The sequence below is a fragment of the Burkholderia gladioli genome (genome assembly GCF_000959725.1).
Taxonomy (GTDB): domain Bacteria; phylum Pseudomonadota; class Gammaproteobacteria; order Burkholderiales; family Burkholderiaceae; genus Burkholderia; species Burkholderia gladioli.
The window spans coordinates 171,033-226,010 of the sequence record NZ_CP009323.1 but is presented as its reverse complement, the minus strand read 5'-3'; the positions used below and the strand labels follow the sequence as shown (position 1 = coordinate 226,010).

Below are 54,978 nucleotides of genomic sequence, written 5' to 3'. Positions count from 1 at the left end.
TTGCGTCGCGGCGCATCGCAGTACAGCCGCTCGCCGAGTGGACGGCAGTGCTATGCCGCCGGCCGGGCAGCGTGGCGCAGCTTCTCTCACAAGGTCGCACGCGACCGTCGCCTCGACGAGCTCGATGCGGCCCGACGCGCGGGCTAACGGGGCATTGCTCAACGAATTGTGATCTGGCCGCGACATGCGGCCAAAGTAACTTTGAACGAGGGAATTATCGTATGGCGACACTGGACCAGATTATTCAGCAATTGCGTGCGGCGGGTCATCCCGACCTGCCTGCCGGCCATCCCGTCGCGGACGGTAAGCATCACCGGTATGGGCCGCGCAAGAAATACTGGTATCAGCTTCGAGAGATCATCAGCAAGGGGGCGGTAATCGGCTACGGCGGTACGTTCGGTCATTTCTCGGGCGACGATCCGGGCACCGAGCGATTCGAGTGGAGCGGTGCGCCGATGAGTGAGGACGTGCTCGCTGAGACCCGACGCCGGCAGGAAGCCGCCGACCGTGAGCAGGCAGAGCGTGATGCGCGTCAGGCGAAGCTCGCCGCGAACCGCGCGCATGATCAGTGGAACCGTGCGGCAGAGGATGGCAAGTCCGCCTATCTTGACCGCAAACGCATCACGGCCGAAGGCGTGCGTTTCGACGCGGACGGCACGATGTTCGTGCCGATGTATCAGTACGGCAACGATGCTCGGCTCGTCGGCCTGCAGAAGATCACCCCGGACGGCGCGAAACGCTTCAACAAAGGCATGGAAAAGAAGGGCGCGTCGTATCTGCTCGGCGAGGTCGGCGCAGACGACCAGATCATGCTGGTCGCCGAAGGCTACGCGACCGCGCGCTCGATCCGCATGGCGATCGGCGAGGCGTTCGCGGTCAATGTCTGCTTCGACGCAGGCGGCATTCTCCCGGCTGTGCGTTACCTGCGTGCGACGTATCCGGACGTGCATGTGCTGGTCTGCGCCGACGACGACTGGAAGATCGAGCAGCGCATGCGCGACTGGCTCGCCGACGAGTTTGCTTTCCGGGGTGAACTGGTGTTCGGTGCCGATCCCGTGCGGATCGAGGCGAAGAGCACGTGGTACATGGTCGCCGTGTCGCGCCGTCGTGACGACAATGGCGTGCCGTATGTCGAGGCGAGCTACGGGAACGACGTGATGCCGTTGCGCCGCAAGCGCTTCGAGAACACGGGCCTGAAGCGTGCGTACGAGGCGGCAGCGACGGTCGCCGACGTCAGCGTCGTGTATCCGGTATTCGCCAATCGCGGCGAGCGCAAGCTGACCGACTTCAATGACCTGCACGTCGAAGAGGGTATCAACCCTGTCCAGGCGCAGGTGCAGTCGGCAATCTTGCGCGTCATCGCGCCAGCGAACGAAGAGATCCGGCCGGCGATGGCTGCAGTGTCGACCGCGGACGCCACACGGGCGAAACTCGCCGCGACGTCCGCTGCCGCGAAACAGCCGAAATGGGATGGCCGCGAGGCAGAGAACGGCGCACACACGTGGGAGCAGGATCTGACGCGATCGGACAAGGGCCGGCTGCTGCCGACGCTCGGGAACGTCCATTTGATCCTGTCGAACCACAAGGCGTGGCAGGGCGTGATCGAGCAGGACGACTTCGGTGGTCGCGTGATGAAGCGCAAAGCGCCCCCGTTTCCGCAAGGCGTCACGGGCGAGTGGACCGACATGGACGACCAGCGCACGGTTCTCTGGCTATCTCAACGGTATGGCCTCGACACGCGCACCGATATCGTGATGAACGCGGTCCTGTTGGTAGCGGACACGACCCACTTCCATGACGTCCGCGAATACCTCGAACGGCTGAAATGGGACGGCGTGCCGCGCGTGCGATCAATGCCGTCGACGTATCTGCGCGTGGCCGACAGCGAGTATGTGCGGCTCGCGTTCATGAAGTGGATGATCGCGGCCGTCGCGCGCGTGATGGAGCCGGGCTGCAAGGTCGACAACGTCTTGATCCTCGAAGGCAAGCAGGGGCATCGCAAGTCAACGGCACTGAAGGTGCTGGCAGGCGCTCCGTGGTTTACCGATACGCCGATCCAGATCGGCAACAAAGACACGTACGCGGTGCTGGCCGGGAAGTGGGTGATCGAGCTGGCCGAGCTGGACTCGTTGAACAAGGCCGACTCGTCGGCGGTGAAGAGCTTCTTCGCGACGGCCGTCGATCGGTTCCGCAACTTCTACGGCAAGCGGGCGACCGACGTTCCGCGTCAATGCGTGTTCGCCGGCTCGGTCAACTTTGACACGTACCTGAAGGACGAGTCGGGCAACCGGCGTTACTGGCCGCTGCGCGTCGGCGGTCTGGTCGACATCGACGGCATTGTGGCCGTTCGTGAACAGCTCTGGGCGGAAGCCGTGCATCTGTATCGCTCGGGCGTCGTTTGGCACGTGGAAGAGCATGAGCGCCCGCTGTTCGAGATCGAGCAAGCCGAGCGCTACGAGGGCGACGTGTACGAGGACAAGATCGCCAAGGCGCTGGAGTTCGTGTCGCGCACGACGATGGAAGAGATCCTCGCGGACATTCTGAAGCTCGATACGTCGAAGTGGACGCTCGCGGAGCAGCGCCGCATCGGCAAGGCATTGAAGTCGCTCGGATGGGTGCGCAAGCGCGAGTCGACCGGATCGCGCGGTTGGTACTACGTGAAGGAAGAGCAAGAGCCGCAAGCGGAGCGCGAGCTGGTCGCAGCGGGTGATGACGACAGTCCGCTGTAGTCGCGTGGCGCGCTTTGCCTGCACGGTAAGCGCGCCACTTGCCCCGTCTTGGCGCGCTGTGGACGTCCCATGTCCCAACGTCCCAAGGCGCGGTCTCGGGCGCGGGTGCAGGGGCGCGACATGCGCGACGTGAGCGGCGCATGTCGCATGTCGCAAGCGCGCACCCCTGCAAGCCTTTTCCTTTGGGACATTGAGACATTAGGACGAGTAGGAGAGTGGAATGATTGATTTGAAGGAGCGGGCAGGTATCGCAATGAGTGTGCGTGGTCAATTCACCGAGCCTATTGCCGATCCTAAAGTTACTTTGGGCGCACTCGCATTTGCGAACGATCTCGGTCGAATGCTGGTTCGGATCAAGGCCGCGCAGCAGGCGAAGCCCGAAACGATTCGACGTGCGACGCTGCTGTTGGCGCAGATGATGCGAACGTCGGGGCGCTTCAAGCGAGGTAAGTTTTCTGGATTGAAGCGCGATGAGCGCCGCGAGCAACGTGCAGGTGGCGTCGTCGAGCGTGTGCAGGTGGACGTGATTGAGCGATTCGCTCTACGACTGATCGACGAGTGGGTCAACGATCAATGCATGACATGCGACGGTCGTGGGGTGTTTCGGAGAGTGCCGGATCAACCGGCCGCGACAGTACGGTGTCTCGTTTGCGCGGGACGCGGAAAGATATGTGTTGCGGAGGAGCGCATTCCGTTCTTTCATGGACGTAACGGGCCGCTGGTGTTCAGGGAGCACGAAGGTTGTAGCGTATGCGGCGGCATGGGGCGAGTAATGATGGCACCGGCAGCGAGCGTCAAGGGGCGGCACATTTGTTCCGATTGCGGTGGGACCGGCAAACGACCGATCGATGATGCGGCTCGTGCACAAGCGCTTGGCGTGACACTGAAGGAGTACAGACGAAACTGGTCGTGGAGGTTCCACGACATGCTGGGATTGCTTGATGCGGTCGACGGCTCGGTATCTGACACGATGCGCCGACAGTTGCGAGAATGAAACATCTATCATTCCAAGAGTAGATCGCGTAAACTTCGAGAATCCTTTACCGCGTCACTGGATATTCGCTGGCACCGCGCGTTAGTCGTGCAAACCTCTCGGGACAAAACAAAGATACGAGGAGCCCGTTAGGTCGTGTGGGGGCGTTCGTCCCTACGAAATGAATTCTGAAGCCCTGAGTGCGAAAGCCCTCGGGGCTTTTTGCATTGGGGCGCCGAAATGCGAATCGAATCAACAGGGGCCGGCCTGGACGAGTTCTGGTCGGCATCGGATGAGTACGGTCGCCTGGACTACGTGACCGCGCGCACCTTCGATCTGGGCGATGTGGTGGATCGTATCGCGTGGGCGATGGAGCGGGCTGGCGGGGCCGGTGTGACCGAGCGGGCGGCAGCAGGGGGCATGCCTACGTTTTAGGCAGGGCACCCCTGCTCAGAAAGTGGGCGGGGACCCCCCAGCAGGACGGACATGCGGGGGCTCGCACCCGCGCTTTTTCTCTACTGGTGAAACTCCAAGGGGGGTCATATTCATGCCCACTCAATTACAGATTGCGGAACACCTCGACCTCGACCAGTCAGCGGTTTCGCGCTTCGTCGACAAGATCGGTCTTGATTACCGGGACGCGACGATTGATGACGTGCGTCTCGCGTACATCCGGCATCTACGCGAAATGGCTGCTGGCAGAGGAAGTGGTGGTGGCCTCGATCTCGTTGCCGAGAGAGCGAAGACAGAAATCGTCGAGCGCGAACTGAAGTTGCTGGCGCTTGCGGAGAAGAAGCGCGAGCTTGTCAACGCACAACAACTTGAACGCGCCTACGGCGAAATGGTGACTGCGTTTCAGATCGAACTGCTGGCCTTCCCGGACAGTTTGGTTCAAGAACTGCGCACGTTGTACGGCGTAGACGTCGATGTCGAATGGCTGAATGAGCACATTTATGGATTTCTTGAGCAACTATCTCGATACGGCTCAGACGGTGAAGGACGTCATCCGCCGACTGGCCGCGCTACTCCGACCGCCGGAGAAGATTGGTACGACGGAGTGGGCGGCAAATTACCGCCGGATGAGTGCGAAGGCGGCGGCGAAGCCGGGACGCTATAACCCCAACGTCACGCCGTGGGTTATCGGCATGCACGCTGCGCTAGACGATCCAAAGGTGCAGAAGGTCGTGTGCATGAAGTCAGCGCAGGTCGCATGGACCGATGGCGTGTTGCTCAACTACATTGGCAAGCGGATTGACGTTGATCCGTGCCCCATGATTGTGATGTTTCCGAAGGAAGGCGCTGCGAAAGATTTCAGCAACGAGAAATTCAAACCCATGGTGGAAGTGACGCCGCGTCTGTTATCGAAGTTGCCGATTCAGGCTCGGCGAGACAAAAACAACTTGTGGTATCACAAGACGTTTCCTCGTGGGTTCTTGAAGTTCGTTACCTCCAATTCACCGACTGCGGTTAAGTCGACGCCGGCCCCCGTGGTGGCGGTGGAGGAGCCCGACGACGCGAACACCAACGTGCGCGAGCAGGGTGACTCGATCACGCTGCTAGAGGAGCGGACCAAGAGCTATTCGGACAGCCGGCGCAAGGTGATCTTCGGCGGCACGCCAACAGTCGATGGCTTCTCGCGGATCCAGGCTGCGTATCACGCGTCGGACCAGCGCGTGTTCCTCGTGCCATGCCCTGATTGCGGCGAAGAACACGAACTGGCATGGGAGAACGTTACCTGGACTGATGACGCTGAAAAACTGCATGAAGTGTTCGGGCGGGCGCGGCCCGACTCGGCCCGCTACGTCTGTCCGCACTGCGGATCGTTATGGGATGACGCTGCGCGGATCCGCGCGGTGCGCAAGGGGCGCTGGGTTGCGACAGCACCATTCTTCGGCGTCGCAGGCTTTCGGCTCAACGAGCTTGTGTCGCCGTTCCCCGGCTCGCGTATGCCGGAACTGGTCAAGAAGTGGCTCACGGCCGAAAAGGCGCTGCTCGCGGGAGACGACACGAAAATGCGGTCGTTCGTGAACAACTCGCAGGGCCGGCCCTACAAGTACAAGAGCGACTTGCCCGAGTTGGATGAACTGGCCGAGCGCGCGATGCCCTATGCGGCATTCACGGTGCCGGCCGGCGGCCTGCTGCTGACGCTAGGCGTCGATGTACAGCACGATCGGATCGCGCTCGTCCTGCGCGCATGGGGGCGGGGCGAGGAAAGCTGGCTGGTCGTATGGGACGAGATTCGCGGCAACGTGCTGCATCAAGACGAGAATCCGCTCGAAGGTGGTGTATGGGGCGCGCTGACCGAGATGCTGATGAGCGGGTATCGCCACGAAACGGGCGGTGTGCTCCGGATCCGGGCGATGTCGATCGATTCGTCGGACGGCTCGACGTCGGACGCTGTCTACAAGTACGTGCGAGCCGCGCGGCGGGCCGGCCTGAACGTCATGGCGATCAAGGGCAGCACCGATGCGAACGCGGAGGTTTTCAGCGTCCCGAAGCAGTCGGTCGACTCGACGCGGAACAACAGCAAGGCGGCGAAGTATGGCTTGCGCCCGTTCATGGTGGGCGTGAGCAAGGCGAAAGATCTGATTCTCGAGAATCGTTTCAAGCTGGACGGCGAAGGGCCGGGGCGCATGCATTGGTACGTCGGGGTGCGTTCTGACTACCTGTCGCAGGTCACGGCCGAGGTGAAGGTGCCTGGGCGAATCGGTTCGAAGCGGGTCTGGCAGAAGAAGGCCGGCGCCCGAAACGAGGCGCTGGACTGCGAGGTCTACGCCCTGCACGCGGCTCGCAGCGTGAAAACGCACATGATGATTGAACGGCACTGGAGCGATGAGCAGTTCCGTATCTCGCAGTCGTCGTTGTTCGAGGCAGTGCCGATTCTCGAAGCGCTGCCGTTCGCATTGCCGATCGAGGAAGTGCCGGATCCGCCGGCCGAGTTGGTGCCGTCCGAAACTATGGAGCCGGCGCCTACGCAGCCGGTGCCGCAGCAAATCAACCCCGCCGAAACCCCGCCACCGAGCGGGGTTTCGCGCATTCAGGGGCGTCGCATGGGCCGGTCGAGCTATCTCGGGCGGCGCTAGGAGGTAGAGCATGCCATACACGAGGCAGGATCTGGAGCGCGTCCAGTCGGCAATCGCCAAGGGCGAGCTGGAGGTGCAGTACGCCGACAGGCGCGTGCGTTACCGCACGATCAGCGAGCTGCGCGACGCGCAAACCGAGATCGTTCGCGCGCTCGACGGGGCGGCAGGCCGGCCCCGCATGTTTCGCCTGCGACATGCGGGCAAGGGGGTGCGATGAGCCGTGCTTACCCCTCGCTCGCGCAGCGCGGGTTTGTCGTTCCGACTCGCGTGAAGGCGGCGGCGTACGAATCGGCCAGTACGGTTGGCGCCCGCGCGAAGGCGTGGCGGGTGTCGGGCGCCGGGCCGAACGCGGCGGCGGTGCAGAATCTGCCGTTGATGCGAGCGCGTGCGCGGGATGCGATCCGTAACGATCCCTGGGCGAAGACAGCCATCGGCCGGCTGGTGTCGAACACGATCGGCGCCGGCATCCAAGCGCATCCGCAACACCCGATCGATGCGATCCGAAAGGAGCAAAAGCAACTTTGGGAGGACAGCGGGGAGGAGATCGATGCCGATGGCCGATACGATCTGGCGGGCGTGCAGAGCCTCGCCGCGCGCTCGTTCTTCAGCGACGGCGAGGTGCTGGTGCTCCGGCGAATGCGAAACCTGCGAGACGGGTTGGCTGTCCCGATGCAGATCCAGGTACTGGAAGGTGACATGCTGCCGATGGACAAGAACGAGATCGTGGCCGGCGGGGAGATCATCAACGGCATCGAATTCGATCACGATGGCCGGCGCGTCGCCTATCACCTGTATCGGCGGCATCCCGGCGAATACGGTCGGGCGTCGTCCCCGAGCATGCAGACGGTACGCGTGCCCGCCGACCAGATCGCGCATGTGTACCAGGCGCTACGGCCGGGACAGGTGCGCGGTGTGCCTGAGCTGTCGACGGTGCTGCTGCGGTTGCGCTCGCTCGACAACTTCGACGATGCGGTGCTGTTCCGGCAAGAGGTCAGCAACCTGTTTGCCGGCTTCATCGTCAAGCCGCATTCGGAGCCGGGCTTGATCGGCGATCCGATTACTGGCGCCGCTGTCGATTACGACGCGGACGGTTTCTCGCCGGTGGTTTCGCTCGAACCGGGGGGCATGCAGGAACTGGCACCGGGCGAGGACGTGCGCTTTGCATCGCCGCCGGGCGCGGGCACCGACTACGCGCCCTTCATGCGGCAGCAATTGATGGCGGCAGCGGCCTCGGTCGGCATGCCCTACGAGGTGCTGACGGGCGATCTGCGCGACGTCAGCGATCGGGTGTTGCGCGTGATCCTGAACGAATTCCGGCGGGCGGTCGAGCAAATCCAGTGGAACGTCTTCATCCACCAGTTCTGCCGCCCGGTCTGGCGCTGGTGGGTCGACGCGTGCGCGCTGTCGGGGGCCATGTCGATGCCGGACTACTACCGCAGGCGCCGGGACTACTTCCGGGTGCGATGGGTGCCGCAAGGATGGCCATACATCCATCCGGTGCAGGACGTCACGGCCAAGCGCATGGAGATCCGCTCCGGCTTGGCGAGCCGGTCGGGCGCTGTCCTCGCGCGCGGCGACGATCCCGAGCAGGTGGACAACGAGAACGCGGCGGACCTTGCGCGCGAGCAGCGCCTCGGGCTGCGCTACGACACGCTGGTGCCGGTCGAGGACACGGGCAGCAATTCGAATGGGGATGACGAATGAAAGGCAAGAAGAAGTGGTGGGACATCCGCGCGCAGGCGAACGCGGCCGGCGGCAACGACGTCGAGATCCGGATCTATGGCGACATCGGTTTCTGGGGCACGGACGCCGAGCAGTTCGCTGCGCGGCTTGACGAGGTCGGCCCGTCGGCGGCATCGATCGTTGTCGCGGTCAACTCGATGGGCGGCGACGTGTTCGACGCCTTCACGATCTACAACCTGCTGCGGCGCTACCCCGGCAAGACGACGGGGCGCGTCGACGGCATCGCGGCCTCGGCCGCATCGCTGCTGCTGATGGGGTGCAGCCAGATCGTGATGCCATCCAACGCGATGCTGATGATCCATAACCCACATACGCTCGCGGCGGGCGACGAGGGGGAACTGCGCCGGCTGGCGGATCTGCTCGGCAGCACGAGCGCGAACATGCTGGCGGCGTACGCCGAGCGCAGCGGGCAGACCGAGGACACGGTGCGCGAGCTGATGGACGCCGAGACCTGGCTGACGGCGGCGCAAGCCGTCGAGCTGGGATTCTGCGACACGATCGAGGAACCGATTCGGATCGCGGCGTACGCAGGCGCCCAGCCGCTCGTCGCGCGGTTCGCGGCGATGCCCGAGCAGGTCCGCGCCCTGGTCGATGGCGAGCCCGAGGCGCCGCCGAATTCGCCTGCTGATCCGCCCGTGGATCCTGTCGATCCGCCGGCCCCGCAGGATCCGCCGCAGCCGCCGAATGTGGCGGCGCTGGCCTCACATGTGTACGCATCGTGCCGCGACGCGCGGATCGAACACTGCGCCGAGGGCATCGTGCTCGCGACGGGCCTGCGGGATCGCGCAACGGTGGACGCGGCGATTCGTACCGCGCAGGACATCGCAGGCATCTGTCTGGCGGCGAACCTGACCGAGCTGACGGCCGGGTTCGTGTCGGACGGTCTGAGCCCGGATCAGGTGCGTGCCCGGCTCTATGAGCGCGTGACGGCTTCGCAGGCGCATATCAATCCCAGGCAGACGCCGAGCAGCCCGAGCGAGCCGGTGGTCGCCGCGAACGCGCCGCGTGCAGCTTCCATCTACGCAGCCCGCCGCAGCGGCGGAAAGTAACTTTGACGTCCCATGAGGAGGGGCAAACCATGTCGATTGTGAAGGAACAGGGCATTCTCCCGGCCGAATTTCTGGTGTCGGAAGGCAACGGCCAGATCTCCCGCGAGCAGATCGTCGTCAAGGCCGGGCCGGCGCTGCCCGCCGGCCAGGTGCTCGGCGTGACGAATACGGGCGAATACGCCCCGTACGACAACAAGGCCGAGGACGGCTCGGAAGTCGCGGGCGCGGTGCTCTACGCGCCGCTGGCGGCGTCCGAGGAGTCGCGGCCGGCGACCGGCATTGTCCGGCTCGCCGAGGTCGTGGGCGGCCTGCTGACGGGCCTGGACGCGGCGGGGCGCACTGATCTCGCGGATCGCCACGTGATCGTTCGCTGATCGCGCAGCAAGACAGACCTACGAAGGCCACGCATCGCGTGGCCTTTTTCTTTTTCTTTTCCATTTCCAGGTTGGAGGTTGTATGGCGGATATCGCCCTGTTTCAAGACGACGCTTTCTCGCTCTCGTCGCTCACGGCAGCAATCAACGATCAGCCGGCGGTGCCGGGCCGGGTCGGCACGCTCGGGCTGTTCGAGGAGGACGGCATCACGACGACGACGGTCCAGATCGAGCGCGACGGCGACACGCTGGCGCTCGTGCCGGCCGGCCAGCGCGGATCGCCCGCCCCGGTGGTCGGTGGCAGCAAGCGCAGCATGATCCCGTTCAACACGGTCCACCTGCCGCAGCGAGGCTACATCGCGGCGGACGAGGTGCAGAACCTGCGCGCATTCGGCTCCGAAAGCGAGCTGGAGGCGCTGCAGACGGTCGTGAATCGGCGCCTCGCGAAGCTTCGGCGCCAACTGGACGCCACACACGAGTTCCACCGCATCGGCGCGATCAAGGGCGCGGTGCTCGACGCGGACGGCAAGACGGTGCTGATCGATCTGCTGAAGTATTTCGGCATCAAGCAGACGGTGATCGGCTTCGAGCTGGACAAGCCCGAGACGGAGATCCGCCTGAAGTGCAGCGAGGTGCAGGACGCGATCGAGGATGCGCTCGGCGCGTTGACCTACACGGGCGTGCGCGTGCTGTGCGGCCGCACCTTCTGGAACAAGCTGATCGTCGCGAAGACGGTGAAGGAAACCTACCTGGCGACGAGCATGGCGGCGGCCCTGCGCGGCGACGCGCGCGACGCGCTCGACTTCGGCGGCTGCACGTTCGAGCGCTATCGCGGGCGTGTCGGCGATATCGGGTACGTGGCCGACGACGAGGCGCACGCCGTGCCGGAGGGCGTGCCCGACCTGTTCATCTCGCGCTTCGCGCCGGCCGACTACGTCGAGGCGGTCAACACGACGGGCCTGCCGTACTACGCGAAGCAGGAGCTGGCCCCGTTCGGCAAGGGAATCGACATCGAGGCGCAGTCGAACCCGATTCACCTCTGCACGCGCCCGAAAGCGTTGATCAAGCTGAAGGCTTGATATGCGGTTCCGCGATCTGATGGCGGACGTCGATGCCGCCGTGAAGCGCGATCTGGCGGACGACGACGTCACGATCGACGGGAAGCCGGTGCAGGGCATGTTCGCGGCGCCGTGGCTGGGGCCGGATCTCGGCTCACGGCGCACGCAACTGGTGGCGCCTGTCCTGCATGTCACGGACGCCGATGCCGCGGTCGTCAAGGTCGGCAGCATCGTCGTCGCTGGCGGGAACCGTTACCGCGTGCACGAACTGCAGCCAGACGGCACGGGGTGGACGGTCTTGATCTTGGGGTAAAGGCATGGACCTGCTGAAAGTCGAAATCGACGTGAAGGGGGCGCTGGAAGCGCTCGCCGCGTTGCCGCCTGCCGCGATGCAGTCGGCATGGCGGCGAACGCTCCGAAAGACGGCGGCCTGGATCAAGAGCCAGACGGCGAAGGATGTCGGCCGCGCAACGGGGATACAGCAGAAGGTGATCCGACAGCGGACGTACTTCTACATGCGGTCTGCCGATAGCGGGAAGGTGTGGCTCGGTCTCAATCCGATCGGGGCGCACCGGCTCGGGGCCGTGCGTCGCACGCGCAAGGGCATTCGCGCCGGCAAGACGCTGTTCGAGGGCGCGTGGCGCATGACGGAGAAGGCGCCGGATGGCCCCGTGTTCCGCCGAACCGGCAAGGGGCGCACGCCGATCGAGGTCGTGACGTTCGATTGGGCGCATGAAGGCGATCCGGCCTTTCGGCGTGCCGCCCGAGCGTGCGAGGAAAGGCTGCTGGCGGTGCTGCGGCAGGAGGTCAACTACGAAATCCAGAAGGCGGCAGGCCGTGCTCGATAACCTCAAGCAACTCCACGACGCGATCGAATCCGGGCTGCGTGGCCGGCTCGCCGGGCTCGACCGGGTGCTGGCCTATCCGGAGATCGGGAAGTCGATCGAGACGCCGCTGGTGGCGATCGAGCTGGCCGAACTGGAGCCAGGGCACGACGACGGCACAGGCCGCGTGCCGTTGATCGGACGGATGCAGGCCCGCATCGTCGTCGATCCGTTGGTCCCTGGCGCGGACATCCTGGTGCGTGAGCTGTCCGCCCGTGTGCTGCGCGCCGTTCATGGCGAGACCTGGGGATTGCCGATCACGCCGGGCAAGCAGATCGGCTCGGCGGCGGAAGACCCGTTCCGGCCGGATCTCGATACCTATCTGGTGTGGCTGGTCGAGTGGGTGCATGAATTCGACCTGGGCGAGATGGCCGAGCTGCCGCCGCAGGGCCGGGAGATCCGCTGGGGCGTCTACCCGGAGACCGGGGGCGAGCATCGCGGTGACTACGTCGACGTGGCAATCGCAGAGGAGGGGCACCCGTGAGCGACTACGAGCTTGGCGAAATGGATCGCCGCATGGCGTGCCTGACGCAGTCGGCGATCGTGGAGGCGGTGACCTACGATCCGCCGCGCGTGAAGGTGCGCATCGGCGATTGGGTCAGCGACTGGCTGAAATGGCAGGCCGGTGCTGCCGGCAAGGTCCGGCATTGGCGTCCGCCGTCCGTCGACGAGGAGGTCGCCTTGTGGGCACCATCCGGCGATCTGGCGGGCGCGTTCGTCGCGCCCGGCTACTACACGGATCAGCACGGCGGTGCCGGCCGAACGAGCCCGGATGAGACGGCCATGGATTACCCCGATGGGGCGTTCGAGCAATACAACCACGCGACGCACGACTACACGCTGTCGGTGCCAGCCGGCGGCCGGATCCTCTTTCGCATCGGCTCGACCGAGTTCGAGCTGAGGGCAGACGGCGCAACGCTCCGAAGCGACAAGCTGCTCGCCGAGGTGCCGGATTCCACGTTCACGGGCAACACGACGACGGAGCGGCTGCTGACGTTCAACGGCGGCATGCAAGGCCGGCCGGGAGAGGGGCAGGGCGTCGCGGTGAAGGTTGATGGTGGGGCGGAATTCACGGCGGACGTGCTGGCCGCCGGGACATCGGTTCATGGGCACCAGCATCGCGAGCAAGGCGACGGCGAGCTGGTGAGCGAGCCGATATAGGTCCTATGTTCGTCGCCCGTGCCGATCTCAATTCGTTGCGGCATGAAATGCAAGGGCGGTGCCCATTGAAAGAGCGAGAGATACGCCCTTTCTAATCGCATCCGATGTTCCATTCTTAATGTTGACCGCAAGGTACTCCCCGAGCGATTTGTCCGGTGTCAGTGATGCGGGCGTTGCCTTAAGCACTTCAAGCCCCTTGGATGACAAAACGGCGTAGCGGCCTGGTGTGTGGGGGTCTGCCATCATGTTTATGTATCCAGCTGCATTGAGCCAGTCAACGGTGTCGAAAAAGAATTTTGCATTTTCGGCATCCTTGTAGGCGATGGTAATGAAGCCTGAAGTCGGTGTAACCGTGCTGTTATCGAATCCGAAGTCTGCGAGAGTGAGGTTGATTTTCACGGGAAATGCTTGATAAAGACGAGCAAAGATGCGAGCAACGAGTTCGTCAAATTTTTGAATATTTTCCATGTCGTAGGCAAAGTTGCTTTGTGTTAGTTCGTAATGTTACTCGTTGTTTTGTGAAAACTAGCCCCGCTGCCGTGCGGGGTTTTTTATTTCTTGGGAGGCATATGTCGAAACAGGTGGAAGCCTCGGTACCGATCGTGTTCATCGACTCCGAGTATCGCAGCCGTGTCGTGGTGTTTCCCGATGGTTCGTTTATTCCGGTGCTCGCTGGAAAAGCCGAGGTGACGGCGCCCGAGCACGTCGCCTATCTGGAGTCGAATCCGAGTTTCACGCGGATCCCGGCGAAGGAGCAGTAACGATGGCGCTGGTCGGGATGTGCCGTCGCTCAGGGCGGCTGATCCGTGGCGTCGAGCATCTGGTGCAGAGCATCGGCGACATCCTGAGCACGCGCAAGGGCACGCGCCGGCAGCGGCCGGAATACGGCTCGGATCTCCCGGCCATGGTCGACTTGCCCGTGACGCGCGGGTGGATCTCGGCCGTCCAGGCCGAGGCAGCCGGCGCGATCGGACGATGGGAGCCGCGAATCAAGCTGGATCGGGTCGCGGTGCAGTCGGTCGTCGACGGCAAAGTAACTTTCCTCATTGCTGGTCGCTATGACGACGGCGATGTCGTGTTCGAGGTGACGATATGACCATGATCGATCTCTCGGCGATGGATCCGCCGGATCTCGTCGAAACGCTGGACTTCGAGGCGACGTACCAACTGAAGCTGGCCCACTTCAAGAGCATCTACCCGGACTGGACTGCGGCGCTCGAATCGGATCCGGTGGTCAAGCTGCTGGAGCTGGCGACGTACGAAGAAATTCGGTATCAGGCGCGTCTCAACGATTGCGGACGGGCAGTGCTACTCGCCTGCGCGACCGGGGCCGATCTCGAACACCTCGCCGCGCTCTGGAACATCAAGAAAGAGATCGTCGATCCCGGCGATCCGGATGCGCGCCCGCCGATTCCCGTGACCTACGAGAAAGACGATCGCCTGCGCCTTCGCACACAGATGGCGATCGAGCAGGCGACGACAGCCGGCCCGGCGGGCTCGTATCGCTCGATTGCGCTCAATGCGTCGGCCGACGTCGCGGACGTGCGGGTCGATCGCGGCATGCCGGGCGTGGTTCGCGTGGTCGTGAAGTCGCAATCGAACGGCGGGGTGCCCAGTGCCGCGCTGCTCGATGTGGTTCAACGCGCCCTGACGCCTGAGGATCGGCGCCCGCTCAACGATACGGTGCAAGTGCTGCCTGCCCGGCCCGTTGACTACTCGATCGTGGCGGACATCTACGTCGGTCGCGGCCCTGACCCCGAGGTCGTGATCGCCGCACGGCGTCTCGATCTCGATATCGCGGTCAACGATGGCGCCCGACTGCGCAACGGCATGCCGCGCTCGGCCATCACGGGGGCACTGCATCCGAAGTCGTCGGGCGTGGTGCGGGTCGATCTGACGGCACCGGCCGCTGACGTCGAATGCGAGTTCGACCAGTTCGCGCGGTGCGCGTCGATCACGCTGAACGCGAGGGTGAAAGATGACGACTGAACCGCTCTTGCCTGCGAATCAAACGTCGCTTGAGGCGGCGCTCGCTCAGGTGATGCGCCCGAGCGTCGAGCCCGACATCATCCGCACGCTGTGGGACGCGGATCGCTGCCCGGCGGCGTTCTTGCCCTGGCTGGCCTGGTCGCTTCAGGTGGACGGGTGGGAACTGGCCGAGTCGGACGAGGCCCGCCGCGAGCTGATCAAGTCGTCGCTGGCGATCTACCGGCGCAAGGGCACGCCGTGGGCGATCCGGGAGATCGTTCGGCGGCTCGGGTTTGGTGAGGTGGACATTCAGGAAGGACGGGGCCTGTCCCGCCGCGACGGCTCGGCCCGCCGCGATGGGCGCTATCTGCATGGCGGCGACGGCGCCTGGGCCGAATACATCGTCACCTTGAACCGCGCCGTGACGCGCGACCAGGGCGAGAAGATCAAGCGGGCGATCGAGCGTTATGCGCCGGCCCGCAGCAAGCTGGCATGGCTGGACTTTTCCGAGGTTGCGATCCGGCATAACGGCGTCGCGACACGCAACGGGCAATTTACACGAGGGATTATCGGAACATGGCCAATCTGAAAGAGGACAGTGCCTGGGTAGACGGTATCTACCAGTTGGAGACGTCGGATCCCGTGCAGGGCGGCCCCGATGGTGTCGACAACGTGCAGGCAAAGCAACTTGGGAGCCGCACGCGATATCTGAAGGATCGGGCTGATGCGACCGACAAGCGGGTCGACGCGATGGGGCAAACGGTGGCGGGCCTCGGGACCGACAAGCTGCCTGTCGCGGGCGGCACGCTGAAGGGCGTGCTGCTTGGGAAGCTTGGAGCCATCGCACCGAACAATCCGCAAGGGGCGGGTTACGGCTTTGACGGCGATGCGGACAGCGGGATGTTTTCGCCGAAGGATGGGCTCGTGCAGATCGGTGCGCAAGGGATTGCCCACTTCGAGACGCGCGGCACCGACACCTACGTGGGGCCGAATGTTGCCGGCGGCAATCTGGTGTTGGTTGCCGGAGCGGATGGCCGGGCGTTGGTCACGAGTGAAGGCCGGATGCTGGTCGGGGCGTGGAACAGCGACGGTGTGAGCCGGCTGCAAGTCACCGGCACGGCTCGTGCGGATGGATTCGTGTCGGATGCCCTGGACGCCGGCGGTGCGCATTTCCGCGCACGCAATGGCGACTACGGCGCCTTCCTGCGCAACGACGGCACGAACGTCTACCTGCTGTCGACGAAAAAGGGCGATCCGTCTGGTCAATTCAATGACTATCGGCCGTTCGCCTGGAACCTCTCGACCGGTTACGTCACGATCGATGCGACCGGCAAGGGTACGACGATCGGCGGCAACGCGACGATTGTGGGCGACGCGAAGATCGGCATCGCGACGAATGAGGGGCGGGCGTGGATCGGCCCGCTCAATGGCTATTTCTACTCGAATGCGTTGTCTGTCGGCTGGTGGTCGCCGACGATCGGCTCGTTCCAGTACATGGTCGACGATCGATCCTTCCGTATCGATGGGAAACCCGTCTGGCACAGCGGGAACGTGACGCCGCTCGACGCGAGCAAGGGGGGCGTGATGAGCGGCAGCGTGACATTCGCCGCCGGTCAGCGGCTGTTTCTCGATGAGGGCAGCGCGGCGTTCCCCTCGATCGCGTTCGTGAACGATGGTGTGCCCGATACCGGTCTCTATCACGCGAGAGACGGTGTCTTCGGCGTCACCTGCAATGGCGTTGTCACGGTCACGTTCGCGCAGGAAGCGACCTATTTCCAAGCGCCAGCGGCCGGGCCGTCGCCGGCTGCGGGTGACAATTCGTTGCGTTTCGCGACGACAGCATGGGTGACGGCAGCGATCGGCACGGCGTCGATCGGCCAGATCGTCATGGAGGCGCGGACGTCCACGCGCGCGGGCTATGTGAAGTGCGACGGCTCGCAATACAAGCGCGCGGATTATCCGGCGCTGTGGGCCTATGCACAGGCCAGTGGTGCGCTGGTATCGGAAGCCGAGTACGCGGGTGGTCGCTGGGGCGGCTTCTCGACGGCAGACGGGCAGACGTACTTCCGGGTTCCCGATCTGCGCGGCGAGTTCCTGCGCTGCTGGTCGGACGGGCGCGGCGACGTCGACGCCGGCCGCGCGATCGGCTCGTTCCAGGCCAGCCAGAACCAGGCGCACACGCATGCCGCGTCATCGAGCACGGTCGACGATCACTGGCACAAGGTTTGGAGTGGACCGAACGGCTGGCACGATCACGGCGTCAATCAAACGCCGCATGCGCACGTCACGTGGACCGGCGCCGTGCAGGTGGCGGGCACTGCACCGGGCGCCGGCATGGGCCCGTACAACGGGCGCGTCACGCAGATGTGGTCCGACGAGGCGATGGCCAACATCGGGATTGCCGGGAATGGCACGCACGATCACGCGATTGCCATGGACGGCGCCGGAAAACACGCACACACGATCAGCGTTCAAGCCGATGGCGGCGCCGAAGCGCGTCCGCGCAACGTCGCCTTGCTGGCGATGATTCGCGCATATTGAAAAGAGGGAAAACATGCTCTGCAACCACTACGACAGACAGACGGGCCAATACCTGAGCAGCACGCTCGCCGACTCGGATCCGAAAGACGATAGCCGCTGGCTCGAACCGGCTTTCTCGACGGTCACGCCGATCCCTGACCGTAAGCCGCTCACGTGGCCGTTCTGGAAGGACGGCGCCTGGGTGTTGATGCCCGACTATCGCGGGCGCGTGCTGTACCGAACCGATACCGGCGAGCGCACCGAGATCCTGGCAGCGGGTGTGACGCCGGCCGATGCCGGTCTCACGGAGACGCCGCGGCCGTCCGACGAGTACCGCTGGACCGATGGCGCGTGGGCGATCGATCCGGACATCGTGGCGCGCAAGGCGAAGGAGCGGGCGATGGCGGAATTCCAGCATCGGCTGGCGAACGCACAGACGAGGAACTACGGCCGAGCCGATGCGCACGCAGCCGGCGTGCTGTCGGATGTCGAGGAAGCGCAGTTCGTCGCGTGGTCCAAGTACCAGATGGATCTCTCGCGCGTGGTCAATGCGCCGGACTTCCCTGCCTCGGCCGTGTGGCCGGTCGAGCCGGACGACGACGCGATCCGCCGTGAAGTCGATGCCAAGCGAGCCGCTGCCGCTGCCGCAGAAGCGGCGAAAGCGGAGGCGGAGCAGGCTGACGAGGCGGATTCGGTGGACGACAAGGTCGACGCGGATCCGGCGCCGACGACGGACAGCACCCGTAAAAAGTAACTTTCCGGACCCCGTTCCGATCTTTCACAGAGCCGCCCGCTTGGGCGGCTTTCTCATTTCTGGAGACCCGTATGGGAGCAACCTCGTTTTTTCACGGCATCACGACGACGATCGTCGACTCGGGGCCGCGCACGATCGCCGTGCCTTCGTCGTCGGTGGTGGGGCTCGTCGATACGTACACGCCCGGCGCGGGTCTGGCGCAGCCGAACGTGCCCGTCCAACTGACAAGCTATCGCGATGCGGTGGTGGCGTTCGGCGACACGAGCACCATCGCACGAGCCGCGCGAGCGATCTACGCGCAGAGCCGCGCGGTCATCGTCGCGGTGGGCGTGCCGGCCGATGGCGACGAGGCGCAGCGCACCTCGGCCGTCATCGGGGGCGTGACGGCGAGCGGAGCGCGCACGGGCATGCAAGCGCTGCTCGATGCGAAGTCGCGATTCAACGCGCAGCCGCGTTTGCTGATTGCGCCGGGGCACTCGGCCAAGCAGCCGGTCGCGACGGCGGCCGACGAGCTGGCGGCGAAGCTGCGCGGTATCGCCGTGATCGATGGTCCGAACAAGGACGACGAGGCGGCGATTGCCTACGCGCAGAACTTCGGCAGCAAGCGCCTCTACATGGTCGATCCTGGCTCGACGATGTGGGACACGACGGCCAACGCCGACGTCGCCGTACCGTCTTCGGTGTTCGCGGCGGGCCTGTTCTGCCAGACCGACGCGAACATCGGCTTCTGGGCGTCGCCGTCGAACAAGGAAATCACGGGTATCACGGGCACGGCCCGGCCGATCGAATACCTCGACGGTGACGAGACCTGCCGCGCGAACCTGCTGAACAACGCCAATATCGCGACCATCATCCGCGACGGCGGTTATCGCCTGTGGGGTAACCGGACGCTGTCGGCAGATCCGAAGTGGAAGTTCGTCACGCGGGTACGCACGCTCGACATCGTCATGGACGCGGTCCAGGCCGGCCACAAGTGGGCAGTCGATCGCGGCATCACGGCAACTTACGTCAGCGACGTGACGGAAGGGCTGCAGGCGTTCATGCGCGACCTGAAGCGCCAGGGCGCCTTGATCAACTTCGAGGTCTACCCGGATCCCGAGCTGAACACGGCCAGCCAACTGGAGGACGGCAAGGTGTACTGGAACATCCGCTTTACCGATGTCCCGCCGGCCGAAAACCCGATTTTCCGCTTCGAGGTCACCAATCAATGGATGACCGAAGTACTCGATAACCAGATCTAAGGGGGAAAGATGGTTCCGGAAACTCTGTACAACTGCTCGGTGGCGATCGACGGTCGCGGCTACGCGGGCCGGGCGACGAGCATGACGCCGCCGAAGCTGAAGCTCAAGACCGACGACTACCGCGCGGGCGGGATGGATGCGCCGTCCAAGATCGACCAAGGCATGGAAGCACTCGAAGCTTCGTTCGCCATGGCATCCATGGAATACGACGTGCTGAAGTATTTCGGCATCCTCGACGGCAACGCGTTCAGCGGCAATTTCCGTGCGGCCTTCAAGGACCACTACGGCAAGATCAAGTATGTCGGGGCGTTCTTTCGCGGCAAGCTGACCGAGGTGGATCCGGGCGAGTGGAAGCCGGGCGAGAAGGCCGAGACGAAATACACCATCGCCGTTGACTACTACCGGATGGAGATCGATGGCGCCGTGGTTCACGAGATCGACGTGTTCGCGTGCAAGCGCGTGGTCAACGGCGTCGACCAACTGGCCGAGGTGCGTAAGGCGCTCGGCATGTAGCTCGTTTGGTCGCGAGCAAAGTTACTTTTCACTCAACGGCGGGCCGATGGCTCGCCGTTTCTCTTTGAGGACACGATATGGACAAGGTTACCGTCACGCTGGCTTACCCGATCAAGCTGAACGGCGTCGAGTGCGACAAGTTCACGATGCGCCGCCCGAAGGTGCGCGACATGCGCGGCGCGCAGAAGCTTGCACCGAAAGACGAGGAGCAACAGGAGCTGATCCTGTTCGCCTCGCTCGCCGAGGTGTCGCCGGACGACATCGAGGAGATGGATATGGCCGACTACGCGCGCGTGCAGGACGCCTACTACTCCTTTCGATCCGTACGCCAAGACGGACGCCAAGACGCTGAAGGCACTGGCGAGGCGGCTCGCGCTTGAATTCGGCATGTCGCCTGCGTCGATCGACGACATGACGATCGACGACATGATCTGGTGGTTGACTGACTGAGGGGTGCGGACATGGCAAAGGATATCGCCCTGGGTATCGTGATCGGCGGCGCCGTGTCGGCGACGTTCGGCAAGGCGATCACGGATACGACGTCGAAGATCGACGGCATGAAGAAGCGGGCGAACGATGCTCGCCTCTGGCAGCGGCAGATCGGCGAGACGGTTCGCCTGCAGGAGGAGTTTCGGCGACTGCATGCCGCCGGGGATAGTGCGGCGGACGGCATCCGCCGCAAGCTGGACAGCAACCTGAAGTCGTTGCGCGATGCCGGGGTCGAGGTGAGCAAGCTCGATCGCGCGTATGCGCAACTCGGGCGCACCGCGCGCGGGCTCGATCTGAAGGCCGCCGGCTTCGAGCGCATGGAAGCCGGCAAGGAAGCCGGTCGCGGGGTGATCGGCGACGCGGTGAAGCTGTCGGCGGCGGTGGCCGTGCCCGCGACGATCGCCGCGAACTATCAGGCGATCATTCGCGACATCTCGATCAAGGCCGGCATCGCGCGCACGCAGCAAGAGGCGGCGATGGGCGTGCGCATCCGCAAGGATGCGGCGGACAACGGCATCGGCCGCAACGAGCTGGCCGACGCCATCAACCAGATGGTGGCGGGCGGCATGGACCTCGACCGGGCGCTCAACTTCGGACCGCTCGTCGCGAAGTTCGCGATCGGGCAGGGCGCGACGACGGTCGAGACGGCGAAGATGATCCAGGCGCTCCAGCAGAACGCGGAGATTGTCGATCCGCGCCAGATGGCCAAGGCGCTGGAGGCGATCGCTTACCTCGGCAAAGAAGGGTCGTTCGAGTCGGTCGACATGGCGCGGTGGTTCCCGGTGTTGCTCGCCGAAATGAAGAAGATCGGTATCACGGGGCAGGATTCCGTCACGCAGTTGGGCGCCATGCTCCAGGTGCAGATGAAGACGGCCGGCGGCGCCGACGAGGCGGCGAACAACCTCAAGAACTGGTTTTCGAAGATCGGTTCGGGAGAGACCGAGCGCAACTACGCGAAAGCCGGGGTCGACTACCAGGCGAAGATGCGCGAGGCGATCGGCAAGGGCTGGTCGACGCTGGAGGCGTCGTTCGTGCTGGCCCGTGCGTACATCGAGCGCGTGGATCCGGAGAAGGCGAAGCAACTGGCCGGCGCCGCTAAACAGTTCAATGCGGAGATGGATCCGGCGAAGCGGCAAGCGCAGATGGCCGCGTTCGCCGAGACGATGAAGACCGGCGATCTGTTCAACGACATGCAGGTCAAGGCGGCGCTGACGGCCTACATGCAGAACGCGGATCTGTACAACGAGCTGAAGACCAACGCGCAGAAGGCGAGCGGCGAGATCCAGAAGGATCTGGAAGCCCGCCGCGAGACGTCCAAACAGATCTGGAGCGAGGTCGGCCAGCAGTGGGATGACGCGATGCGCAGCATCGGCGATGCGTTGCGGCCGATCACGGATCTCGCGGGGCAGGCGGCCAAGGGGCTCGGTGGCACGGTGCGCGAAGCGGCGGACAAGGCGCCGGGTGTCACGGCGGCGGTGGTCGGCGTGGCGGGCGCTGCCGTCGCTTATCGCGGCGCAAAGGCACTTTGGAATATTGGGCGCGGTGTGTTCGACATCGCGCGCGGCACGGTGCTAGGCCGGGGCGGGGGCCGATCAGGCGGCCGTGGCGGCGGTGGAAAGGGTGGTGCGGCTGGCAAGGCGCTCGACGCGCTTGCTGGTGCTGCTGGCGGGGTGCAACGGGTGTTCGTCGTCAACATGCCGGGAGGGACAGGCGGGCTCGGCGGCGGTTTGGCGGATGTGCCGGCAGGTGGCGGTAAGGGACGTGCAGGTGGTCGCGGCGCCGCGCGTGGTGGCCGCATCGGTCGAGCCCTGCGCGCCGGCCGCTCGCTCTTCGGCAAGGTGGCGCCGTACGCCGGAAAGATCGCGCTGGCCGGAACGATCCTGAAGGTCGGCTTCGCGGCGAAAGACGCGTATGCCGTGGCATCGAGTACCGATACGCGGGAGCGGAAGGCAACGCAGTTCGCAGGCATCGCAGGAAGCCTTGCCGGGGGCTTCGCGGGCGCCAAGATCGGCGCCCTGGTCGGCGCCTTCGGCGGGCCAATCGGCGCGGCCGTAGGGGGCGTGATCGGCGGTGCGATCGGCACCTTCGCGGGGGACAAGGCACTGAGCGCGATTGCGCGCAAGGTGTTCGAGCATAAGTCGAGCGAGTCGCCCGCCAGCGCGGAGGCGGTGGCGAAAGCGGCGGCGGCAGGCGCCGGCGAGGGTGCCCCGCCGCGAGCTGGCCCGCGCGTCGAGCAGACGAACACGTTCGCCCCCGTCTTTCACGTCCGCGTGGAAAGCAACGAGGCGGACGCGGCCGAGAAATTCCTGGCGCGGGTCAGTCCGATGTTGACGCAGATGATGGCCGAGCAACAGAGGAAGACGACTAACTTTTCGGCGATGTTCGATGCGCCGCATCTATGAGGGTAAGGCATGGAGCTGATCAGACAGATCACGTCGGCCGCGACGCAGGCGAGTGTCGCCTCGGAGCGCGTCCGGCAAATGGTGCGCGTAGCCGACCGCAACCGCGCAGCGAGCGCGACGACGGTCGAGACGTTGCAGAAGCTCGCGACCGGCAATCTCAGCAGCGCGGCCGAGCTGCTGACCGGCGCCAAGAGCGCGATGTCGGTCGCGGGCGATCTGTTCCCGCAAGTCGGGAGCGTGATGCGCAGCTTCAACGCGACGCAGGCCTCGGTCGGCTCGATCCTGAAGATGGCGGACAGTTCGAGCTTCCCGCTCGTGCGCTCGGCCGCCAACAGCGTCAAATCGGCGCTTGGCGGGGCGGTGAATCAGTTCTCGAGCTTGGTCGGCATCAAGGACTCGGCGGTGGCCGATGCGGTCAAGGCGACGGGGCTGAGTTCGTTGCTGCCGGGGCTGGCCGATGGCGCGACGTCGAGCACGCCGCACCTGATGACGATGGCGGCCGACGACGGCAGCGCATTCCATTTCAACCTGTCGACGGCGGCGTTCGAGAAGCTGCGGCGAGCGACGCGATACCGGGTGGCCACGCAGGAGCGTTTGAACCGGCAAGAGGCGCTGCAGCCGGTCAGCGAGGGCGGCGAGACGATCACCTTGTCGGGCGTGGTTTTCCCTGCGCTCGGCGCCGGCACGACGCAGATCAGTAAGCTGCGCTCGATCGGCAGCCGTATGAAGCCGGTGCGCCTGACGACGGGCAGTGGCGACGTGCTCGGCCGCTGGCTGCTGCAGACGATCGAGGAAGAGCAGGACGCCATGCTGGCCGACGGCCTGCCCCGCAAGCAATCCTTCACTGTGGAGTTTGGCCGCTATGGCGAAGATTTTAAGAACGTCTGAGGGCGACGTGCTCGATACCTTGTGCTATCGGGTGTACGGGACACTGCAGGGGACGGTCGAGGCGGTCTACGAGGCGAACCCTGGCCTTGCCGCGAGGCCGCAGCCGTTTGCCTCGGGCGTCGAGATCGTCATGCCGGATATCGAGGCGCCGCGTGACGAAACCGTGTCGCTCTGGACATAGCGAGGCACGATGGAAGCGATCTTTCAAATTATCGCGAACGGCGACGACGTCACGAAGGTGATTCAGGACCGGGTGATGGAGATCCGGACCGTCGACAAACCTGGCCTGGATGCGGACGAATGCACGATCACGCTCGACGATCGCGACGGCCGGATCCGATTCCCGCCCAAGGGCGCGACGGTCAAGGTGTCGCTGGGATGGGAGGGGCAAGGGCTGTCGATGCTGGGCGAGTATGCCGTCGACGAGGTGGGGCTGCGTGGGCCGCCGGCCAGCGTGGTGTTTCGCGGCAAGCCGGCGAACATGCGGGCGACGTCGAAGACGCAGCGGTATGGGAGCTGGTCGAACGTGCGGCTGGCCGACATCGTCGGCGATGTCGCGCGACGCAATAAGTGGTCAGCCGCGTGCGACGTCGACGTGGTGGTGCCTCGCGTCGACCAGTTCGGCGAAAGCGACCTGCATTTCGTGACGCGGCTCGCCCGGCAGTATGGCGCGACGGCGACGGTCAAGGCCGGCAAGCTGATCGTGCTGCCCCGAGGCGGCGGCAAGAGCGCGAGCGGCAAGCCGTTGCCGGTGGTGACCCTGACGCCCGAGCTGCTGCTCGACTACGACATCAACTTTCCCGATCGCGCGAGCTTCGCAGCGGTCCGCACCAAGGTCCACGATCGCAAGACGGGGAAGAAGATCGACCTGACGATTCCCAATCCGGATGCGCCGCAAGGGGCGTCCGCGGTCCATACCGAGCGCCATGCATTTGCCAGTCCGCAGGCGGCGAAGGCGGCGGCCACGTCGAGGCTTGAAACGCTCAACCGGCACACGTCGACGAGCCGCCTCACGATGCGCGGCCGGGCCGATCTGTCTGCCGAAAAGACGATCGCGCTGAAAGGATTCAAGGAAGGCGTGGACGGGGAGTTTCTGATCGAGGCGGTCGAGCACACGTTCGCCTCGCGGGGCTGGATCACGGTGGTGACATTGAATGGAGGGAACAAGGGCAAGGCGAAGGTCGGGCACAAGAAGAAGTCGGGCAAGAAAATCGATCTGGTGGTGCCGGCGCCGACGTAACGCGCCACACGAGAACGATGCAGGCCGCTCACGGGCAACCGGAGCGGCCTTTCTTTTTTCAACGGGGGTGGGATGGGTGACGAGAAGCAGGAGGGGCTGGCGGTACAGATCGCCACGCTCACGCAGCAGATGCGATCGGTCGCGGCGAGCGTCGAGGACATCAAGCGATCGGTGCAGCCGTTCGCGGATCTCGATCGCGGATTTGCCGAGATGCGCGTGCGCGCGGAATCGGTGCGCGAGGACGTCGGGCTGCTGTGGGCGCGGTCGCAGGCCGAGGAGCGTGCGCGCCTCGACCAAGCCGGCGATATCGCCGAGGTGGACCGGAAGGTCGACGCGATGAGGAACCGGGCGACGGGCGCGGTCTGGGTGCTCGGCATCGGCCTCGGGGCGGTGCAAGCCTTCGTCGTCGGCTCGATCGTCTGGGTCTTCACGCACGTCAACGAGGCGGACGTGCTCAATCGACTGCAACAGCAGCGTATCGAAACGCTGGAACTGGCCATTGGCCGAGGGGGAAAGCCATGAATGTCACGGCGAAGATCGACGCGCTGATCGGGCGCGAAGGCGGTTTCTCGAACGATCCGAACGATCGCGGGAACTGGTATCTCGGGAAGCTGGAGGGGACGATGTGGGGCGTGACGGCCGCCGAGGCGCGGGCAAACGGTTACCTCGGCGCGATGAAGGATATGCCGCGCGCGACGGCCGTCGCGATCTACGCGTCGCGCTATTGGTCGCGACCGAAGTTCGACCAGATCGACGCGATCTCGACGACGCTGGCGGAGAAGCTGTTCGATATCGGCGTGAATGCCGGGCCGGCAACCGGAGTGAAGTTCATGCAGCGGGCGCTCAACGTGCTGAACCAGGGCGGCAAGGCGTTCCCGGACATCGCGGCGGACGGCGGTATCGGCCCGATGACCCTCGCGGCGCTGCAGGCGTTCCTGCAGCAGCGGGGGGCGGATGGCCATCGTGTTCTGTACGGCATGATCGCCGCGCAGCAGTCGGTGTTCTACATCGAGCTGGCCGAGCGCCATCCGGAGAACGAGGCGTTCGAGTATGGCTGGCAACTCAACCGTGCGCTGGGGGTGTGAGCATGCTCGACATTCTGAAAACGGTGGCGCCGTGGCTCGTCACGGCATTGACGGGTGGCGTGCCGGGCGTCGCGGCCATGGCCGCCTCGGCGATCGCTGACCGGCTGGGCCTGGGCGATGGGTCGGTCGAGGCGGTGACGTCCGCGCTGTCCGGCCAGTCGATGACGCCCGAGCAACTGCTCGCGCTCAAGCAGGCCGACGCGGACTTCGAGCTGAAGATGCGGCAGGCCGGCTTCGCGCATGCGGAGAATCTGGCTGGGATTCAAGTGCAGGCCGACAAGATCGCGGCCGACGATCGCGCGAGCGCCCGGCAGTATGCGGCGTCCGAGCACGATCACACGGCTCGCAACCTGGCCTACATGTACACGGTGGCGCTGTTCGTGGTGATCGGGCTGGAGTTCTATCTGGCGATCGGCGAGATCCGGATGCCCGATGTCGTGAAGAGCACGCTCGACACGCTGCTCGGCGTGCTGATCACGATGGTGATCGGCTCGAAGGAGTATTTCTTCGGCTCGTCGTCGCGGGCGGATAAGCAGACGGCGGAGATCACGCGCTTCGCGGTGTCGCCGGACATTACCGTCAGCGCGGACGTGGTGCGAGGAGGGGAGGCGGAAAAGTCACTTTGATCGCGCGTAAGCGCTGAGGAAGAACAGGGCGGCCGGTTGACGTGGTGGAACACGTCGGCCGGCCGCCTTTCCACTGAGAGTGCCAGTGAATTAGCCAAGGCCCTGTTACCTACCGGTAGGCGGGCCGGATTCTACACCAAGTTTAAAAAAGGCTTTCACCATGGCGGAACCCATCATTCCCTGGCTCGGCGGCAAGCGCCGTCTGGCAGACATCCTGATTCCCCGTTTCCCTGCGCACGAGTGCTACGTCGAGGTGTTCGCGGGCGGGGCGGCGTTGTACTTCCTTCGGCCGCCGGCCAAGGTCGAGGTGATCAACGACATCAACGGGGAACTGATCAACCTGTATCGGGTGGTGCAGCACCATCTGGAGGAGTTTGTACGCCAGTTCAAATGGGCGCTGACGAGCCGGCAGGTGTTCGAATGGCTCAAGCAGACGGTCCCGGAAAGTCTCACCGATATCCAGCGCGCGGCGAGGTTCTATTACCTGCAGAAAAGTTGCTTTGGCGGCAAGTTGGAGGGGCAGACGTTCGGCACGAAGACGCTCGCTCCTCCCGGCCTGAACCTGCTTCGGCTGGAGGAGGATCTGTCAGCAGCGCATCTGCGGCTCGCCAGCGCGTTTATCGAGCGCCTGGATTGGGCCGAGTGCATCGATCGATACGATCGTCCGCATACGCTGTTCTACTTGGATCCGCCGTATCTCGACACCGCCGGTTATGGCGTTGCGTTTCCGTTCGAGCAATACGAGAGGATGGCCGAGCGCCTACGGACGCTCAAGGGCCGGGCGATCGTGAGCCTGAATGATCACCCGGAGATCCGGCAGGTGTTCGACGGATTCCATATCGAGACGGTGCCGATCCAGTACACAGTGGGCCTGGAGGCCGCGAGCCGCCATGAGGTGATCATTTCGAGCTGGGATGTCGGCGCCGAGCCGGCTGGGTTGTTCTAAAGCGTGGCGCGAGCGGGCAGCCCGCTCGCGCGATGTCGTTACGCCTGGGCTCGACGGGTTCGAGCGCGGCAGATTGCGACGTTCGCGATCCAGACGAGCAGGCCGCAAATGATGATTGACGCGATCAGTATGGCCAGCATGCCGAGCGCCGGCAGGTCATCAGGGTTCGCAAAGTCTTCGCGGCCGGTTATGTGCAGCAGCACGCGCAGCGCGTGGTTCATCCACTCTGGCATGTTCCCAGTTTGGCTGATGGTGAGCGTTCCGAGCATCCACCCCCCGGCCAGCGTGACAGCGACGCTCAGTGCTAGCAGTCCGATCTTCTTCATTTTACGTCAACCGTCCCATATGCCTTCAACGTCGAACCCGGCACCGGCAGGTTGGCGCCGTTCTTCCTGAGATATTCGGCGAGGCGATCGAATGTCGTCGGGTTCGTGATGAGTAAGTCATCGTACGAACCTGCCACCCACCAGTCTGTTAGGCCGCCCCAGCGGATGTCCGCTTCTGTCCCTGACGAACAGAAGCGTTCAACCTGCCTTTGCAATTGAGCTTGGAAGGCTAGGTCATCATAGATTCTGGCGCGGAGATATGATCAACTCTCGCCTACTACTGAGATGAAGACACATTCTGAGCTTGAGCTGATGATAACTGATCGGGGATGTCCGCCACCAGATGAGCAAATTGAACGAGAGCCAGTGGTTTCGCCGGGAAAGTTAGTGTTTATATCAGAGATTGTTGTTTGAAGGCCTTGCTTGTGGATACGTAGTGCTGTATGAAAATGCAGGTGCCGAACCTCAGTGGAGGTCATTATGTCTGGCTATATCTTTGTTTCACCAGGATCCGACCCTGGAATGGGCCATCCATTGACTGACCCGATTTTGCGAGCGGGTGTACGTCCGACGATGGGAACGTGTCGACCGGACTTGCGGCGCCTTGTCCAACTAGGCGGGGAGATATTCGTGATAAGCGGGAGCATGGGGAAGCCGGTCAAACAATATGTCGTTGGCGGTTTTGAGGTTGACAGCAAGTTGGAAAGCCAACTCGCGGCATATGAGCAATTTCCGGAGAACCGGTTGAAGTTTGATGATAGCGGCCGGCGCCAAGGTAACATTATCGTGACGGCAGATGGTGAGCACGATCCCCGTGACGCCCATACTAACTTCGACCGCCGGATTCGCCACTATCTCATTGGGACCAACCCCGTGGTTCTGGAGACTACGGAAGAGGTAGCGTTGGGGCGCGAGCATTCGCTGAGAATCTTGGCGGAGATATTCGATCGGCCCCACGCACGGAGTGTTCGAGAAATTGTTGGCCGGATGCGGAAGCTATCCGACGCGCAAGCCGACCGGCTTCGCAGCGCTTTGCTGGAACTGAAAAGCGAGGTCCGATAGTGCTCAACATCGCAGAGCACCTTCGCAGTCGGCATCTGAGTTGGGAGACGGTTGCTGAGAGCGCCGGCATTTCTACTGCACGACTACATGACGTAGCGGGCGGAGCCGATGCGTCTTTGGGCGAAATGCGTCGAATTGCAAAGGCGTTACGAGTGCCGATTTCAGCGGTCATAGAAGAAGGCACTGCGGACCCCATCAAATTATTGTTCCGGCAGACCATCGGGCAGCGGGCCACGGATCTATCGTCGTCGGTTGAGATACTGGCGGCCCAAATTCAAGACGCTTTGTCGATTGCGAGAGATCTTCCCGTGAATACGGGGTGGTTAGAAACGTTTCGCGGAATGCATGTCTCGCTGGACTCCGCTGAACGCTTTGCTGTTCTGTTTCGCAGTGAGTTTGCCGGTCTTGGTGACACGGAGCCTTTTCTCACGTTACCAAGCGTCTTAGAGAGCTTGAAGGTGTACGTGCTGTATGCTCGAGACGCGAATATCGAGGGTGTATCCGCAATTGTCGATGGCTATGCATTCATCATTGTGGGCGCCAGGACGTTCAAGCCGCGGATGTTTTTCACCATTGCCCACGAACTCGGACACCTCGTAGCACATCATTCGCGTCGAGATACTGGCTATGTCAATCTTGATGGGGAGCGAGACGTCGGTAATATCGACCACGCTCCTCGCCGCGCGGAGGAGCGGTTTGCAGATGCATTTGCATCCAGTCTAGTGCTGCCTCGACACGGCGTGTTGCAGGCATTGTCTACTATTCGCGAGAGCTTCGGTGCGAGTGGGCCGCTAGGTGATGTGGAAATCCTGTCGCTCGCGCGATTCTATGGTGTGAGCTTTGAGGTTGCGGCACGTCGATGTGAGCAGTTGGATTTTTTGCCTCCGCACGGGGCACGCGCGCTGTATCAGAAACTTGTCGATGCGTTTGGTAATCCGGAACGGCGCGCTGGCAGTTTGGGGCTTGCTGCACGAGAGGACTCCGAGATCTCCACGTCTCAAAGTTTGCTTGAGGCTGCTGGACGCCGGATAAGAGCTGGTACTCTTTCGCTTGGGCGCGCCGCTGAATTGCTCAACGTACCCGCATCAACACTGTTTGCTGTCAATGCGAGTGCCCCCGAGTGATAATCATATTGGACGCGTCCACATTGATTAATCTCGCGAACGGTGGGGTGTTGAACGTTGTCCTGAGTTTGCCGGGCGCGCACTTCCTTGTGAGCAGCGTTGTCCGTAGTGAGTCGAAGTCAGTTGTCGGTGCAGTCGATACTGTGATTTCGGACGGCATTCTCGGCGTCGTGGATGATGACCTAATCTCGATACGAACATTTCGTGCTGCGCAGGAGAGGCTAGGGCTTGGCGCCGGCGAGACGGAGTGTATTTTGGCGGCCGAGCAGATGGGCTGCGTCTTAGCGTGTGATGATCTGGCTGCTCGATCTGCCGCAAAGAAGGTATTGGGAACTGGACAGGTACGCGGCAGTATTGGGCTACTCAGGATGGCGGTCGAGGCAAACATCTTGAATCGTGAAGCAGCATATATCGCCTATCAATTGATGCGTGATCGTGGTGGATATCTGCCTGATTTGTCCGCAGATTACTTCTGAAGGCTCGATCATATTGTTTCTGGCCTTAGTCCTAAGGGATCGTTGCGAAGGGGATTCGGGGATGTCTCCGACAGAGACAACCTCACGGCAGCAAATGGATTTCCAATCGTCTTCCTGGTACGCGTGGCGGCTTGAAACCACTTTCCGCACGATGCGCACTCATGGTTGAGATGGGGTGTGTACGCGAGTTCCGATGTGTCAAAGTGTGGTGTCCGGCAATGCGGACAGTTCAATGCGAGAACGCGTCCCTCAAGGTGCGGCATCGCTTTCTGTGCCATAAAATAGCGTACGTTCTCAGCATCCACAATGATCCCGTCAATGATTACCTTAGCGTAGGTGTTGTCGATGACTGGAAAGTCATCTCCGGATTTTGCAAAGCAATGTAGGTGTATGCCGGTCTCTTCTGGATGGGGGGAAGTCCATACAATCGCTGGGTTCGATCCCCATATTTGTATCCCGCCGGCATAATCGCGTTGGCGGACGCTAATTGTTCGTGGCGCCTTCACTGATCGCCGCTTCTGGACTTCGAATGCTCGATTTAGTGCGGACAAGGGATTGCCAATCCCGGTGACTGCATCGGGGAACTGGAAGCCGCACCCATGACATTGGTGGCGGCGATGGGGATGGACCGCGAACCAGTCCCTGTCCAAATGCGCAAAGCCACAGTGCGTGCACAAGATGAGGCGGGTAGTAAAAGCAAATACGCTGGAGATCATGTAGTTAATAGCGTCGACCTCGTCAACTTCAAGCCACTCCTCCGATATGAGGTCGGTGGCAAGTCGTAGGCGCAGCTTTCGGTAGGTCCAGTCGATTTCCTTCATGTCGCCTTGTGTACGTCTGGCATGCACATGAATACCTCGATCGGTCGGACAGCGTGTCGTGTCATAGACGGCCGGGACGGATCCCCATAGAGCGACCCCCCCGGGGAAATGTGATAGATCAAGGTCCAACGTGGCGGATTTAGGGATGGGGCGATCATTTGCGGCAACGCACATAGGCGCCGGCAGGCCATATTTCGCGGTCGCATTTGCATGATGTGCGACACACCAGTAGCGATAACCACCGTCGCGGCGCTTGCCGACTTGAATGATTTTGCACTTCACGGTTTTTCCTCTCATCGAGGTAACGGTTGCAGGCACTCACATAGCGTGCCTGCTAATTTGACCTGGGAAAAGTTGCTTTGGCATCCCGAGTTTACCAGCGGCCCGAAGGGATCCGCTCGAAGTTCGCTATTCGGCTGTCGGCAATGCTGAGCGCCAGCTATCGCTCAACTGCTGCCTTCCGTCCGTCGCGCAAGTCTGTCATTCGTTCGGTTGGCCCACGTCCGAAATCTGCCGGATCCACAAGGTGATGCGTGCCCCGCCTGGCTAAAATTGACGCCGTTCTGAAAGGCCCAAGAGGAATAGTACTCAGCAGTGGAGAGGCCTTTCAGTACTCGCGACAGAGGGCGCTCCCCCCGGCAGTTGCCCGGCGATTTTCGCGCATGCGATTCAAACAGATAGTCGTTATCGGTCGACGTGAGCAGCTTGAAATTTTTTCAGAAAACGCCTGACAGGCGTCAACACGATGAAATGGTCGTTGCATTAATAAACAATATTCGGTCGACTCGCCAATTCAAGTCGACCGAATTTAAAAATTCGTGGTCATGCAAAAACGTTCGAGATCCCTCTCTCGGTAAACCAAGTGCCGATAAGCTTAAATGTGTCCGTATTCTTTAGGAGTGGCTTTGCGCCGATACGAAGTGCGCTTTCCAAGAGCTCGCCACAGTACGAAAGTCCTGAGCGCCCAAACCCTTTCTTAAAGTAGAGTGCCACAACTTCGAGTATATCGTGTCCGCGACAAAACAATAGATCGTGAGCAAGATGGTTCATGATGAGCGGATCATTTATTTTTTCTTTAATTTTATTGTAGGATTCGCTAAGTATATTGCCTGATTTCTGAGCTCCTCTAAGGTGAGTGACTAATTTTTCCGGATCTGTGGCGTTGCTTTTCGGGGCGTGAAATTTATCGAAATCGAGGGTCTTGAAGTTGATTCCCTTTTTGTTGATTTCGGACCAAATTCTTATAATTGCGACGGTGCGGGCGACTTTAATCGCTTCGTCCATAAAGTCATCAATTTTTTTCCATTTGCGATTAAAATTTTGATTTGCATATTCGCCAATCATATGGAATTTTGCTTGCGTACTTAGCATGACGCACTCTATATCTCGCAAATGTGTATATATGATGTTTGCGGATGACTTTAGGCCGCCGTTTGCCGCTTTGTAGTCCCTGTCGGCAAATCCAAGGATGTGTGGAAGGTTCGCTGGGTCGGTCAATAGATCATACTTCTCAACAACCGCTTCGACAGCATTGCAGTTTCCGGCGGGAATGATTTTTATATCTTTGATAAAAATTCCCTCCAAAAGACGGGCGTCTGTATTGCCTTCGACATAAACAATAGCGGCTGCACCCGACTGAGCGAGCATGGCTGCTTCTGTCAAAAGATCATCCGCACTGGGCGAAAGCCATTCGTCAGTTTGCATGTCTGTCGTCATTCTCCGACACCCCCGTCAAGGCCGACTGCCAAGTCTCTCCTGCCATTAATAATCTGGGGGGAGTGAGTTGCAATTACAAATTGGTGCCCGCGACTTTCTGCAATCTGTTGCAGATCATCAAGAAATTGTCTTTGCCATTCGACATGAAGAGAAATTTCAGGCTCATCAATCAAATATAACTGTTTATCCTTCCCGGAGAATATAAGCTCATAAAGCATGACAAGTTGATGCTTTTCTCCGCTGGATAGCTCACTCGGTTTGAGTGGGGTGTCGGCTCCATCTGTCGATCGAATAGAAAATCCATCGTGGCGGTTGATTGAGAATTTTTTACGTCGAAATTTTTTGGAAAGCAATTTCGTGACTAACTGAATCTTTACGTAAAGATCATCAAAGACGTCAAGTTTTTCGTTAACGTCGGAAAGATAAAGGGTTAATACTCGTTTGTGGGTTGGGTTAAGTTTGATTTTTGGCAATATCAGACTATCGCTGCTTTCTTGTAATCCAACGGCTTCGAGTGCAGCTATTCTTGACTGCAGTGCGATATATGCGTTTCGTAAGTCATGTTCGGAGCCGGCTTTAACGCTTCCCTCTAGAATTCGATGGGGAAAGGTTTTTTCTTTTCGCTGGAATTGAATTGCGGACTCGGTGATCTTGGCGTTGATGCGGTCCTTAATGTCATTCGATAGGACGTTCACCAGTTCTTTTACCGTCGGGCGTTCTTCGGGATCACCAAGGTTTCGAAAATCAAATAGTCGTTGAGTCCGGACGACACCTACAGGCACCTTATTAGTGAGATCGAAGTACCACTTCGGAATCTCCATGGTGAGCGGATCCGAGTAGGTCTCGATGACTTCCGGGAGCGTGAGTACCTCTCCAGTATGTTTATTTCGCCAGGTGCGCGGGTTTAAACGGTACAAAAATGGAAACGCTTTCTCGACCATGGATGGCCGGTGAAGAAATCGTGTCCGGATTTCATCAAGTGAGTCGAGATTTAGGACGTTAGTCTTCTTTCCGATAATTGCCTGACCGCGCTTTAAGGCCACTTGCAATTCCACTTGTTCTTGGTCGGTCGCCGATTGCTCGGATGTTGAAATTGACGCATCAATTTTTTTGGGGGTGACAGAGCGCACTACGCGCCGAACAATGAGAGTCGAGTTATCTGAAAAATCCAACTCGGCGGAGGAGAATTCGATCTTTACAAGGTCTGAAAGCTTATTTTTAAGAATTGTCTCTACTATTAAAAGCGTTGTGGTCTTTCCGCATCCATTGGGGCCGTGCACAAAGGTAACCCCGCCCTTAAGTTCTACGTTGTGATTTAAGCTTCCGAATAATTCGTTAATTCTGAAGCCAATTAAAGTCAGTGTTTTATCCATTTTTCTTCTCAATTGTATTGCGCAATTTACTTGCAAACCCCACTTTTTAATCTGGTCGTTCGGGTGATGATACTAGTCAGACAAAAGGGCGTGTGCAAGAGAAATTTTACACTATGTTGCAACTATGCTTTCGGAAGCGTTTACGGTTCTGAATCGACCGTCTCTAGATCGCTGATGTAGAGACTTAGCATGCTCCCAACGACCGTGCAAAAACGTGCGAGTTGCTCTAACAAACGGTTGGAGTACCCTTCAAATTTCCATTGAAAGGACATAGGCTCGCTCGGCAGAAATGAATCGGTAGCGGCCCGTCGCTGAAAGGGGAGGCGTAGGGCTTGGTGCAGTTTTGTGCTATGGGCCTTGTCAGATGAGCTAGTGGCGCTACTGTATCACCGGCGTTACAGTTGTAGATGGTGTGATGGGATGCGTGTTCATGTGCACGTGGAAAGTTGCTTTGGGCCGCGAGTTTGCCAGCGCCTGAAACGAGCGACTGGAAGTCCGGGCTAGCCGCCTGTGAACGGCAGCCGGTGGGCATATCTATCGCTCGACATAGTGGGCAAGATTGCTGACAATTGAGCGCTCGCCATATCTCATCCGCGACAATGGAACAGCTGAAAGTTGTATTGGATAACTACCTATCTTCACGCGCACTAAACAGTAGGGCATTCGCTCCTAGCACACCGGAGCAGCACGCGATAGCCGTTGAAATCCCAACTTTCTTCGCAAGCGCAGTAGCTGCCCTCGGTTTCAATCTCGACCACTACAAGATCGAGGGGTCTTACGGCGCAGGGAATATGTCGATGTGCCCATGGGTTGGGGTCTTCGATAAACGCATCACCTCCACGGCTCAGCAAGGGTATTACATCGTCCTACTTTTCGCTGAGGATATGAAGTCCTGCTGCCTCTCGCTCAATCAGGGATTCACGTCCTATACGCAAGTCTATGCCGCTAATCGAATTGCGAGACGCAAGGCAGGCGAGACTGCGCGAAGAGCACTTGACTACATAGATAGTCCAGTTCATGCAGTGCGAGGGAAAATTGACCTTGCAGCGTCTGGAGGTCTTGGGCGCGGCTACGAGGATTGCGCGATTCTTTCCTTCCGATACATTGCGTCAAATCTTCCGTCATTTCAGCAGATCATAGATGATCTGCATGTGTTGCTGACCGCATACTCAAAGCTCTACGAGAAATGCGGAGTAGGTCTGCATGAGCTTATGCCTGCAACGGAGTCGGATTTTCAGGAGGATGCAAACGAAGCAGCGCGCCGAGCGTCCGAAATTGGCACAGAGTCCATCGAGACCGACGGACCTGAGCCAGTACCACCTGCTCCGATGCCGATTGTTGGATCCAGCCCGCGGTATAAGCGCAACCCTCGCAAATCGGCGTCTGCGTTTAGAGCCGCAGGCTTTAAATGCGAAGTTGACTCGTCACACATCACTTTCACTTCGCGTAGCACCAGCAACCAGTACGTGGAAGCGCATCACCTGGTTCCGATGAAACATCAGAGGGATTCGTCTTATAGCCTGGATGTCAAAGCAAACATCATCGCTTTGTGTCCAACGTGTCATCGTCTATTGCATTACGGGCATGCAAAGGACAAAAAGCAGATTCTTCTGGCACTTTTTGCTAAGAGAAGGGATGCACTTGTCAGTAAAGGTATTGACGTAACCTTTCCGCTACTCACTGCTATGTACTCCGGCGATATAAGCGATGATGATTAATCACATCTATTGATATCGGCAAGTGAACGACGGCTGTGATCAAGAGCTGACAGTACTTGCTGAACCTAGAGGTATCAAACGGCATGAATGATGACGGTGACGATCAGAAGCACATTTGCTTTCAGTGTACCGCAGAGTCCTACCTTTCAACGGCAATCGAGAAGGACGGCAAGCCTGAGGAGTGCGCCTACTGTGGGCAGATGCGGGTCTGCATTTCCATCGAGGAATTGGCGGACCGTATAGAGTCTGCTTTCGACGATCATTACATCTGCACACCCAATCAGCCGACCTCATGGCAGCAATGCCTACTGTCGGATCGCGAGTCTGACTACGAGTGGGAGCGCGAAGGCCAACCGGTGCTTGACGCTATCGAAGAGGCTGCTGTTATTCCTCGGGAAGCTGCGGAGGACGTCCTTGAAATTCTCGATGACCGGCACGGCGACTTCGATGCAATGACCATGGGCGAGGAGACTGAGTTCTCATCCGACACGTATTACGAGGAGAAAAGCGCAAGCGCTCAGGGCTGGCATGACGAGTGGCGAAATTTTGAGCGATCCCTCAAGACTGAGGCCCGATTTTTCAGCCGTTCTGCCTCAGAACTTCTCGCGCGGATATTCGGGAGCATTGACGTGCTCAAGACCAGGCCGCGTCATCCGCTTGCCGTGAGTGCCGGTCCCACCCGCAGGCTCACTCACCTATATCGCGCCCGCGTTTTTCAATCTGAAGACAAGCTCGAAGAGGCACTGTGTCGTCCCGACATGCATCTAGGGTCGCCTCCGACTCAGTTTGCCAACTCAGGCCGGATGAACGCGCGCGGTATCTCGGTTTTCTATGGAGCCACTAGTGCATCCGTGGCACTGGCCGAAGTGCGCCCTCCGGTGGGGTGCAAGGTTGTCGTCGCGAAGTTCGCTATCACGCGCCCCTTGCGCCTTCTCGACCTCACCGCCCTTGATGATGTCCAAGACGGGGGCAGCATTTTCGATCCATCTCTGAAGGGCCGCCTCGAACGCGTTGCCTTTCTTCGGTCCCTTGGACTACTCATGACGCGCGCAGTGATGCCGAATGACGAGGCCTTCGATTACCTTGCGACGCAGGCCATTGCTGACTTTCTTGCTACCGAGAACGAGCCGAGGTTCGACGGCATCATTTTTCGTTCAGCACAATCTAAGCGGGGGAGCAATGTCGTGCTCTTTCACAAAGCAGCGCGTGTGGAAGCCATTGAACTTCCCAAGGGTGCCGAGATCGACGTGCATACTGGCTATGGAACCGAGGATGGATGGGAGATTGACTACGGGGTGAGCGAAGTCGTACCGAAGGCGAAACTACCCGGGCAGAAAGATGCAATGGACAGCCTAACCGGCTCTGTTCCGCATTTAGGCCTTTCCTACGGCGGTGATGACGACTATCGCGAGACTGCTTTGCGCGTCGATCTTGCCTCGGTGGAGGTGCATCACGTGAACTCAGTTAAGGTTTACAGCACCCGGTTTGCCGTGAGTCGCCACCGCCTAGAGAAGCGAGAACCTGAGTTCTAAGCTGGGGACAGGGCTGGTAGATCAGACTCTTTATCAAGCCACAAATTCCTCCGGCAGTTTTAGTCCCAAACCCATTTGCGCGTTCGTTTGTCCGCACCAGATGTTCGTTGCAATCTGCGGACCACGGCCGCTGAGAAGCAGACGTCGACAACCGAAATCCAAATGACTGCAATGGAGTCTATAACGGCCCGTCGTGGAAAGGGCTGGCGTAGGTCTCGGCGTAGGTTTGTGTGCAGGGCCTTGTCAAATAATGCACTGATACTGCTGCATCATGGGCGTGTGGTTGGTCGTGACGTCGGTGGATTGCGTGCTCATTTGGCCGGGAGAAGTTGCTTTAGCGGGGGAGTTTACCAGTGGGCCGGGGAAGGGGCGCGGAGTTGGTCTTTTGGCCGGGTGGCGGGGGTGAGTGAGAGCGTTGGCGAGTTGATCGTGCTGCCTCGAGGCGGCGGCTACGTCGGTGCCGGAAACGCATACCCGGCACACGTCGACGAGCCGCCTGACGATGCGCGGCCGGGCCGATCTGTCCGCCGAAAAGGCGATACAGACCGCCACGCTCACGCAGCAGATGCGATCGGTGCAGCCGTTCGCGGATCTCGATCGCGGATTCGCCGAGATGCGCGTGCGCTCGGAATCGGTACGCGAGGACGTGAGGCTGCTGTGGACGCGGTCGCAAGCCGAGGAGCGTGATCGCGGAATCGTTCGTCGGCCGAGCGGCCGGGCTGGGTCAGCCAAGCTCGTGTCGCCGGCTTCTCGTGGAAATTCGGCGCGTACGCTTCGATTCTGAGAAAAGCAGCCACGTTCTCGTCGGACTGGATGTCAAACCGACGAGCGGCGAGGTACGCACGCTGGTGACGGCTACCTCGAGACATTCGACAGTCGCCCGGGAATGGTCGACAATCGACAGCCCGGCCTGGTCGGCCCTGTCACAGTTCTGGAGCCTGTAGCAACGGTTAGCGCCAGGCATCGCAGTACGGATGAAAGCAATCCAAAATCAAATCAAGAAAAGATGAATCCTGTGTACACAGATCGGCTTGTCATTCGCCGGCCAAGCCAAGAAGACCTGCATGCTTTTTTAGCCTATCGGAACGCCCATGAGAACATGCGCCTGCAGCCGATTGAGCGGATGCCTCATGCCGAGGCGCTGACGTTTCTGGCGAAACAGGCCGAGCTTACCCCTGATGCCGACAATTGCTGGCTCATGTTCGCCATGGAACTGAGGGAGAGCAGGGGCATGATCGGAGAGGTCGGAATGTATATCGAATCTGGCAGCAAGCAGACTTGTGATATCGGTTGGTCGCTAAATCGGGCTTTTTGTGGTCAAGGTTATGCGACCGAAGCGGCAAAATGGCTAATCGAGTTCGCTTTCAGAGAGAGCGTCGCTTGCATCGCATCACCTCGAACGCAAGTACACAAAATACTGAATCCATCCGCTTGATGGAGCGTTTGGGCATGCGTCGTGAAGGGACGACGCGCGAAAGCATGCTTGTACACGGTGTGTGGCATGACGAGCATCGGTACGCGATGCTCAGCAGGGAATGGCACGGATAACGCTAGTCATGCACTATCCAGCCGAAGCATCCATCTCTTCTAAGAGACGGTTTCATAAAGGCTGCTCGACGCGCCGAAGGGTATTCCAGCAGATCAGGCAGCAACCGAGTTTGAGGAACGCGCCGTGAATGTCCGCACGTCGCTCGAAACGAATACGGAGGCGACGGAAGTGATGCAGCCAAGCATGCGTGCGTTCAACGACCCAGCGATATTTGCCAAGGCCGCTGCCGTGTTCGGTACGGCGCCTGGCGATCACCGGCTCAATACCGCGATTGCGCAACGCTCGTCGATGTCGCTCGGAGTCGTATCCTCGATCGGCGTAGACCACACGCGGTCTTTGCAGCGGGTGGCCTCGCAGTCCGCGAATCGGCGCAATCGCGTCAATCAGCGGCAGCAATTGCGTGACATCGTTGACGTTCGCGCCGGTCAGGATCGCGGCAAGCGGCGTGCCGTTGGCGTCGGTGACGATGTGGTGCTTGGAACCGGGTCGCGCGCGATCGGTTGGGTTTGGCCCAGTTTTTGGCCCGCCCCAACTGCGCGAATCGATGATGAATCGACAGCGGCTCGCGAGAAGTCGATTTGGTCTGCTGCGCGCAGCTTCGCGAGCAGCAGCTCGTGCAAACGGTCCCACACACCGGCAGCCTGCCAATCGCGTAGCCGTCGCCAACATGTCACGCCCGAGCCGCAACCCATCTCGGCAGGCAGATCGCGCCAGCGCAGTCCGGTCTTGAGAACGAACAAGATGCCGGTCAGCGCGGCGCGATTCGAAACCGGCAGGCGGCCCGGGTTCTTCTTGCGCCGTGGCTTGGATGGCGGCAGTAACGGCTCGATCAGTGTCCACAACTCGTCGTCGATGATTGGCTTGCCCATCTCCTCGTCTCGGTTGTTCCGATGCCTGAGGTTAACAGCTCGCCGCGAAAGTTAACAGCCCCTCGGGCCCTTTTTGAAACCGTCTCTAAGGGACGATGACACTGGCGAGTGTCCGGTCTACAGAAAGTGGAATGGCAATGTCGGGCAGGCCGCTCACGATAACCGGAGCGGCCTTTCTTTTTTAAGCGAGGAGGAATGGATGACGAGAAGCAGGAGTGGCCGGCGGTACAGATCGCCACGCTCACGCAGCAGATGCGATCGGCCGCGTCGAGCGTAGAGGACATCAAGCGCTCGGTGCAACCGTTCGCACATCTCGCTCGTGGGTTCGCCGAGATGTGCGTGCGCGCGGAATCGGTGCGCGATGACGTGGAGCTGCAGTGGACGTGATCGCACGCCGAGGGGAGCATGGCCGACACCGTGGTCTCGCGCCGATCATCGCGACCGGCTCCCTTTTAGGGACGAACCACGGTCAACCTGAACGGGCCACTATTCGCAGCGGCGTGTGAAATCGCTTCGTTAACCTGATCGATCGCGAATTCTTCCACCGCAAAATGATCGAGATCGAGCTGGCCTCCGCGCACCATGCCCACCATCGTTTGCACGGCCTCGGGTTCATACATCCATTGCCCTTTTATCGTGATGAGGTTGCGCATGATCCATGGATAGGGAAGGGCAAGGTCGTTCCCGCCCAGCATGCCGACTCCGCCCATCAAGACGGCGCGCCCGTACGGACGTACGGTCATGATGGCTGTTCGCGCGACAGCGGCGTCCGCCGAGGGCGGCAGAAAATCCAGGACGGCATCGATTGGGGCGCCTGCCGCAGCCTGTATCGACGCGATGTCCCGCGCTTCATTGCCTGAAAGTCGGACGGGTACGACACGTGGCCCGAAGCGGCATTTCAAATCCGCGAGCACGGCTTCGTTCCTGCCCGGTGCAATCACTTGGCGCGCACCCATTGCCAGTGCGGTCAACACCGAGGCACTGCCGAAATTTCCCGTCGCCCCACTCACGAGCAGCGTTTCCCCGGCCTTCAAGTCCATCGCCAGGAGGCCGCCATAGGCGATGAGCAAGGTATTGAGCGCACACCAGCGACCTGCCTCCGCAGGATCGATATCGCCGATCCGGATCGCATTCTCCGTTGGCACGCGGATACACTCGGCGAATCCACCATCCCGGTGAAATTTCTGAAGCGCCTGGCCACCCTCTCCGCGCGCGCTCCAGCCCTGGAGAACGATGTCGGGCATCAACGCATCGTCTCTCGAACGGACGGTGGGATCGCAGAACACCCAGTCACCTGGTTTGAGCCGGGTCGCGTCGGGTCCTGTTTCGCGGACGCGGCCGATCGCGCCGCAACCGGGGATCACGGGCGTCGGGAGCAAATATTTTCGCGCGCCGCTGAAGACTTCATTCGCGTAAGACAGGATCGGCGCGGCGACCACCTCGACAAGTACCTCTCCCGTGCCGATTGCCGGTACCGGTGCCGTCGTGACTGTAAGCGGTTTCCCAAAAGACTCGAGTACGGCTGCCTTCATTTTGGCTCTCCTTTGGTGCTGTTCCATCGCAGCATAAGCGGCCGCTTATCAGCATAAAAGAAGGTAGTATCATCCTAGTCTTGCTGAAGGCTAGGATGGGACGAAATGAAGCGCAATGTGGAACTGGGCGAATTCTTGCGTTCGCGGCGCGTCAGGCTGAAGCCTGAAGATATAGGCCTCATTGCCCATGGGCGTCGACGCGCGGCAGGCCTGCGCCGCGAGGAAGTCGCGGGCCGCGCCGCTATCAGCACCGAGTGGTACATCAAGCTCGAACAAGGCCGCGTCATTTCTCCATCGAGCGAAACGCTTGCGGCACTCGCGCAGGCGCTGAAGCTCAGCGTAGTGGAGGAGGCCCATCTGAGGGCACTGGCTCGAGATGGCAGGGATGGGTTGTTTGTTCGCGAGACCGTGCCGAGCGTTCTTCGCACGGTCGTGGAAGGATTGGCGGAGCCTGCGTATCTGACCGGCGAGCGCTGGGACATCCTGGCATGGAACAGCGCAGCCGCCCAACTCTTTATCGATTTCGGAGCATTGCCCGAGGAAGACCGGAATATTCTCGTCTTCATGTTGGTCAATCCGCTGGCTCGCGAGCTGTTCGAAGAAGGGTGGGCCGGGGAGGCGCAGCGAATGGTCTCGCTCTTTCGTGCCAACTACGATCTTTGGGCGCCTGCCCCGGCGTTTCTGGCGATTGTGGAGCGTTTGCACGCGGGATGTCCCGAATTCGCCACATGGTGGCGCGAGCACCATATCGCAGCACCCATGTCGGGGGAGAAGCGTCTCATGCATCGTCAGCGTGGACCTCTCGAATTCCATTACTCCACGTTCAAGGCGAATGACGAGTCGCGGCTGAAACTGTCGATCTATGTGGAGAAGTCCATGAGCGTGGGCACTGCAGCATCATCCGCATCTGATTAGCGACGACGTCGATTATCTGCAGTCGTACGCGCTACCGTCCGAAGCTTGGATAGAGGCCGCGCAATCGCCTCGCGGGGTGGTGGCGAACGCGCGGCGATAAGCATGGCTGAACGCGCTTTGCGATGCATAGCCGACGGTGATCGCCACCTGCGCGACGTTGTCCTCTCCGCTGGCGAGCATGGCGCGAGCGCGCGCAAGGCGCCAGGATCTGACGTAGTCGAGCGGCGGCCGGCCTACCGTGCGCGTGAAAAGAGACGCGAACGCCGAGCGCGACATACCGACCGCCGAGGCAAGGCGCGCGACCGTCCAGGGTTCGGCGATGTCGTCATGGATCAGCGCAAGCGCGCGGCCCAGGCGCGGCTCGGCCAGCGCGTCCAGCCAGCCGCCAGGAACCGGGCTCACGGTACGCGCGCGAATCGCCTCGATCATCAGCACTTCCGCAAGCCGGGTCACCACCGTATCCGATCCGATCGCGTCGCGCGCGATTTCCGCATCGAGCAACTTGAGTACGGCTGCCACACTTGCCGCGCCTCCCGGGGAACTTGGGACTATCGCGAAGTCCGGGAGCATATCGAGCAGGAATCCGGCTTCTTCCCGCGCCACGGCGATTCCACCACCCAGCATGACGGTGTCGTCTCCGTTAAGGCGCAGCGTCTCGTGCGTCGTCCCCTCGTAGAACTGCATACCGTCGATTGACGGCACGCCTGGACGGCTGGAGACGGTGTAGGCCGTGCTACCGATCAGGCAGACATCGCCGGCGTTCAGACGCTCGCCGGCGCGGCCGGGGCGTTCGATCCAGCATGCTCCCTTCAGGACGGCGACAAATTTCAAGCGTACTCGTTCGGGAAACGCGAGTGCCCAATCACCCGAGGCTTCGAGCCGAGTCGGACGAGTGGCCCGTGCATCGAGTAACGCAAGCACGTCGGAGAGTGGATCCCGGCGGGACGTGGACGATCGCGACAAATTCATGGTGAGCCGAGCATAGACCATCTTTGAGGCCCATGCTTAACTTCGATTTCGAAGGAGGGAAACATGAACGGTACCAAGGTGATTGCGATCACGGGCGCAAGCAGTGGGATTGGCCGCGCAACGGCACGTTTGCTGGCGAAGCAGGGCCACGCAGTCGTGCTGGGTGCCCGGCGCGAGGTGGAACTGGCTAGCCTGGCGGCCGAGATCGACCATGCCGGGGGGCGGGCATGCCATCTCGTCACCGACGTGACCCGGCGCGCCGATCTGGAAGCCCTGGTTGCACATGCGGTGACCCACTTCGGGCGTCTCGACGTGATGGTGAACAACGCCGGCATCGGCCCGATCTCCCGCTTCGACGCGCTGCGCGTGGATGATTGGGATGCGATGATCGACGTCAATCTGCGCGGCACGTTATACGGCATTGCGGCGGCCCTGCCGGTGTTCGCGGGGCAGGGGAGCGGCCATGTGATCAATGTGATATCCACGGCGGGCCTGAAGATTTTGCCGACGATGGGTGTTTATGCTGCCACCAAGAACGCTGTGCGCACCGCAACGGAGGCGCTGCGACAAGAAGCTGGACCCGAGCTCCGTGTCACGGAGATTTCACCGGGAGTGATTGACACCAACTTCGGAGATTCGATAAGCGATCAGGCAGCGAAGGCCGCGGTCGACGATCGTTTGAAAGCCATTGCGATTTCGCCGGATGCGATCGCGCGGGGCATCCTCTTCGCGATCGATCAACCGCCTGAGGTGGATGTAGGCAGCATCGTCATTCGGCCGACCGCGCAGGACTGACATCGTGGCGGGCGCAAGGCCCGAATGTTTCGCCCGCGGAACTGCCTCGCGTGCCGACGGCTTCCAATGCGCTACGAGGTAGCGTCCAACAACGGCGCCGTGTCCGGATCTGCCTTGCGCATCGCACGCTGATATGCCGGGCGCGCGCCGATGCGCTGCAGGTAGGCCAGGATGTTGGGCCACGTCGAAAGGTCGTAGGGCTTGAACCGCCGCATGGTGGTCAGCGAGAACACGGTCATGATATCCGCGGACGTCAATTCGGGACCGGCGAGATAAGGCGTGTCGCCCAGTCGCGCGTCGATCATCGAGAAAACCAGGTCGAAGCGCGTCTGCAATCCGCGCAGCACCGCATTCTCCTTGAACGAACCGGCTCGTTCCAGGAGCAATACCTGCAAGACAAGGGGCTGCAGTGTTCCGTTGGCGAAGTGGAACCAATACAGATGGTCGGCGAATCCGGGCTCGGTTTTTTTCACGGCGAGTTTCCCATTGCCATGAATCTCGATCAGATATTCGACGATCGCAGCGGATTCGCCGAGTACCAGCGGCCCGTCCTTGATGACGGGGGCGGTCCCCATCGGGTGCAACGCCTGATATTCCGGCGGCGCCATCCGGTTGTCCTTGCGTCGGTCGTATCGTTTCAGCTCGTATTCGAGCCCGAGCTCCTCGCAGAGCCAGACGATTCGTTCCGATTGAGAATGCCCGAGGTGATGCACGGTCAGCGAATGATTGGTCATGGTTCGATGTGTGGTTGAGCGTAGGCTCAATGTACGACGCCATGCGCCGGGAGGCTTGCCGATATCTATCCGGTTCTTGCTCGATCCTCCAGCCCCGGACAGGATCCTGCAGGCACGGTGCTAGACTCGCGCCATGAACCTCACCGATCTCGCTGAACTCGCCGGGCGGCAGTTTCCTCGCGCCAACGCCCATGCCAGCCAGTATGTGCAAGCGCTGAAGGGCCTCGGCATCATCCGGCATCAGCGCCCGACCTCGTTCGAGGCCGCGATCTACGAGCCGGTGGTTATCCTGATCCTCCAGGGGCGAAAAGAAACGGTGCTGGGTCTCCAGTCGTATCCCATGCATGCGGGAGAGTGCCTGCTCGTCAGTCACGACCTTCCGGTAATCGCCCGTGTCACGAAGGCCCCGTACCTTGCGCTGATCTTCAACATCGAACTGGATTTGCTGCGCGATCTGTACGAGGCACTGGACGCATCGCGTTTCCCAGCCACGCCATCGCGTTCTCTGGCAGTCCAGTCCTGCGACGCCGAGCTCGTCGATGCGTTTTATCGCTATCTCGCGCTGGCGGGCAGGCCCATCGATACCGAGGTGCTGGGGCCGCTGGTCTCGCGCGAAATCCATTACCGGCTCGCGACGGCGCCGTTCGGGGCAATGCTGCGCGATCTGATTCGCCGCGACAGTCACGCCAGCGCCATCGCGCGTGCGATAGGGCGACTGCGGCGGGAGTTTCGTTCCTCGGTCGAGATTCCCGAGCTCGCACGCAGCGTGGGGATGAGCCCGTCCTCGTTTCACAAGCATTTCAAGGCGGTCACGGCTTCGTCGCCGCTTCAGTATCGAAAGGGGCTCCAGCTCATGGAGGCACGCCGCTTGTTGCGTGCCGGCATGCTTTCGGTTTCCACGGCGGCATTTGACGTCGGCTACGAAAGCGCCGCGCAGTTCAGCCGTGATTACATGCGTAAATTCGGCATATCGCCGAAACACGACATTCCCGAAGAATGATCTGCGTGCCACGCAGGCTTGTTCCCCACGAGGCTCGACAGATCGGGGTGACCTGCCTGACGATACACGGCCGGGCGGGCTCTGCCGTGGAAAAGACAATCGCGCGGAGATCACGATCTCGAGGAGAGTGGACGAGGGCAAGGGACGGGCACAAGAAGGCGGGCCGGAAAATCGATCTGGTGATGTCGGCGCCGAAGTAGCGTGCCACGCGAAACTGATGCAGGCCGCTTGCGGGCAACCGCGGCGGCCTTTCTTTTTCAACCGTGGCATGCAGCAAGAATCCCGTCGAGACGCCGCCATGTCGGCACGTCGTCAATCAGGTTTGGCGCCAGTGCGCGAGCCGTGCCGCGTGGTTCGATGGTCGCCGCGCCATTCGACGCCGGGCGCGTTGTCCGCAGTGCCGGGCACATGCCGATCATGCATCGCACACGAGCAGCGGCGCGACCATGCCGCCTTAAGTATCGGTTAATTTCCGCGCCCTATCTTTGGCAGCACCGGGCGGGTATTGCATGCGAAAGCCAATCCCGGTGTTGTCTTCCAAGTCGATGTTCTTGAAAGGAGAGTTGAAATGCTGATCCAAAGAAAAAGAAATGCAGCAGCTTGCCTGATGGCGGCAGTCGCTCTATCAATTGGTGTCTTGCCAATTCATTACGCATTTGCTTCGACTTCCGAACCGACTGCCATGAAGCAGGATTTCACGAAGCTGTCCGGCGCCGGAAGCCACGCCATGGACGATGTGAGAGCCGCACGTTCCGCGCTATTCAATGGCGATCCGGATGACGCGGCGCACCTGCTGGCCCAAGCCAAAACCGCGATGAAAGCGGCCGCGTCCGACGATTCGGCATTTCTGCGGGCGGCATCGTCGCTGACCGATGCCGCGGGCAAACACCAAAGCCCGGCAGGTGAGGCGCAGACGGCATGGCTGCCGGTCGCTGGCGACGTGGTGATCCTCGACGATTTCGCCGGCCAGCCGATAAAGGCCAAAGCGGTGGATCACGCCAACGCGGCCCTGAAGAGCGGCGATCGCTCCGCGGCGATCCGCGCGCTCAAGCTCGCCGATGTCAACGTCGATTACACCGTCGACGTGGTGCCGCTGGCAAAGACGGCCACCCGGATCGACCAGGCCTCGGCGTTGCTGGACGCGGGAAAGTATTACGAGGCCGGACAAGTGCTGCGCCAGATACAAGGCAGCGTGCGATTCGATCATCTTGATATCAATGCGGTGCCGCAAGCGACGAGCCGTGGTTGAGGGCATGTTCGCCCCTGGGAGTCGAGCGTTCCGCTGGATTTGCCGTTCGGCGCAAACGAGAAGGAGCAAGCCGACGCGCCCCATGCCGGCAGGCTCGGCTCCCGGGATCCCATCGCCTCAGTCGTGTCCATCGAATAGGCGCTCGTATTGGCGTCTGGTCGACACGGGCCATGCCTGGACACGCGTCCTGGATGAAGCACCATGTTGCGAGAGAGACTTGAATCTCATCTGAAATGGTTGATGGAGATTTGCGAGATGCTCGGCCTCATCGTCATCGGCCTCGGCACCGCGATCGCATTGGCGAATCTGGTATGGAGCGTGATCCGAACGGAGCAGGTGACCCTCACCGACCTGCTGCTGATGTTCCTGTTCCTGGAAGTGTTCGCGATGGTCAGTCAATATCTCAAGTCCGGCCAATTACCGGTGCGTTTCCCGCTTTATATCGCGATCGGTTCCATTGCCCGAGACATCATCCTTCGGGCTGCAACGAATACGGAGGCGCATCTGCTTGCCTCGGCACTTGCGGTTGTATTGATGGCGATCGGGGTGCTGGTGATTCGATACGGGCAGTGCAAATTCCCCGGACAATCTTCCGAGCGGAAACTGGACGAGATGGCTTAGACAGGAGCCTGAACCGGGGCGAGGTTCGCCGCGAGACCGAAAGCAATGGCGATTGTCGATCGAGGCATGGAGCCCGTCGGCTCCCGGTTCCTGCTTGTCGCCTAGATCGTCTGCCGGTTGTCGGCCTTGATGCAAGTGGCCACCCATATGGGATTGCCGGGCATTCTGAATCGATTCAGGCAGTGATACAAGCGGCCGGTCCGAAGGTCCAGTCCGAAGACGGAGGTCGTTTCCTTGCCGATGGCGGATGATGAATTCTGACTTGAAAAAACGATATCCGTCGAGGTGTCCTCCACCAGGTGGAAGGTTTCACGGTAGTTCATGGCGCCCGGGTTGCAGGCGATCGCCACCGAATCCTTTTTGTCGATCGAAATCACGACATCTGATATTTCAAAGGCCGAGTTTTTTGAAATATCGTACCCGCAAATATAAGTGGTGGCTGCCCATGGACGAGCCGGAAAGGAAAGAAGCAGAATCGCCGCGCTCAAGATGCCGAAGAATATTTTCATTATGATTTTGAAATCATGCTGTTTGTAATCAGTATCCCGAAGCAATCGAATTGGGCTGGGCGGATTATTTGAATGGCATTCCGGATTTGTCAAGCGGCACGAAAAGCGGAACGTTCCGCCCGCCAGGTCGGTCGTCACGCGGCGCGACTGGCTCGCCCGCGGCCAGGGCCCTTGCCGCTGCGGAAGATGCCTGGTTGGGAACTGACGGCAACCGCTGTCGCAAGTTGCCTGGGAAGCGCGGGGAAATCGCCGCGGTGGTCGAGGATGAAGGCCGTGCCGCCGGTGGAGATGAGAAATCCGGCGGTGCCTGCGGCGTGACGGGGCGGCAGCATCGCGCGCAAGCGTCTACAGGTGCCTTTGAGGCTTGCCGGATAGCGTAGAACAACGAGGCGCGAGGCGTCGCGGTTTCGCACACGGGCCGCATGTCGGGGAAAAGAACGATGAACAGATCGTTGCGTGCGGCGCAGACGGGTGTCGCCGAACTGATTGACCGAACCATGGCGGAGGAGATCGCCGATGCTTTCGTCGTACGGCAGCGCCTGCCGCCTCATCTGGCCTCCTCGGCACGCGCTCACGCGCGGAGGTGGTTCGACATGCAGGCGAACGCCCCCTTCGCAGGCGGGGGCGCCATCACCGTGGCGATGCTCTGGCGCAGCCTGGAGCGCATCTTCATCGTTTCATGACGGGGGCGCCTATCGGTGTTTGAGGCCGGGCCTTACCGATGATTCAGCCTTGCCGTCGAGGCGGACTGAAGGGGCGGTTTACCGGCGCGCCGCCCCCAGTGGCATCAGGACGTCTTCGTCCCGATCATGCTCAAGGCCACCGCCTGCGCCACCTCGATCCCATCGATCGCGGCCGAGTAGATCCCACCCGCATAACCGGCACCTTCACCCGCCGGATACAGCCCCTCGACATTCATGCTCTGGTAATCGTCCTTGCGCCGCACGCGGATCGGCGACGAGGTGCGCGTCTCCACGCCGGTCAGCACGGCATCGTGCATGGCGAACCCGGAAATCTTCTTGTCGATCTGCGGCAGCGCCTCGCGAATCGCCTCGATCACATAATCCGGCAGCGCGGTGCTGAGGTCGGTCGGGCGCACGCCCGGCTTGTACGAGGGCACCACCGAGCCCAGCGAGGTGGACGGCCGGCCGGCGATGAAGTCCCCGACCAACTGCCCCGGCGCATGATAATCGCCGCCGCCCAGCTCGAACGCGCGCTCTTCCCACTTGCGCTGGAACGCGATGCCGGCCAGCGGGCCGCCCGGATAATCTTCCGGCGTGATCCCGACCACGATGCCCGCATTCGCGTTGCGCTCGGCGCGCGAGTACTGGCTCATGCCGTTGGTCACCACCCGGCCCGGCTCGGAGGTGGCCGCCACCACCGTGCCGCCGGGGCACATGCAGAAGCTGTAGACGGCGCGCCCGTTGCTGCAGTGATGCACCACCTTGTAATCGGCCGCGCCAAGCAGCTTGTGGCCCGCGAACTTGCCGAAGCGGCTGCGATCGATCAGCCCTTGCGGATGCTCGATCCGGAAACCCAGCGAGAACGGCTTCGCCTCGATGAACACGCCGCGATCGTGCAGCATCTGGAAGGTATCGCGCGCGCTGTGGCCCACGGCCAGCACCACGTGATCGCAGCGCAGCGTCTCGCCGTTCGAGAGCTTGAGCGCGCGCACCTTGCCCTGCTCGATCTCGATGTCGTCGACACGCGTTTCGAAGCGCACCTCGCCGCCGAGTTCGTGGATGGTCGCGCGCATCTTCTCCACCATGCTGACCAGGCGGAAGGTGCCGATATGCGGCCGGCTCAGGTACAGGATGTCTTCCGGCGCGCCGGCCTTGACGAACTCGTCCAGCACCTTGCGGCCATAGTGATGCGGATCCTTGATCTGGCTGTACAGCTTGCCGTCCGAGAACGTGCCGGCGCCGCCTTCGCCGAACTGCACGTTGGATTCCGGATGCAGCACGCTCTTGCGCCACAGGCCGAAGGTGTCCTTGGTGCGCTCGCGCACGGCCTTGCCGCGTTCGAGGATGATGGGGCGGAATCCCATCTGGGCCAGCAGCAGCCCGGCGAACAGGCCGCAGGGGCCCATGCCGATCACCACCGGGCGCAAGGCCGTGCTGTGTTCGGGCGCCTTGGCGACGAAGTGGTAGCGCATGTCCGGCGTCGGGCCGCAATTCGGCTTGCCGGCGATGCGCTCGAGCGCCGCCGCCTCGTCCTTCACCTCGAGATCGACGATATAGGTCAGCTTGACGTCGGCGCGCTTGCGGGCATCGTGCGCGCGGCGGAACACCGTGTAGCGCAGCGGCTCGTCCACGGCCACGCCGAGTTCGGCCAGGCGCGCGCGAATCGCGTCATCGAGATCGCTCTCGGCATGATTGAGGGGCAGTTTGACTTCGCTTAGCCGTAACATGTGTACTCGAATGCGGTCGCCACGCAGCCGTGGCGATGTTGTGACGTATGTGGGCCGGCATGCCGGTGGCGGCTGGGTTCGCCATCCTGGCATCGGGGATGCAAGGCATTCATCGCCGGAAAAACGGTATGCGGGGCTGCACACTGACCAGGCCGGGCGGATTCGGCGCCGTCTTGCGGCGCCGGCTGCCGATGAGTTTTCCCGCTTCGGGGGCGACCCGGCTGCGAAAAACGCTCCGGATCCACGCTGGCGGCGCCAGCGGCTGGTTGGTGCGAAAGCCACGCCATGCGGGCGTTGCCGCCCTTGTCGTTCAGGCTGGCCAGCATGGAAGGTCGCTATTATAAATGCCGCGCGGGCGTCCGGCTGTTGGACGGCGGCGGGAGCGTATCAGGGCGGGTGACGCCCGGCTCCCGGGCCCCCGCATCGATCACCTCGGCACCTGTCCCCATCCATCCCCAACCACCCCATGCACCCGACTCCCCGCCCGGCCACACCAGCCGATCGCCAAGCCATCGAGGCAATCGTCCACCAGGCCTACTCGCCCTACATCGCACGAATGGGCAGGCCGCCCGGCCCGATGCTGGACGACTACGCGGCCCTGATCGACGCCGGCCGGGTCCGCGTCGTCGAGACGAACGGCGCCGTCCAGGGCCTGCTCGTGCTGATCCCCGAAGCGGATGCGATGCTGTTGCACAACGTGGCCGTCGCTTCTGCCGCGAGGGGAACCGGGCTCGGGCATCACCTGCTCGAATACGCCGAGCAGGCGGCCAGGGCGTCGGGCTACCGCGTCATCCGTCTCTACACGAACGAGACCATGACGGAGAACATCGCGCGCTACACGCGCATCGGCTACGTCGAGACGCACCGCGAGTCGGATGGCATGAAGCGCGTCTTCATGAGCAAGCCGCTCACGGCCTGAACTCAGCCGCGCACGAACCAGGTCCGTTTCGCCGAGCCGAGCATGCCGCGATAGACGATCCAGGACACCGCGAAGCTCGCCGGCGCCGACAGCGATTGCGCGGTGCCCGTCATGTTCATCAGCACGAGGCCGGCGAAGGCCCCGGCGAACCACGCGCTCAAGCCGCCCGGATTGAAGGCCGGGACATGCGAATCGCGATACTCGATCGTCTCGCCGACCAGTTCGTCGTAACGGGTCGACAGGATATGCGCGAGCGCGACACCCACCCAGGCGACCACGAAGATGCCCTGGTAGGCGAGTGCCTGGAGGATCTTCGAGAACACGTCGGCCATCATCAGCGCATAGACCACGGCGCCGACCACCAGCGCCCACACGAACTTCGGCGCGCGCAGCCCGGCCAGCTTGCCGAAGAAGGCCTGCATGTTGATGGTGGCCAGGTAGTAGTTCGCGGTGTTGATGCGCGATTGCGTCACCCACACGAACAGCAGCCCCCAGATGCCCATCAGCTTGAGCAGGGCCAGCACCACCGAGACTTCCGACAAGGTGCCGAGCCCCGGCGTGGTGCTGACCAGGTAGATGCCCACCGCGCCGTTCAGCAGGAAGGTGACCAGGTAGAACGGCATGCCGAAGTTGAAGCGGCCGTGATAGACGGCGTCCTTGCGGCGACCGAAGCGGGCGTAGTCGAAGGTGAACATCATCAGCACCCAGACGCCCATGTAGTACACGAAGCAGTTCCACCAGCCGTTGGCGGGCACCGCGCCCTTCGGCCCGAAATCGAGCCACGCGGCGTTGTAGCCGTATTCGTGCGTGGTCAGCACCACGGCCGCCAGCAGTCCGAACAGATAGAAGGGCAGCAGCACGCCGTTGAACTTGTCGAGCCAGTGCTGCACGCTGCCGAACACCAGGGGCACGCTGTAGGCCACCACGATCAACGCCGCCCATCGGTAGTCGAGCACGGGAAACAGCGTGTGGGCCGCCACGGCGATCACCGAACCCTCGAACACCGCGTAGTAGATGGCGGTCGCGAAGAAGATCAGGGTGGCGAGCGCCGCGCCCGAACTGCCGAACAGCACGCGCGAGAACAGCGCGACCGACAGCCCGGTGCGCACGGCATACCGGCTGATCACCGAGTTGACCAGGCCATAGGCCACCACCGACAGCGCCATCCCGATCAGCGCGTTGCGCGCGCCATAACCGAGCGCCAGGGTTGCACCCACGACGATATAGAACACCGCGCTGCACACGGCCCACCAGGCCATGGTGAGCGAGAACGCCGGCATGCGGGCCTGCTCCGGAATCGCGGCGATCGATAGATCGAGATCGCCCGCGGCGGCTTCCTGTTTCAGATTGGCCATCGAACTGCTCCTCAATACACAAGGGATGTGGAAAGGGCCGCGCCGCGAGCCAGGGAGGAGATCGGCCGCGACGTTGCCGGAACGACGTGCAGGAATTGCCGCGCGCGCCTCGAACGAGCGCGACGCTTCGCGCGCGATGCTGGACATCGCGCGAACGATCGGGAACCGGGTGTTGAACGAGCGCGGCCGCGAGCAGGGCGCGCTGCCCGTCGCGGTCGCGTCGTCGTGCTAGCGCAGCAGCACGTCGCGCAGGCGGGCCAGCCGCAGTTGTGCGTCGCGCCGGGCGGCCAGCGCCTGGGACATCGTCACGGAAACGAAACGCGCCTGGTGGTTCGGCTGCATCTGGCCGATCAGGTCGAGGTCGGCGCTGATCACCGTGCCGATGGTCGCGTAGCCGCCCCCGGACACGGCATCGCGATGCAGGATGATCGGCTCGAGGCCGGCGGGCACCTGGATCGAGCCGATCGGATAACAGGCGTCGACGATGTTCGACGGATCGGCGCCGGCGCCGAACGGCTGCTCGCGCGGCCGGAAGCCGAGCGGGCGGCCCTGCTTGTAGCGATAGCCGATGCGGTCGGCCTCGGGGGCGACGGTCCAGCTGTCCTCGAAGAAGGTCCGGGCCGATTCGTCGGTGAGCCGGTGGTGATAGAGGCCCGGCAGCACGCGCAGCGCCACCTCGCGCGCCAGCGGCGTGCGCAGGCGCTCGGGCAGCGCGGTGCCTTCGCGCGCCGGCCCGCGATCGCGGCCGATGGCGAGCTGGTCGCCCTTCTGCAGGCGCCGCCCCTGGTGGCCGCCGAACGCCCCCAGCGCATAGGTCGAGCGGCTGCCTAGCACCACCGGCACGTCGATGCCGCCGGCCACGGCCAGGCAGGCGCGCGCGCCGCCCTTCACGTATTCGAAGCTCAGCGTGCTGCCCGCCTTGATGCGCAGCGCCACGTTGCAGGCCTGGACCACGCCGTCGATCTTCGGCTGCATCTCGGCGCCGGTCACGGCGATCAGCGCCTCGGCATGGAACAGCAGTTGCGGGCCGAGCAGGGTGCATTCGAGCGCCGCGGCGCTTTCGTGGTTGCCGACCAGCAGGTTGGCCGCCCGCAGCGCGTATTGGTCGAGCGCGCCGGAAGGCGGGATGCCGACGCGGTAATAACCGGGCCGGCCGGTATCCTGCACCGAGGTGGCGAGTCCGGGCTTGACGACCTCGATGGCGGGGCGGGAGTCAGTCGGCATGGAGCACCTCGACCAATGAACGGTTGTACGCGTCCTGATCGCGCAGGAAGGATTCGAGCGAGAAGTTCACCTCGCGCACGCGCAGCGAGAAGCTGCCCGCTTCCACGGCGGCCACGGCCTCGTCATAGGCGGCGCGGTTGATCGGCTTGAACTTGACGATGTCGCCGGGGCGGAAGAACACCATGAAGTCGCGCAGGTAGTCGAGCCGCTGCTCGGGATCGAAGATCGGCGCCGGGGTGACGCCGAACATCTGGTAGCCGCCCGCGCCGCGCACCGAGTAGATGCAGCCGAAGCAGCCGCCATGGCCGACCGTCAGCTTCGGCGTATCGGTCCTCGGCCGCACGTACTTGGGCACCTGCAACTGGCGCTCGCGCTCGACCATCTGGAACATGAAGGGCAGGCCCGCCACGAAACCCACCATCGACACGAACCAGGGCGAACCGGAATGCGCGGCG

61 protein-coding genes (1 of these 61 cut by a window edge) are annotated in these 54,978 nt (G+C 61.9%); 47 read left to right on the top strand and 14 right to left on the bottom strand.

From position 1 onward, the window contains the following. Window positions 1-221: 221 nt before the first annotated feature. The 14 genes from BM43_RS17855 to BM43_RS17795 all read left to right on the top strand — a co-directional run bounded on the left by BM43_RS17855 (window position 222) and on the right by BM43_RS17795 (window position 13,053). Complete coding sequence (locus tag BM43_RS17855; protein ID WP_036050090.1) at window positions 222-2,729, top strand: virulence-associated E family protein; 2,508 nt, start codon at window positions 222-224, stop codon at window positions 2,727-2,729. 220 nt (window positions 2,730-2,949) lie between these two features. Then, window positions 2,950-3,723 (top strand): zinc finger-like domain-containing protein, encoded by a 774-nt coding sequence (locus BM43_RS39080; RefSeq protein WP_080742228.1) that lies wholly within the window; start codon window positions 2,950-2,952, stop codon window positions 3,721-3,723. Window positions 3,724-3,942: 219 nt separating this feature from the next. Then, entirely contained in the window at window positions 3,943-4,137 is a 195-nt protein-coding gene (locus BM43_RS17850; protein WP_036050092.1) for a hypothetical protein, read from the top strand. Window positions 4,138-4,249: 112 nt separating this feature from the next. After that, window positions 4,250-4,819, top strand: coding sequence for a MarR family transcriptional regulator (locus BM43_RS39075; RefSeq protein WP_080742227.1), 570 nt, complete (start codon window positions 4,250-4,252; stop codon window positions 4,817-4,819). Then, complete coding sequence (locus tag BM43_RS17840) at window positions 4,707-6,785, top strand: phage terminase large subunit family protein (RefSeq protein WP_330219071.1); 2,079 nt, start codon at window positions 4,707-4,709, stop codon at window positions 6,783-6,785. Before BM43_RS39075 ends, BM43_RS17840 begins: the two co-directional genes overlap by 113 nt. Window positions 6,786-6,795: 10 nt before the next feature. Then, complete coding sequence (locus BM43_RS17835; RefSeq protein ID WP_036050101.1) at window positions 6,796-7,002, top strand: phage head-tail joining protein; 207 nt, start codon at window positions 6,796-6,798, stop codon at window positions 7,000-7,002. Further along, entirely contained in the window at window positions 6,999-8,489 is a 1,491-nt protein-coding gene (locus BM43_RS17830) for a phage portal protein (protein WP_036050102.1), read from the top strand. Before BM43_RS17835 ends, BM43_RS17830 begins: the two co-directional genes overlap by 4 nt. Further along, on the top strand, window positions 8,486-9,577 hold the full coding sequence (locus tag BM43_RS17825; protein ID WP_036050104.1) for a head maturation protease, ClpP-related: 1,092 nt from the start codon (window positions 8,486-8,488) through the stop codon (window positions 9,575-9,577). The genes BM43_RS17830 and BM43_RS17825 overlap by 4 nt, the downstream gene beginning before the upstream one ends. Window positions 9,578-9,606: 29 nt before the next feature. Then, window positions 9,607-9,951, top strand: a complete 345-nt coding sequence (locus tag BM43_RS17820; RefSeq protein WP_013698682.1) for a head decoration protein — start codon at window positions 9,607-9,609, stop codon at window positions 9,949-9,951. 82 nt (window positions 9,952-10,033) lie between these two features. Next, entirely contained in the window at window positions 10,034-11,029 is a 996-nt protein-coding gene (locus BM43_RS17815) for a major capsid protein (protein ID WP_036050105.1), read from the top strand. A 1-nt stretch (window position 11,030) separates the two neighbouring features. After that, window positions 11,031-11,321 carry a head-tail joining protein gene (locus tag BM43_RS17810; RefSeq protein ID WP_025099034.1) on the top strand — a complete coding sequence of 97 codons (291 nt, stop codon included), beginning with the start codon at window positions 11,031-11,033 and terminating at the stop codon, window positions 11,319-11,321. A 4-nt stretch (window positions 11,322-11,325) separates the two neighbouring features. Beyond that, window positions 11,326-11,856, top strand: a complete 531-nt coding sequence (locus tag BM43_RS17805; RefSeq protein WP_036050106.1) for a phage tail protein — start codon at window positions 11,326-11,328, stop codon at window positions 11,854-11,856. Further along, the gene (locus BM43_RS17800; protein ID WP_036050107.1) at window positions 11,846-12,376 is read left to right on the top strand and encodes a hypothetical protein; all 531 of its coding nucleotides are present in this window, start codon (window positions 11,846-11,848) and stop codon (window positions 12,374-12,376) included. The genes BM43_RS17805 and BM43_RS17800 overlap by 11 nt, the downstream gene beginning before the upstream one ends. After that, window positions 12,373-13,053, top strand: coding sequence for a phage baseplate assembly protein V (locus BM43_RS17795; RefSeq protein ID WP_036050108.1), 681 nt, complete (start codon window positions 12,373-12,375; stop codon window positions 13,051-13,053). The genes BM43_RS17800 and BM43_RS17795 overlap by 4 nt, the downstream gene beginning before the upstream one ends. 27 nt (window positions 13,054-13,080) lie before the next feature. On the opposite strand, the gene BM43_RS40570 is transcribed toward BM43_RS17795, so the two are convergent. Next, window positions 13,081-13,521 (bottom strand): hypothetical protein, encoded by a 441-nt coding sequence (locus BM43_RS40570; RefSeq protein WP_144417677.1) that lies wholly within the window; start codon window positions 13,519-13,521, stop codon window positions 13,081-13,083. Window positions 13,522-13,622: 101 nt separating this feature from the next. Between BM43_RS40570 and BM43_RS17790 the strand changes: the two genes are divergently transcribed. The 17 genes from BM43_RS17790 to BM43_RS17710 all read left to right on the top strand — a co-directional run bounded on the left by BM43_RS17790 (window position 13,623) and on the right by BM43_RS17710 (window position 27,725). Then, a complete protein-coding gene (locus tag BM43_RS17790; RefSeq protein WP_036050109.1) occupies window positions 13,623-13,814 on the top strand; it encodes a hypothetical protein in 192 nt (63 codons plus the stop codon). Between the two features lie 2 nt (window positions 13,815-13,816). After that, window positions 13,817-14,149, top strand: a complete 333-nt coding sequence (locus tag BM43_RS17785; protein ID WP_036050111.1) for a GPW/gp25 family protein — start codon at window positions 13,817-13,819, stop codon at window positions 14,147-14,149. Then, window positions 14,146-15,042: a baseplate assembly protein gene (locus BM43_RS17780; RefSeq protein ID WP_036050112.1), complete on the top strand. Its 897-nt coding sequence runs from the start codon at window positions 14,146-14,148 to the stop codon at window positions 15,040-15,042. The genes BM43_RS17785 and BM43_RS17780 overlap by 4 nt, the downstream gene beginning before the upstream one ends. Next, complete coding sequence (locus BM43_RS17775; RefSeq protein WP_036050113.1) at window positions 15,032-15,610, top strand: phage tail protein I; 579 nt, start codon at window positions 15,032-15,034, stop codon at window positions 15,608-15,610. Before BM43_RS17780 ends, BM43_RS17775 begins: the two co-directional genes overlap by 11 nt. Beyond that, window positions 15,598-17,562 (top strand): phage tail protein, encoded by a 1,965-nt coding sequence (locus tag BM43_RS17770; RefSeq protein WP_036050116.1) that lies wholly within the window; start codon window positions 15,598-15,600, stop codon window positions 17,560-17,562. The genes BM43_RS17775 and BM43_RS17770 overlap by 13 nt, the downstream gene beginning before the upstream one ends. 13 nt (window positions 17,563-17,575) lie before the next feature. Continuing rightward, window positions 17,576-18,295, top strand: coding sequence for a tail fiber assembly protein (locus tag BM43_RS17765; RefSeq protein WP_036050119.1), 720 nt, complete (start codon window positions 17,576-17,578; stop codon window positions 18,293-18,295). Window positions 18,296-18,366: 71 nt separating this feature from the next. After that, window positions 18,367-19,536 (top strand): phage tail sheath subtilisin-like domain-containing protein, encoded by a 1,170-nt coding sequence (locus BM43_RS17760; RefSeq protein ID WP_036050120.1) that lies wholly within the window; start codon window positions 18,367-18,369, stop codon window positions 19,534-19,536. Between the two features lie 9 nt (window positions 19,537-19,545). Next, entirely contained in the window at window positions 19,546-20,049 is a 504-nt protein-coding gene (locus BM43_RS17755; RefSeq protein WP_013697850.1) for a phage major tail tube protein, read from the top strand. A 77-nt stretch (window positions 20,050-20,126) separates the two neighbouring features. Next, entirely contained in the window at window positions 20,127-20,429 is a 303-nt protein-coding gene (locus tag BM43_RS17750) for a phage tail assembly protein (protein ID WP_036050123.1), read from the top strand. Between the two features lie 81 nt (window positions 20,430-20,510). Next, window positions 20,511-22,940, top strand: a complete 2,430-nt coding sequence (locus tag BM43_RS17745) for a phage tail tape measure protein (protein WP_036050125.1) — start codon at window positions 20,511-20,513, stop codon at window positions 22,938-22,940. A gap of 9 nt (window positions 22,941-22,949) precedes the next feature. Further along, on the top strand, window positions 22,950-23,828 hold the full coding sequence (locus BM43_RS17740; protein ID WP_036050127.1) for a phage tail protein: 879 nt from the start codon (window positions 22,950-22,952) through the stop codon (window positions 23,826-23,828). Then, window positions 23,803-24,009: a tail protein X gene (locus BM43_RS17735; protein WP_013698666.1), complete on the top strand. Its 207-nt coding sequence runs from the start codon at window positions 23,803-23,805 to the stop codon at window positions 24,007-24,009. Before BM43_RS17740 ends, BM43_RS17735 begins: the two co-directional genes overlap by 26 nt. 9 nt (window positions 24,010-24,018) lie before the next feature. Further along, on the top strand, window positions 24,019-25,068 hold the full coding sequence (locus BM43_RS17730; protein WP_036050129.1) for a phage late control D family protein: 1,050 nt from the start codon (window positions 24,019-24,021) through the stop codon (window positions 25,066-25,068). 72 nt (window positions 25,069-25,140) lie between these two features. Next, entirely contained in the window at window positions 25,141-25,590 is a 450-nt protein-coding gene (locus BM43_RS17725; protein WP_017918170.1) for a hypothetical protein, read from the top strand. After that, window positions 25,587-26,153, top strand: coding sequence for a glycoside hydrolase family 108 protein (locus tag BM43_RS17720; RefSeq protein WP_036050130.1), 567 nt, complete (start codon window positions 25,587-25,589; stop codon window positions 26,151-26,153). Before BM43_RS17725 ends, BM43_RS17720 begins: the two co-directional genes overlap by 4 nt. A 2-nt stretch (window positions 26,154-26,155) precedes the next feature. Next, window positions 26,156-26,779 carry a hypothetical protein gene (locus BM43_RS17715; RefSeq protein WP_036050133.1) on the top strand — a complete coding sequence of 208 codons (624 nt, stop codon included), beginning with the start codon at window positions 26,156-26,158 and terminating at the stop codon, window positions 26,777-26,779. Between the two features lie 160 nt (window positions 26,780-26,939). Beyond that, entirely contained in the window at window positions 26,940-27,725 is a 786-nt protein-coding gene (locus tag BM43_RS17710) for a DNA adenine methylase (RefSeq protein ID WP_036050134.1), read from the top strand. 38 nt (window positions 27,726-27,763) lie between these two features. Here the strand turns inward: BM43_RS17710 and BM43_RS17705 are convergent, their stop codons facing one another. Continuing rightward, window positions 27,764-28,051, bottom strand: coding sequence for a hypothetical protein (locus BM43_RS17705; RefSeq protein ID WP_036050136.1), 288 nt, complete (start codon window positions 28,049-28,051; stop codon window positions 27,764-27,766). Window positions 28,052-28,696: 645 nt separating this feature from the next. Here BM43_RS17705 and BM43_RS17700 point away from each other — a divergent pair. The 3 genes from BM43_RS17700 to BM43_RS40565 are packed head-to-tail and all read left to right on the top strand — an operon-like array spanning window position 28,697 to window position 30,713. Beyond that, window positions 28,697-29,113 carry a hypothetical protein gene (locus tag BM43_RS17700; protein ID WP_120513474.1) on the top strand — a complete coding sequence of 139 codons (417 nt, stop codon included), beginning with the start codon at window positions 28,697-28,699 and terminating at the stop codon, window positions 29,111-29,113. Beyond that, window positions 29,113-30,237 (top strand): ImmA/IrrE family metallo-endopeptidase, encoded by a 1,125-nt coding sequence (locus BM43_RS39065; RefSeq protein ID WP_144417676.1) that lies wholly within the window; start codon window positions 29,113-29,115, stop codon window positions 30,235-30,237. Before BM43_RS17700 ends, BM43_RS39065 begins: the two co-directional genes overlap by 1 nt. Further along, the gene (locus BM43_RS40565) at window positions 30,234-30,713 is read left to right on the top strand and encodes a PIN domain-containing protein (RefSeq protein ID WP_111946545.1); all 480 of its coding nucleotides are present in this window, start codon (window positions 30,234-30,236) and stop codon (window positions 30,711-30,713) included. The genes BM43_RS39065 and BM43_RS40565 overlap by 4 nt, the downstream gene beginning before the upstream one ends. An 8-nt stretch (window positions 30,714-30,721) precedes the next feature. Here the strand turns inward: BM43_RS40565 and BM43_RS17695 are convergent, their stop codons facing one another. The 3 genes from BM43_RS17695 to BM43_RS39055 all read right to left on the bottom strand — a co-directional run bounded on the left by BM43_RS17695 (window position 30,722) and on the right by BM43_RS39055 (window position 34,623). Beyond that, a complete protein-coding gene (locus tag BM43_RS17695) occupies window positions 30,722-31,816 on the bottom strand; it encodes a hypothetical protein (RefSeq protein ID WP_236717796.1) in 1,095 nt (364 codons plus the stop codon). 540 nt (window positions 31,817-32,356) lie between these two features. Next, window positions 32,357-33,238 (bottom strand): DUF4435 domain-containing protein, encoded by an 882-nt coding sequence (locus BM43_RS39060; protein WP_157693215.1) that lies wholly within the window; start codon window positions 33,236-33,238, stop codon window positions 32,357-32,359. Between the two features lie 8 nt (window positions 33,239-33,246). Further along, window positions 33,247-34,623: an AAA family ATPase gene (locus tag BM43_RS39055; RefSeq protein WP_080742222.1), complete on the bottom strand. Its 1,377-nt coding sequence runs from the start codon at window positions 34,621-34,623 to the stop codon at window positions 33,247-33,249. A gap of 599 nt (window positions 34,624-35,222) precedes the next feature. Between BM43_RS39055 and BM43_RS39050 the strand changes: the two genes are divergently transcribed. From BM43_RS39050 to BM43_RS39040, 4 genes are all read left to right on the top strand, one after another. Continuing rightward, on the top strand, window positions 35,223-36,341 hold the full coding sequence (locus tag BM43_RS39050) for an MrcB family domain-containing protein (protein WP_080742221.1): 1,119 nt from the start codon (window positions 35,223-35,225) through the stop codon (window positions 36,339-36,341). A gap of 56 nt (window positions 36,342-36,397) precedes the next feature. After that, window positions 36,398-37,873, top strand: coding sequence for an RES family NAD+ phosphorylase (locus BM43_RS17690; protein WP_230676260.1), 1,476 nt, complete (start codon window positions 36,398-36,400; stop codon window positions 37,871-37,873). A 457-nt stretch (window positions 37,874-38,330) separates the two neighbouring features. Beyond that, entirely contained in the window at window positions 38,331-38,657 is a 327-nt protein-coding gene (locus BM43_RS41370; protein WP_080959724.1) for a hypothetical protein, read from the top strand. Between the two features lie 102 nt (window positions 38,658-38,759). Next, window positions 38,760-39,308 carry a GNAT family N-acetyltransferase gene (locus BM43_RS39040; RefSeq protein WP_080742219.1) on the top strand — a complete coding sequence of 183 codons (549 nt, stop codon included), beginning with the start codon at window positions 38,760-38,762 and terminating at the stop codon, window positions 39,306-39,308. 165 nt (window positions 39,309-39,473) lie between these two features. Here the strand turns inward: BM43_RS39040 and BM43_RS39035 are convergent. Continuing rightward, a protein-coding gene (locus tag BM43_RS39035; RefSeq protein WP_088555423.1) for an IS5 family transposase occupies window positions 39,474-40,291 on the bottom strand; the annotation gives its coding sequence in 2 pieces (ribosomal slippage) (window positions 39,474-39,943 and window positions 39,943-40,291; 819 coding nt in all). A gap of 195 nt (window positions 40,292-40,486) precedes the next feature. On the opposite strand from BM43_RS39035, the gene BM43_RS17685 reads away from it, so the two are divergent. Continuing rightward, the gene (locus BM43_RS17685) at window positions 40,487-40,678 is read left to right on the top strand and encodes a hypothetical protein (RefSeq protein WP_036050148.1); all 192 of its coding nucleotides are present in this window, start codon (window positions 40,487-40,489) and stop codon (window positions 40,676-40,678) included. A 65-nt stretch (window positions 40,679-40,743) separates the two neighbouring features. Here BM43_RS17685 and BM43_RS17680 read toward each other — a convergent pair whose 3' ends face one another. Then, a complete protein-coding gene (locus tag BM43_RS17680) occupies window positions 40,744-41,823 on the bottom strand; it encodes an alcohol dehydrogenase catalytic domain-containing protein (RefSeq protein WP_036050149.1) in 1,080 nt (359 codons plus the stop codon). A 105-nt stretch (window positions 41,824-41,928) separates the two neighbouring features. On the opposite strand from BM43_RS17680, the gene BM43_RS17675 reads away from it, so the two are divergent. After that, window positions 41,929-42,738, top strand: a complete 810-nt coding sequence (locus BM43_RS17675; RefSeq protein WP_036039953.1) for an MmyB family transcriptional regulator — start codon at window positions 41,929-41,931, stop codon at window positions 42,736-42,738. Between the two features lie 12 nt (window positions 42,739-42,750). Here the strand turns inward: BM43_RS17675 and BM43_RS17670 are convergent, their stop codons facing one another. After that, complete coding sequence (locus BM43_RS17670; protein WP_052409275.1) at window positions 42,751-43,707, bottom strand: AraC family transcriptional regulator; 957 nt, start codon at window positions 43,705-43,707, stop codon at window positions 42,751-42,753. Between the two features lie 63 nt (window positions 43,708-43,770). On the opposite strand from BM43_RS17670, the gene BM43_RS17665 reads away from it, so the two are divergent. Continuing rightward, complete coding sequence (locus BM43_RS17665; RefSeq protein WP_036050152.1) at window positions 43,771-44,502, top strand: SDR family oxidoreductase; 732 nt, start codon at window positions 43,771-43,773, stop codon at window positions 44,500-44,502. A 71-nt stretch (window positions 44,503-44,573) separates the two neighbouring features. On the opposite strand, the gene BM43_RS17660 is transcribed toward BM43_RS17665, so the two are convergent. Next, a complete protein-coding gene (locus BM43_RS17660; protein ID WP_036050154.1) occupies window positions 44,574-45,236 on the bottom strand; it encodes a glutathione S-transferase family protein in 663 nt (220 codons plus the stop codon). Window positions 45,237-45,369: 133 nt separating this feature from the next. Between BM43_RS17660 and BM43_RS17655 the strand changes: the two genes are divergently transcribed. The 3 genes from BM43_RS17655 (at window position 45,370) to BM43_RS17645 (ending at window position 48,106) form a co-directional block, all read left to right on the top strand. Then, the gene (locus tag BM43_RS17655) at window positions 45,370-46,236 is read left to right on the top strand and encodes an AraC family transcriptional regulator (RefSeq protein WP_036050157.1); all 867 of its coding nucleotides are present in this window, start codon (window positions 45,370-45,372) and stop codon (window positions 46,234-46,236) included. Between the two features lie 568 nt (window positions 46,237-46,804). Then, the gene (locus BM43_RS17650) at window positions 46,805-47,485 is read left to right on the top strand and encodes a YfdX family protein (protein ID WP_017918492.1); all 681 of its coding nucleotides are present in this window, start codon (window positions 46,805-46,807) and stop codon (window positions 47,483-47,485) included. A gap of 201 nt (window positions 47,486-47,686) precedes the next feature. After that, the gene (locus BM43_RS17645) at window positions 47,687-48,106 is read left to right on the top strand and encodes a phosphate-starvation-inducible protein PsiE (protein ID WP_013698646.1); all 420 of its coding nucleotides are present in this window, start codon (window positions 47,687-47,689) and stop codon (window positions 48,104-48,106) included. A gap of 101 nt (window positions 48,107-48,207) precedes the next feature. On the opposite strand, the gene BM43_RS17640 is transcribed toward BM43_RS17645, so the two are convergent. Then, window positions 48,208-48,753, bottom strand: a complete 546-nt coding sequence (locus tag BM43_RS17640; RefSeq protein ID WP_226285320.1) for a hypothetical protein — start codon at window positions 48,751-48,753, stop codon at window positions 48,208-48,210. A gap of 302 nt (window positions 48,754-49,055) precedes the next feature. On the opposite strand from BM43_RS17640, the gene BM43_RS17635 reads away from it, so the two are divergent. Beyond that, complete coding sequence (locus BM43_RS17635) at window positions 49,056-49,298, top strand: hypothetical protein (RefSeq protein WP_020381230.1); 243 nt, start codon at window positions 49,056-49,058, stop codon at window positions 49,296-49,298. A gap of 104 nt (window positions 49,299-49,402) precedes the next feature. Here BM43_RS17635 and BM43_RS17630 read toward each other — a convergent pair whose 3' ends face one another. Beyond that, complete coding sequence (locus BM43_RS17630) at window positions 49,403-51,025, bottom strand: NAD(P)/FAD-dependent oxidoreductase (RefSeq protein WP_036050162.1); 1,623 nt, start codon at window positions 51,023-51,025, stop codon at window positions 49,403-49,405. A gap of 466 nt (window positions 51,026-51,491) precedes the next feature. Here BM43_RS17630 and BM43_RS17625 point away from each other — a divergent pair, with 466 nt between their 5' ends. Continuing rightward, window positions 51,492-51,944, top strand: a complete 453-nt coding sequence (locus BM43_RS17625) for a GNAT family N-acetyltransferase (RefSeq protein ID WP_036050164.1) — start codon at window positions 51,492-51,494, stop codon at window positions 51,942-51,944. Window positions 51,945-51,946: 2 nt separating this feature from the next. Here the strand turns inward: BM43_RS17625 and BM43_RS17620 are convergent, their stop codons facing one another. After that, window positions 51,947-53,299 (bottom strand): purine-cytosine permease family protein, encoded by a 1,353-nt coding sequence (locus BM43_RS17620; RefSeq protein ID WP_036050165.1) that lies wholly within the window; start codon window positions 53,297-53,299, stop codon window positions 51,947-51,949. Between BM43_RS17620 and BM43_RS40560 the strand changes: the two genes are divergently transcribed. Continuing rightward, window positions 53,292-53,531 carry a hypothetical protein gene (locus BM43_RS40560; protein ID WP_133167825.1) on the top strand — a complete coding sequence of 80 codons (240 nt, stop codon included), beginning with the start codon at window positions 53,292-53,294 and terminating at the stop codon, window positions 53,529-53,531. The two genes, BM43_RS17620 and BM43_RS40560, sit on opposite strands and share 8 nt — an antisense overlap. On the opposite strand, the gene BM43_RS17615 is transcribed toward BM43_RS40560, so the two are convergent. Both BM43_RS17615 and BM43_RS17610 read right to left on the bottom strand, forming a co-directional pair. Beyond that, complete coding sequence (locus BM43_RS17615) at window positions 53,528-54,523, bottom strand: 5-oxoprolinase subunit C family protein (RefSeq protein ID WP_036050167.1); 996 nt, start codon at window positions 54,521-54,523, stop codon at window positions 53,528-53,530. The two genes, BM43_RS40560 and BM43_RS17615, sit on opposite strands and share 4 nt — an antisense overlap. Continuing rightward, window positions 54,513-54,978, bottom strand: the 3' portion of a protein-coding gene (locus BM43_RS17610; RefSeq protein ID WP_036050168.1) for a 5-oxoprolinase subunit B family protein. The gene runs 410 nt beyond the window's last position; the window shows 466 of its 876 coding nt (coding positions 411-876); its start codon lies off the right edge, out of view — the gene reads right to left on this strand; the stop codon is at window positions 54,513-54,515. The genes BM43_RS17615 and BM43_RS17610 overlap by 11 nt, the downstream gene beginning before the upstream one ends.

Bases quoted from the DNA above. Each gene is read 5' to 3' on its own strand.
- BM43_RS17855 (WP_036050090.1), top strand. From the start codon at position 222: ATGGCGACACTGGACCAGATTATTCAGCAATTGCGTGCGGCGGGTCAT.
- BM43_RS39080 (WP_080742228.1), top strand. From the start codon at position 2,950: ATGATTGATTTGAAGGAGCGGGCAGGTATCGCAATGAGTGTGCGTGGT.
- BM43_RS17850 (WP_036050092.1), top strand. From the start codon at position 3,943: ATGCGAATCGAATCAACAGGGGCCGGCCTGGACGAGTTCTGGTCGGCA.
- BM43_RS39075 (WP_080742227.1), top strand. From the start codon at position 4,250: ATGCCCACTCAATTACAGATTGCGGAACACCTCGACCTCGACCAGTCA.
- BM43_RS17835 (WP_036050101.1), top strand. From the start codon at position 6,796: ATGCCATACACGAGGCAGGATCTGGAGCGCGTCCAGTCGGCAATCGCC.
- BM43_RS17830 (WP_036050102.1), top strand. From the start codon at position 6,999: ATGAGCCGTGCTTACCCCTCGCTCGCGCAGCGCGGGTTTGTCGTTCCG.
- BM43_RS17825 (WP_036050104.1), top strand. From the start codon at position 8,486: ATGAAAGGCAAGAAGAAGTGGTGGGACATCCGCGCGCAGGCGAACGCG.
- BM43_RS17820 (WP_013698682.1), top strand. From the start codon at position 9,607: ATGTCGATTGTGAAGGAACAGGGCATTCTCCCGGCCGAATTTCTGGTG.
- BM43_RS17815 (WP_036050105.1), top strand. From the start codon at position 10,034: ATGGCGGATATCGCCCTGTTTCAAGACGACGCTTTCTCGCTCTCGTCG.
- BM43_RS17810 (WP_025099034.1), top strand. From the start codon at position 11,031: ATGCGGTTCCGCGATCTGATGGCGGACGTCGATGCCGCCGTGAAGCGC.
- BM43_RS17805 (WP_036050106.1), top strand. From the start codon at position 11,326: ATGGACCTGCTGAAAGTCGAAATCGACGTGAAGGGGGCGCTGGAAGCG.
- BM43_RS40570 (WP_144417677.1), bottom strand. From the start codon at position 13,521: ATGGAAAATATTCAAAAATTTGACGAACTCGTTGCTCGCATCTTTGCT.
- BM43_RS17790 (WP_036050109.1), top strand. From the start codon at position 13,623: ATGTCGAAACAGGTGGAAGCCTCGGTACCGATCGTGTTCATCGACTCC.
- BM43_RS17785 (WP_036050111.1), top strand. From the start codon at position 13,817: ATGGCGCTGGTCGGGATGTGCCGTCGCTCAGGGCGGCTGATCCGTGGC.
- BM43_RS17780 (WP_036050112.1), top strand. From the start codon at position 14,146: ATGACCATGATCGATCTCTCGGCGATGGATCCGCCGGATCTCGTCGAA.
- BM43_RS17775 (WP_036050113.1), top strand. From the start codon at position 15,032: ATGACGACTGAACCGCTCTTGCCTGCGAATCAAACGTCGCTTGAGGCG.
- BM43_RS17770 (WP_036050116.1), top strand. From the start codon at position 15,598: ATGGCCAATCTGAAAGAGGACAGTGCCTGGGTAGACGGTATCTACCAG.
- BM43_RS17765 (WP_036050119.1), top strand. From the start codon at position 17,576: ATGCTCTGCAACCACTACGACAGACAGACGGGCCAATACCTGAGCAGC.
- BM43_RS17760 (WP_036050120.1), top strand. From the start codon at position 18,367: ATGGGAGCAACCTCGTTTTTTCACGGCATCACGACGACGATCGTCGAC.
- BM43_RS17755 (WP_013697850.1), top strand. From the start codon at position 19,546: ATGGTTCCGGAAACTCTGTACAACTGCTCGGTGGCGATCGACGGTCGC.
- BM43_RS17750 (WP_036050123.1), top strand. From the start codon at position 20,127: ATGGACAAGGTTACCGTCACGCTGGCTTACCCGATCAAGCTGAACGGC.
- BM43_RS17745 (WP_036050125.1), top strand. From the start codon at position 20,511: ATGGCAAAGGATATCGCCCTGGGTATCGTGATCGGCGGCGCCGTGTCG.
- BM43_RS17740 (WP_036050127.1), top strand. From the start codon at position 22,950: ATGGAGCTGATCAGACAGATCACGTCGGCCGCGACGCAGGCGAGTGTC.
- BM43_RS17735 (WP_013698666.1), top strand. From the start codon at position 23,803: ATGGCGAAGATTTTAAGAACGTCTGAGGGCGACGTGCTCGATACCTTG.
- BM43_RS17730 (WP_036050129.1), top strand. From the start codon at position 24,019: ATGGAAGCGATCTTTCAAATTATCGCGAACGGCGACGACGTCACGAAG.
- BM43_RS17725 (WP_017918170.1), top strand. From the start codon at position 25,141: ATGGGTGACGAGAAGCAGGAGGGGCTGGCGGTACAGATCGCCACGCTC.
- BM43_RS17720 (WP_036050130.1), top strand. From the start codon at position 25,587: ATGAATGTCACGGCGAAGATCGACGCGCTGATCGGGCGCGAAGGCGGT.
- BM43_RS17715 (WP_036050133.1), top strand. From the start codon at position 26,156: ATGCTCGACATTCTGAAAACGGTGGCGCCGTGGCTCGTCACGGCATTG.
- BM43_RS17710 (WP_036050134.1), top strand. From the start codon at position 26,940: ATGGCGGAACCCATCATTCCCTGGCTCGGCGGCAAGCGCCGTCTGGCA.
- BM43_RS17705 (WP_036050136.1), bottom strand. From the start codon at position 28,051: ATGAAGAAGATCGGACTGCTAGCACTGAGCGTCGCTGTCACGCTGGCC.
- BM43_RS17700 (WP_120513474.1), top strand. From the start codon at position 28,697: ATGGGGAAGCCGGTCAAACAATATGTCGTTGGCGGTTTTGAGGTTGAC.
- BM43_RS39060 (WP_157693215.1), bottom strand. From the start codon at position 33,238: ATGCAAACTGACGAATGGCTTTCGCCCAGTGCGGATGATCTTTTGACA.
- BM43_RS39055 (WP_080742222.1), bottom strand. From the start codon at position 34,623: ATGGATAAAACACTGACTTTAATTGGCTTCAGAATTAACGAATTATTC.
- BM43_RS39050 (WP_080742221.1), top strand. From the start codon at position 35,223: ATGGAACAGCTGAAAGTTGTATTGGATAACTACCTATCTTCACGCGCA.
- BM43_RS39040 (WP_080742219.1), top strand. From the start codon at position 38,760: ATGGTCGACAATCGACAGCCCGGCCTGGTCGGCCCTGTCACAGTTCTG.
- BM43_RS17685 (WP_036050148.1), top strand. From the start codon at position 40,487: ATGGATGACGAGAAGCAGGAGTGGCCGGCGGTACAGATCGCCACGCTC.
- BM43_RS17680 (WP_036050149.1), bottom strand. From the start codon at position 41,823: ATGAAGGCAGCCGTACTCGAGTCTTTTGGGAAACCGCTTACAGTCACG.
- BM43_RS17675 (WP_036039953.1), top strand. From the start codon at position 41,929: ATGAAGCGCAATGTGGAACTGGGCGAATTCTTGCGTTCGCGGCGCGTC.
- BM43_RS17670 (WP_052409275.1), bottom strand. From the start codon at position 43,707: ATGAATTTGTCGCGATCGTCCACGTCCCGCCGGGATCCACTCTCCGAC.
- BM43_RS17665 (WP_036050152.1), top strand. From the start codon at position 43,771: ATGAACGGTACCAAGGTGATTGCGATCACGGGCGCAAGCAGTGGGATT.
- BM43_RS17660 (WP_036050154.1), bottom strand. From the start codon at position 45,236: ATGACCAATCATTCGCTGACCGTGCATCACCTCGGGCATTCTCAATCG.
- BM43_RS17655 (WP_036050157.1), top strand. From the start codon at position 45,370: ATGAACCTCACCGATCTCGCTGAACTCGCCGGGCGGCAGTTTCCTCGC.
- BM43_RS17650 (WP_017918492.1), top strand. From the start codon at position 46,805: ATGCTGATCCAAAGAAAAAGAAATGCAGCAGCTTGCCTGATGGCGGCA.
- BM43_RS17645 (WP_013698646.1), top strand. From the start codon at position 47,687: ATGTTGCGAGAGAGACTTGAATCTCATCTGAAATGGTTGATGGAGATT.
- BM43_RS17635 (WP_020381230.1), top strand. From the start codon at position 49,056: ATGAACAGATCGTTGCGTGCGGCGCAGACGGGTGTCGCCGAACTGATT.
- BM43_RS17630 (WP_036050162.1), bottom strand. From the start codon at position 51,025: ATGTTACGGCTAAGCGAAGTCAAACTGCCCCTCAATCATGCCGAGAGC.
- BM43_RS17625 (WP_036050164.1), top strand. From the start codon at position 51,492: ATGCACCCGACTCCCCGCCCGGCCACACCAGCCGATCGCCAAGCCATC.
- BM43_RS17620 (WP_036050165.1), bottom strand. From the start codon at position 53,299: ATGGCCAATCTGAAACAGGAAGCCGCCGCGGGCGATCTCGATCTATCG.
- BM43_RS17615 (WP_036050167.1), bottom strand. From the start codon at position 54,523: ATGCCGACTGACTCCCGCCCCGCCATCGAGGTCGTCAAGCCCGGACTC.